The sequence below is a fragment of the Dictyoglomus sp. genome (genome assembly GCA_025060475.1).
In the GTDB taxonomy this organism is placed as follows: domain Bacteria; phylum Dictyoglomota; class Dictyoglomia; order Dictyoglomales; family Dictyoglomaceae; genus NZ13-RE01.
This window is the reverse complement of the sequence record JANXBZ010000009.1, coordinates 57,672-110,275: the sequence shown is the minus strand read 5'-3', so window position 1 is coordinate 110,275 and position 52,604 is coordinate 57,672. Positions and strand designations below refer to the sequence as shown.

52 protein-coding genes and 1 pseudogene (1 of these 53 only partly in view) are annotated in these 52,604 nt (G+C 31.8%); 32 read left to right on the top strand and 21 right to left on the bottom strand.

Annotation, left to right across the window (positions count from 1 at the left end; genetic code table 11):
- Positions 1–256: 256 nt before the first annotated feature.
- The 8 genes from NZ841_06465 to NZ841_06430 all read left to right on the top strand — a co-directional run bounded on the left by NZ841_06465 (position 257) and on the right by NZ841_06430 (position 7,648).
- The gene (locus NZ841_06465) at positions 257–487 is read left to right on the top strand and encodes a hypothetical protein (GenBank protein MCS7202399.1); all 231 of its coding nucleotides are present in this window, start codon (positions 257–259) and stop codon (positions 485–487) included.
- A gap of 346 nt (positions 488–833) precedes the next feature.
- Positions 834–1,742, top strand: a complete 909-nt coding sequence (locus NZ841_06460; GenBank protein MCS7202398.1) for a hypothetical protein — start codon at positions 834–836, stop codon at positions 1,740–1,742.
- 253 nt (positions 1,743–1,995) lie between these two features.
- Positions 1,996–2,214, top strand: a complete 219-nt coding sequence (locus NZ841_06455; GenBank protein MCS7202397.1) for a hypothetical protein — start codon at positions 1,996–1,998, stop codon at positions 2,212–2,214.
- Positions 2,215–2,254: 40 nt separating this feature from the next.
- Complete coding sequence (locus tag NZ841_06450; GenBank protein MCS7202396.1) at positions 2,255–2,770, top strand: hypothetical protein; 516 nt, start codon at positions 2,255–2,257, stop codon at positions 2,768–2,770.
- 254 nt (positions 2,771–3,024) lie between these two features.
- A complete protein-coding gene (gene glpK / locus NZ841_06445) occupies positions 3,025–4,515 on the top strand; it encodes a glycerol kinase GlpK (protein ID MCS7202395.1) in 1,491 nt (496 codons plus the stop codon).
- Between the two features lie 103 nt (positions 4,516–4,618).
- A complete protein-coding gene (locus NZ841_06440) occupies positions 4,619–6,058 on the top strand; it encodes an NAD(P)/FAD-dependent oxidoreductase (GenBank protein ID MCS7202394.1) in 1,440 nt (479 codons plus the stop codon).
- A complete protein-coding gene (locus NZ841_06435) occupies positions 6,055–7,281 on the top strand; it encodes an NAD(P)/FAD-dependent oxidoreductase (GenBank protein ID MCS7202393.1) in 1,227 nt (408 codons plus the stop codon). Before NZ841_06440 ends, NZ841_06435 begins: the two co-directional genes overlap by 4 nt.
- Positions 7,274–7,648 carry a DUF1667 domain-containing protein gene (locus NZ841_06430; GenBank protein ID MCS7202392.1) on the top strand — a complete coding sequence of 125 codons (375 nt, stop codon included), beginning with the start codon at positions 7,274–7,276 and terminating at the stop codon, positions 7,646–7,648. The genes NZ841_06435 and NZ841_06430 overlap by 8 nt, the downstream gene beginning before the upstream one ends.
- 19 nt (positions 7,649–7,667) lie before the next feature.
- On the opposite strand, the gene NZ841_06425 is transcribed toward NZ841_06430, so the two are convergent.
- Together NZ841_06425 and NZ841_06420 are read right to left on the bottom strand one after the other, a co-directional pair.
- Positions 7,668–8,270 carry a glycerol-3-phosphate acyltransferase gene (locus NZ841_06425; protein ID MCS7202391.1) on the bottom strand — a complete coding sequence of 201 codons (603 nt, stop codon included), beginning with the start codon at positions 8,268–8,270 and terminating at the stop codon, positions 7,668–7,670.
- Positions 8,260–9,303: a glycosyltransferase family 2 protein gene (locus NZ841_06420; protein ID MCS7202390.1), complete on the bottom strand. Its 1,044-nt coding sequence runs from the start codon at positions 9,301–9,303 to the stop codon at positions 8,260–8,262. Before NZ841_06420 ends, NZ841_06425 begins: the two co-directional genes overlap by 11 nt.
- A gap of 138 nt (positions 9,304–9,441) precedes the next feature.
- Between NZ841_06420 and NZ841_06415 the strand changes: the two genes are divergently transcribed.
- Positions 9,442–10,437, top strand: coding sequence for an aldo/keto reductase (locus tag NZ841_06415; GenBank protein MCS7202389.1), 996 nt, complete (start codon positions 9,442–9,444; stop codon positions 10,435–10,437).
- A gap of 34 nt (positions 10,438–10,471) precedes the next feature.
- Here NZ841_06415 and NZ841_06410 read toward each other — a convergent pair whose 3' ends face one another.
- Both NZ841_06410 and NZ841_06405 read right to left on the bottom strand, forming a co-directional pair.
- Entirely contained in the window at positions 10,472–11,626 is a 1,155-nt protein-coding gene (locus NZ841_06410) for an aldo/keto reductase (protein MCS7202388.1), read from the bottom strand.
- A 15-nt stretch (positions 11,627–11,641) separates the two neighbouring features.
- Positions 11,642–11,983: a hypothetical protein gene (locus NZ841_06405; GenBank protein MCS7202387.1), complete on the bottom strand. Its 342-nt coding sequence runs from the start codon at positions 11,981–11,983 to the stop codon at positions 11,642–11,644.
- 150 nt (positions 11,984–12,133) lie between these two features.
- Between NZ841_06405 and NZ841_06400 the strand changes: the two genes are divergently transcribed.
- Positions 12,134–13,117, top strand: coding sequence for a Gfo/Idh/MocA family oxidoreductase (locus tag NZ841_06400; GenBank protein MCS7202386.1), 984 nt, complete (start codon positions 12,134–12,136; stop codon positions 13,115–13,117).
- Here NZ841_06400 and NZ841_06395 read toward each other — a convergent pair.
- On the bottom strand, positions 13,104–14,228 hold the full coding sequence (locus NZ841_06395) for a DUF362 domain-containing protein (protein MCS7202385.1): 1,125 nt from the start codon (positions 14,226–14,228) through the stop codon (positions 13,104–13,106). The genes NZ841_06400 and NZ841_06395 overlap by 14 nt on opposite strands.
- A gap of 133 nt (positions 14,229–14,361) precedes the next feature.
- Between NZ841_06395 and NZ841_06390 the strand changes: the two genes are divergently transcribed.
- From NZ841_06390 to NZ841_06360, 7 genes are all read left to right on the top strand, one after another.
- Positions 14,362–16,038 carry a 2-oxoacid:acceptor oxidoreductase subunit alpha gene (locus tag NZ841_06390; protein ID MCS7202384.1) on the top strand — a complete coding sequence of 559 codons (1,677 nt, stop codon included), beginning with the start codon at positions 14,362–14,364 and terminating at the stop codon, positions 16,036–16,038.
- Positions 16,029–16,889 carry a 2-oxoacid:ferredoxin oxidoreductase subunit beta gene (locus tag NZ841_06385; protein MCS7202383.1) on the top strand — a complete coding sequence of 287 codons (861 nt, stop codon included), beginning with the start codon at positions 16,029–16,031 and terminating at the stop codon, positions 16,887–16,889. The genes NZ841_06390 and NZ841_06385 overlap by 10 nt, the downstream gene beginning before the upstream one ends.
- 83 nt (positions 16,890–16,972) lie before the next feature.
- Positions 16,973–17,653, top strand: a complete 681-nt coding sequence (locus NZ841_06380) for a peroxiredoxin (GenBank protein MCS7202382.1) — start codon at positions 16,973–16,975, stop codon at positions 17,651–17,653.
- Positions 17,654–17,696: 43 nt separating this feature from the next.
- Complete coding sequence (locus NZ841_06375) at positions 17,697–18,323, top strand: aminodeoxychorismate/anthranilate synthase component II (protein MCS7202381.1); 627 nt, start codon at positions 17,697–17,699, stop codon at positions 18,321–18,323.
- A gap of 3 nt (positions 18,324–18,326) precedes the next feature.
- Positions 18,327–19,652: an aminodeoxychorismate synthase component I gene (pabB, locus tag NZ841_06370; protein MCS7202380.1), complete on the top strand. Its 1,326-nt coding sequence runs from the start codon at positions 18,327–18,329 to the stop codon at positions 19,650–19,652.
- Positions 19,642–20,397, top strand: a complete 756-nt coding sequence (locus NZ841_06365) for an aminotransferase class IV (GenBank protein ID MCS7202379.1) — start codon at positions 19,642–19,644, stop codon at positions 20,395–20,397. The genes pabB and NZ841_06365 overlap by 11 nt, the downstream gene beginning before the upstream one ends.
- 55 nt (positions 20,398–20,452) lie before the next feature.
- Positions 20,453–22,477 carry a glycosidase gene (locus tag NZ841_06360; protein MCS7202378.1) on the top strand — a complete coding sequence of 675 codons (2,025 nt, stop codon included), beginning with the start codon at positions 20,453–20,455 and terminating at the stop codon, positions 22,475–22,477.
- A 775-nt stretch (positions 22,478–23,252) separates the two neighbouring features.
- Here NZ841_06360 and NZ841_06355 read toward each other — a convergent pair.
- From NZ841_06355 to NZ841_06320, 8 genes are all read right to left on the bottom strand, one after another.
- The gene (locus tag NZ841_06355; protein MCS7202377.1) at positions 23,253–24,140 is read right to left on the bottom strand and encodes a polysaccharide deacetylase family protein; all 888 of its coding nucleotides are present in this window, start codon (positions 24,138–24,140) and stop codon (positions 23,253–23,255) included.
- 440 nt (positions 24,141–24,580) lie between these two features.
- Positions 24,581–25,339 (bottom strand): glucose 1-dehydrogenase, encoded by a 759-nt coding sequence (locus NZ841_06350; GenBank protein ID MCS7202376.1) that lies wholly within the window; start codon positions 25,337–25,339, stop codon positions 24,581–24,583.
- Between the two features lie 14 nt (positions 25,340–25,353).
- Positions 25,354–26,640, bottom strand: a complete 1,287-nt coding sequence (locus NZ841_06345; protein MCS7202375.1) for a TRAP transporter large permease subunit — start codon at positions 26,638–26,640, stop codon at positions 25,354–25,356.
- A gap of 2 nt (positions 26,641–26,642) precedes the next feature.
- Positions 26,643–27,119 carry a TRAP transporter small permease gene (locus NZ841_06340; protein ID MCS7202374.1) on the bottom strand — a complete coding sequence of 159 codons (477 nt, stop codon included), beginning with the start codon at positions 27,117–27,119 and terminating at the stop codon, positions 26,643–26,645.
- Between the two features lie 75 nt (positions 27,120–27,194).
- The gene (locus NZ841_06335; protein MCS7202373.1) at positions 27,195–28,196 is read right to left on the bottom strand and encodes a C4-dicarboxylate TRAP transporter substrate-binding protein; all 1,002 of its coding nucleotides are present in this window, start codon (positions 28,194–28,196) and stop codon (positions 27,195–27,197) included.
- A gap of 53 nt (positions 28,197–28,249) precedes the next feature.
- The gene (gene eda, locus NZ841_06330) at positions 28,250–28,897 is read right to left on the bottom strand and encodes a bifunctional 4-hydroxy-2-oxoglutarate aldolase/2-dehydro-3-deoxy-phosphogluconate aldolase (protein ID MCS7202372.1); all 648 of its coding nucleotides are present in this window, start codon (positions 28,895–28,897) and stop codon (positions 28,250–28,252) included.
- Between the two features lie 10 nt (positions 28,898–28,907).
- Positions 28,908–29,861 carry a phosphoglycerate dehydrogenase gene (locus NZ841_06325; GenBank protein MCS7202371.1) on the bottom strand — a complete coding sequence of 318 codons (954 nt, stop codon included), beginning with the start codon at positions 29,859–29,861 and terminating at the stop codon, positions 28,908–28,910.
- A 16-nt stretch (positions 29,862–29,877) separates the two neighbouring features.
- Positions 29,878–30,726, bottom strand: coding sequence for a MurR/RpiR family transcriptional regulator (locus NZ841_06320; protein ID MCS7202370.1), 849 nt, complete (start codon positions 30,724–30,726; stop codon positions 29,878–29,880).
- A gap of 259 nt (positions 30,727–30,985) precedes the next feature.
- On the opposite strand from NZ841_06320, the gene NZ841_06315 reads away from it, so the two are divergent.
- A complete protein-coding gene (locus NZ841_06315; protein MCS7202369.1) occupies positions 30,986–31,795 on the top strand; it encodes a ZIP family metal transporter in 810 nt (269 codons plus the stop codon).
- Here the strand turns inward: NZ841_06315 and NZ841_06310 are convergent.
- From NZ841_06310 to NZ841_06300, 3 genes are all read right to left on the bottom strand, one after another.
- The gene (locus NZ841_06310) at positions 31,792–31,989 is read right to left on the bottom strand and encodes a hypothetical protein (protein ID MCS7202368.1); all 198 of its coding nucleotides are present in this window, start codon (positions 31,987–31,989) and stop codon (positions 31,792–31,794) included. The genes NZ841_06315 and NZ841_06310 overlap by 4 nt on opposite strands.
- A gap of 177 nt (positions 31,990–32,166) precedes the next feature.
- On the bottom strand, positions 32,167–34,524 hold the full coding sequence (locus NZ841_06305; GenBank protein ID MCS7202367.1) for a hypothetical protein: 2,358 nt from the start codon (positions 34,522–34,524) through the stop codon (positions 32,167–32,169).
- 64 nt (positions 34,525–34,588) lie between these two features.
- On the bottom strand, positions 34,589–35,602 hold the full coding sequence (locus tag NZ841_06300; protein ID MCS7202366.1) for a LacI family transcriptional regulator: 1,014 nt from the start codon (positions 35,600–35,602) through the stop codon (positions 34,589–34,591).
- Positions 35,603–35,741: 139 nt separating this feature from the next.
- On the opposite strand from NZ841_06300, the gene NZ841_06295 reads away from it, so the two are divergent.
- The 7 genes and pseudogenes from NZ841_06295 to NZ841_06265 all read left to right on the top strand — a co-directional run bounded on the left by NZ841_06295 (position 35,742) and on the right by NZ841_06265 (position 43,715).
- A complete protein-coding gene (locus NZ841_06295; protein MCS7202365.1) occupies positions 35,742–36,773 on the top strand; it encodes a hypothetical protein in 1,032 nt (343 codons plus the stop codon).
- Positions 36,774–36,799: 26 nt separating this feature from the next.
- The gene (locus NZ841_06290; protein MCS7202364.1) at positions 36,800–37,144 is read left to right on the top strand and encodes an NAD(P)H-dependent oxidoreductase; all 345 of its coding nucleotides are present in this window, start codon (positions 36,800–36,802) and stop codon (positions 37,142–37,144) included.
- A gap of 90 nt (positions 37,145–37,234) precedes the next feature.
- Positions 37,235–38,350, top strand: coding sequence for a hypothetical protein (locus NZ841_06285; GenBank protein MCS7202363.1), 1,116 nt, complete (start codon positions 37,235–37,237; stop codon positions 38,348–38,350).
- A gap of 135 nt (positions 38,351–38,485) precedes the next feature.
- Positions 38,486–39,048 (top strand): annotated as a pseudogene (locus NZ841_06280) (sugar nucleotide-binding protein).
- Positions 39,049–39,427: 379 nt separating this feature from the next.
- A complete protein-coding gene (locus NZ841_06275) occupies positions 39,428–39,820 on the top strand; it encodes a YbaK/EbsC family protein (protein ID MCS7202362.1) in 393 nt (130 codons plus the stop codon).
- 209 nt (positions 39,821–40,029) lie between these two features.
- Positions 40,030–43,272, top strand: coding sequence for a diguanylate cyclase (locus tag NZ841_06270; protein ID MCS7202361.1), 3,243 nt, complete (start codon positions 40,030–40,032; stop codon positions 43,270–43,272).
- Between the two features lie 2 nt (positions 43,273–43,274).
- Complete coding sequence (locus NZ841_06265) at positions 43,275–43,715, top strand: arsenate reductase ArsC (protein ID MCS7202360.1); 441 nt, start codon at positions 43,275–43,277, stop codon at positions 43,713–43,715.
- Here the strand turns inward: NZ841_06265 and NZ841_06260 are convergent.
- The gene (locus NZ841_06260; GenBank protein ID MCS7202359.1) at positions 43,705–44,187 is read right to left on the bottom strand and encodes a peroxiredoxin; all 483 of its coding nucleotides are present in this window, start codon (positions 44,185–44,187) and stop codon (positions 43,705–43,707) included. The two genes, NZ841_06265 and NZ841_06260, sit on opposite strands and share 11 nt — an antisense overlap.
- Before the next feature lie 115 nt (positions 44,188–44,302).
- Between NZ841_06260 and NZ841_06255 the strand changes: the two genes are divergently transcribed.
- The 6 genes from NZ841_06255 (at position 44,303) to NZ841_06230 (ending at position 49,123) form a co-directional block, all read left to right on the top strand.
- Positions 44,303–45,664: a TldD/PmbA family protein gene (locus NZ841_06255; GenBank protein MCS7202358.1), complete on the top strand. Its 1,362-nt coding sequence runs from the start codon at positions 44,303–44,305 to the stop codon at positions 45,662–45,664.
- On the top strand, positions 45,664–46,971 hold the full coding sequence (locus tag NZ841_06250) for a TldD/PmbA family protein (GenBank protein MCS7202357.1): 1,308 nt from the start codon (positions 45,664–45,666) through the stop codon (positions 46,969–46,971). The genes NZ841_06255 and NZ841_06250 overlap by 1 nt, the downstream gene beginning before the upstream one ends.
- Positions 46,972–47,045: 74 nt before the next feature.
- Positions 47,046–47,201 (top strand): hypothetical protein, encoded by a 156-nt coding sequence (locus tag NZ841_06245; GenBank protein MCS7202356.1) that lies wholly within the window; start codon positions 47,046–47,048, stop codon positions 47,199–47,201.
- Between the two features lie 86 nt (positions 47,202–47,287).
- Positions 47,288–47,896: a hypothetical protein gene (locus tag NZ841_06240; protein MCS7202355.1), complete on the top strand. Its 609-nt coding sequence runs from the start codon at positions 47,288–47,290 to the stop codon at positions 47,894–47,896.
- 11 nt (positions 47,897–47,907) lie between these two features.
- Complete coding sequence (locus tag NZ841_06235) at positions 47,908–48,450, top strand: prepilin-type N-terminal cleavage/methylation domain-containing protein (GenBank protein MCS7202354.1); 543 nt, start codon at positions 47,908–47,910, stop codon at positions 48,448–48,450.
- A gap of 46 nt (positions 48,451–48,496) precedes the next feature.
- Entirely contained in the window at positions 48,497–49,123 is a 627-nt protein-coding gene (locus NZ841_06230) for a cation transporter (protein ID MCS7202353.1), read from the top strand.
- A gap of 9 nt (positions 49,124–49,132) precedes the next feature.
- On the opposite strand, the gene NZ841_06225 is transcribed toward NZ841_06230, so the two are convergent.
- Genes NZ841_06225 through cbiM form a run of 4 tightly spaced genes read right to left on the bottom strand, consistent with a single transcriptional unit; the run spans position 49,133 to position 51,662 of the window.
- Complete coding sequence (locus NZ841_06225; protein ID MCS7202352.1) at positions 49,133–49,876, bottom strand: energy-coupling factor ABC transporter ATP-binding protein; 744 nt, start codon at positions 49,874–49,876, stop codon at positions 49,133–49,135.
- Entirely contained in the window at positions 49,873–50,667 is a 795-nt protein-coding gene (gene cbiQ / locus NZ841_06220; GenBank protein ID MCS7202351.1) for a cobalt ECF transporter T component CbiQ, read from the bottom strand. Before cbiQ ends, NZ841_06225 begins: the two co-directional genes overlap by 4 nt.
- Before the next feature lies 1 nt (position 50,668).
- A complete protein-coding gene (locus NZ841_06215) occupies positions 50,669–50,992 on the bottom strand; it encodes a cobalamin biosynthesis protein (protein MCS7202350.1) in 324 nt (107 codons plus the stop codon).
- On the bottom strand, positions 50,985–51,662 hold the full coding sequence (gene cbiM, locus NZ841_06210; protein MCS7202349.1) for a cobalt transporter CbiM: 678 nt from the start codon (positions 51,660–51,662) through the stop codon (positions 50,985–50,987). Before cbiM ends, NZ841_06215 begins: the two co-directional genes overlap by 8 nt.
- Positions 51,663–51,784: 122 nt before the next feature.
- Here cbiM and NZ841_06205 point away from each other — a divergent pair, with 122 nt between their 5' ends.
- Positions 51,785–52,604, top strand: partial view of a helicase-related protein gene (locus NZ841_06205; protein ID MCS7202348.1) — the 5' portion only. It continues 2,534 nt past the right edge of the window; the window shows 820 of its 3,354 coding nt (coding positions 1–820); the start codon lies at positions 51,785–51,787; the stop codon falls past the right edge of the window.

Here is a 52,604-nt window from a genome sequence, read left to right as displayed (position 1 = left end):
GTTAGATCTGAACTATGTGGGATTTAAAACAAATATACACTTTGATTTCTCTTATTTTTCTGACTATTATACAGATTTTATATATTAAAGTAAGTTAAGGAGGGGTATTTCTATGAGAAATTGTATATATTGTTGAAAACCAGCAGGATTTTTACAAAAAAAACATAAAGAGTGCGAAGAGAAAAGAAATACAACATGGAATATTATGGTCTTGCTTGTGAAAAACACAATTTTAGAAAAATGCTCGGAAGGTTCCATGGAAAAACTTAAAGAAACTCTTTATGAAATGGCACAAAGTAGCTATATTAATTCCTACGAGATTAGGAAAGTGTTGATTGAGGGCTGGGAAAAAGCTGTAGAACATTTCTTAGGAGATGGTAATTTGAATGTTCAAGAAGAAATTAGATTAAGATTTTTTATAAACTATTTTAAATTTAAACAAAACGAGCTTGATAGTAAAGGTTGGAATTCAAAGGGATTCTTCTAATGAAAACCTCAGTATTTTATTACAGAAGATGGATGGTTCACTTATAATCTCCTTGTTAATTTAGCTAAAATATTTTAATTAATAATTTGCAGGCAAAGGTATAGAATATATAAGTAAATTCCTGGGAAAAAGTATCACTGAAAAAGAGAAACCAAAACATGTGATTTTAGATGCGGAAGAATTTCCTACTCAAGCATTGAGATGGTGATCCATTGGTATCAAAAAGAACCTCATAAGTAATATGAATTCTTGAATTTTAATGAAAATTTCTAAAGGGACCAATTTTGACCTTTTTATGTTTTATTATTTAAAGTAGAAAAAATTTTAATAATATGGGGGTATGATAATGAAAATTACTGATATTTTCCGCCAAATTAAATGGAAGGAGTCTCAAGAAATTAATGGATTTTCAATTATTCCTCTATTTCTAAATATTTCTCATATTCATCCTTTTATTTCTCTTGAGGAAGCATTGAATTCTGGAAAATTTATAATTCAGGAGGTAAATACTTGGGGAGAAGTTCCTACATTAAAGGCAGTAAACAGACTAAATATAAATGTGTTTATAATGGACGGAGAGGAATTAAAAGGTGGAAAACAAAATAGAGTTATAAATACATCAATATTGGTAAAGAAAAATTCAGTACTAAATATTCCCGTAAGTTGTACTGAGAAGGGAAGATGGGATTTTACTTCTCCTAATCATAGAGATCCAGAAATAATTATTCCTTTTGAAATGAGAGCTAAGAAGAACATATCTTTATATGATCATCTTAGTCGCTCTAAGGAATTTAAAACTGAGCAAAGTCTTATCTGGGATGAGGTAGATAGATATGATTCTATATTAAAATCAAACTCAAAAACAAGAGCTTTAAGAGACATATTCAAAAATGTAGAAACTAATTTAGAAGAGATAACTAAAAATTCTTTTCCTATTGAGGGACAAAATGGATGTGCTTTTGTGATTAATGGAAAAATTATAGGTCTTGATATTATTTCTCTACCCTCTGTGTATAAAAATTTTCATGGGAAATTACTGAAAAGCTATGCTTTTGATCTTTTAATTAGAAAGAAAACAGAGACCAAGAATGAAGAAGATATAGAAAGCTATATTGAAAAGATTAAGAATGCTTCTTTTAAGAAATATAAATCCGTGGGACTTGGCTGGGATTATAGGATAAAAAGAGATAAACTTATGGGATCTATTTTAATGTATAGGCATTTACCTGTTCATATTCATATTTTCCAAATTTAAATTTATAAGGTATATAAAGATGCTAAAAGAAGGGGAAAAGTTGGTAGTTCTGCCTTTTGGTGGGCTTTTGGAACATTTTTAATCTGGATCATATTTCTACCTCTCTGGCTTATTGAGAGACCTAAACTTCCTCACGAAATAAGTAGTAATGATTTACCTAAATTATGTCCACACTGTGGTAAGTATTATGATGGAAATCCTTTTTATTGTCCCTATTGTGGGAAAAAATTAATATTTTAGGGAGGAAAACAAAATGTATAAAGTTTGTAAAGTCTTAATAATATTGTGGACGGTTTTTTGTGCCTTTGGGTTGCTATATGGTTTATACAATGTCTCAAATATTGAACCTACTAATGAATGGGAAGAGACCGGAACTACTATTGGTATTACCTTTGGTATACTTCTTTGGTTTTTATTGTGGTTTTTCCCTATTATTGTCCTTTCTGTGGGAATAAGATTGGTGATGCCCTAAAGTAAACTAAACTGTTTTATTGAAAAGGGGGAAGAGAAGAATGGATAACTTAGTTAAGTTTCTCCTTAATAACAGTTTTGTTTTTAATTCTGATGTAATAATTGTAGTTTCAGGCTATGATTATAAGGATGATACTCCTCTTCCAAATGGGTTTATTAAAGTTCAGCCTTCTCGATTGATGGAGATAATCGAGAAAGTTATTGAAGATCCTAGGAGTGTGATTTCTGTTTTTAAGAATATTGATATACATAATTGGAGCTTATTTAAGACTACTTTCTGTAATGAGCTTGATAATTTTGGATATAGAGCTATCATAGGAAAGTTTAAACTTAGAAGAGAAGAGATAAAAGAGATAGGACTTTCAAATAAAGAGTACAGGAAAATAGCAAAAGAAATTAATAATATTTTTAAGTCTTGCGAAAACCTTATTATAGCCTATTCTAATGAATTCAATAAAAAAGTACTTGAACAGAAAATTGAAATAGAAGAAGATTTTATGTTAATTAAAAAGATAACGCAAGTTCCTGAAGACTTTGATTTAGAAGAAAGTGATTAAATTCCGAAGAATCTGTTTTCCTTGATATGCCAAGGACTTTAGCATTTTTAGAGGCATTTCCATTATTTTTTCTAAGACTTTTCTTATAGTTTCTCTTACAAATTTAGGATTGAAAAGGTTAGCTTTACATATATAAGTAAATTCAATATAATATATTCAAAGGATATATTAGGCCAGGAGAAGTAAAGAGAAAGGCCTTACTTATTCCTATGAAAGGGATAAGTAGGGCTTTTTAATTATTGGGAGGTGCTGGAATGAAATACATTCTTGCCTTGGATCAAGGAACTACAAGCTCAAGGGCAATTTTGTTTGATCGATATGGTAAAATAGTTTCCGTCTCTCAAAAGGAATTTACTCAGATATATCCAAAACCAGGTTGGGTAGAACATGATCCCATGGAAATTTTAAATTCTCAATTGGATGTGGCAAAAGAAGTTATTGAAAAAGCTAATATAGAACTAAAGAATATTTCTGCTATCGGTATTACAAATCAAAGGGAAACTACTGTAGTATGGGAAAAATCCACAGGAAAACCCGTATATAATGCTATAGTTTGGCAATGTAGAAGAACAGCACCAATATGTGATGAGCTTAAAAATCAAGGGCTCTCTGATACTATTAGAGAAAAGACAGGACTTGTGATAGATGCTTATTTTTCTGCAACAAAACTAAAATGGATTTTAGATAATATAGAAGGAATAAGGGAAAAAGCAGAAAAAGGAGAAGTTTTATTTGGAACAATAGACTCATGGCTTATATGGAATCTTACAAAAGGGAAAGTCCATATTACAGATTATTCCAATGCTTCAAGAACTATGTTGTTTAATATCCATAAATTAGATTGGGATGATGAAATTCTAAATATTCTTAATATTCCGAGAGCAATGCTTCCAGAAGTAAAACCTTCAAGCTTTATATATGGATACACTGATAAAAATCTCTTTGGATTAGAAATTCCCATCTCTGGCAACGCAGGAGATCAACAATCTGCTCTCTTTGGTCAGGCATGTTTTAATCCTGGCATGGTGAAAAATACCTATGGAACAGGATGTTTTATTCTAATGAATACAGGAGATAAAGCTTTCTTTTCAAAATCAGGACTTATAACTACAATAGCTTGGGGAATAAATAACAAAGTGGAATATGCCCTTGAAGGAAGTATTTTTATTACAGGAGCGGCTATTCAGTGGCTTAGAGATGGACTTAAAGTTATTCAATCTGCTCAGGAAACAGAATCCCTTGCTTTAAGTGTTCCAGATTCGGGAGGAGTATATGTGGTGCCTGCCTTTGTAGGACTTGGAGCACCTTATTGGGATATGTATGCAAGAGGCTTAATCATAGGAATTACAAGAGGAATAAAAAGAGAACACATTGTTAGGGCAACTTTAGAATCCATAGCTTATCAAACAAGGGATGTTATAGAAGCCATGGAAAAGGACAGTAATATAAAATTAAAATCTTTAAGGGTAGATGGTGGAGCAGTAGTTAACAATTTCCTTATGCAATTTCAATCGGATATCTTGGGAGTTCCCGTGGAAAGACCTATGGTAAACGAAACCACTGCATTAGGAACTGCATATTTGGCTGGTCTTGCTGTGGGATATTGGAGGGATCAAAAGGAAATTGAAGAATTATGGCAAATGGAAAGAAGGTTTACTCCTCAAATGTCCTTTGAGGAGAGAGAAAGACTATATAAGGGGTGGAAAAAGGCAGTATCAAGAGCCTTAAACTGGGAAGAAGCCTAGATTAAAAGATTAAAAATAAAAAATTTTTTGTGTGGTAGGAGAATGTGGAGAAGAAAGCCACACGCAACCGTGTGGCTTTTTAATTTATAAAGGGGGATAAAGAATGAGAGTAGTAATTATTGGAGGAGGAATAACAGGAGCTTTTATTGCGTGGGAGCTTTCTAAATATGACCTTGATCTTATTCTTATAGAAAAAAATTTAGATATAGGTTGGGGGGCTACAAAGGCAAATTCAGGAATTTTACATGCAGGATATGATGATCCTCCAGAAACTCTAAGAGCAAAACTTTGTGCAAGGGGAAATGAGCTACATTTTAAAATTTCCCAAGAACTTGAATATGATGTTAAGAGAAAGGGATCCTTAGTTGTTGCCTTTAATGATGAGGAGTTGAAAGTTTTAGAAGAACTTTTAAAGAGAGGAGAAAAAAACAATGTACCCAATCTTACAATTCTAAAAGGAGAAGAAATTTTTGAAAAGGAACCTAATTTAAGTAGAGAAATAAAATATGCCTTGTGGGCGGAGACTGCAGGAATCATAGAACCTTGGGAAGCTACCATTGCAGTTACCGAAAATGCAATCCAAAATGGATTAAGCCTTATTCTTGGAGAAAGAGTAACAGATTTTGAAGTAAAAAATAAAAGAATTATTAAGGTAATCACTAATAAAAATTCTTATGAGGTAGATTTAGTCATAAACTCTGCAGGATTATATGGAGACGAAATAGCAAAAAAGGCAGGATCAGAGTTTGTACCCATATATCCCAGAAGAGGAGAGTATATACTATTAGATAAAAAACTAGGAAATATTGTAAATTCAATTATATTTCCTACTCCTACTCCTAAAAGCAAAGGAATATTAGTAGTCCCTACAATAGATGGAGGAATCCTTCTTGGCCCTACTGCGGAAGATCTTCCTGAAGACCAAAAAGAAAATAATGCTACTTCTTATCGTGGATTAAGAAAAGTAATAGATGAAACAAAAAAATTAGTGCCATCTATAGATATATCCTATGCTATAAAGACCTTTGCAGGACTTAGGGCAGAAACTCCTATTAAGGATTTTTTTATAAAAGAAAGTGAAAGGCTAAATAATTTTATTAATGTAATTGGGATAAGATCTCCAGGCCTTACTTCTGCACCAGCCATAGGAGAATATGTAGTGGAGGAAATAATAAAAGAAAAATTAAAAATAAATTTGACGAGAAAAAAAGATTTTAAGGCAAAAAGAAAAAGAATTAGAAGATATTCAGAACTTTCTTTAGAAGAATGGAATGAAGAGATTAAAAAAGATCCATTATGTGGAAACATAATATGCTACTGCAATATGGTAACAGAAAGAGAAATTGTTGAAGCAATAAGAAGGGGAGCAAAAACTTTAGATGGAGTTAAATTTAGAACCCGTGCAACCTTTGGAAGATGTCAGGGAAACTTTTGTGGGTCAAGAATACTAGAAATATTAGCAAGAGAACTTAAAAAAGATATCTCCGAGATAGTACTAAACTCAGAAGATTCTTGGATTCTAAATGGGAGGGTAAGACCATGAAAACTGATGTGGTAGTAATAGGAGGTGGAGCAGGAGGTCTTTCTGCTTCCCTTTCTGCCTATAAAGAGGGGGTAGATGTTATTCTTGTAGAAAGAGAAGAAAGAATTGGGGGAATATTAAACCAATGTATTCATAATGGATTTGGCCTCCATTATTTTAAACAAGAATTAACAGGACCAGAGTATGCAGAAATATTTATAGACATGTTGAAAAAAACTAATATAAAAGTCCTTTCAAACTCTTTTCTATATTCGATTGACGAAAAGGAGAAAAAAATATACATTGTCACTCCTCATGGGATAAAGGATATAGAAACGAAGGCTATAATAATTGCCACAGGAGCAAGAGAAAGACCATTTGGAAGTCTTTTAATTCCTGGAAAAAGACTTTCTGGAATATTTACTGCAGGAGTTGCCCAGAAATATATAAATATTTTAAATATCTTCCCAGGCAAAAGAGCCCTAATATTAGGATCAGGAGATATTGGACTTATAATGGCAAGAAGACTTACCTTGGAAGGAGTAGAGGTTGTAGGAGTTGTAGAAAGGCTTCCTTACCCTGGTGGACTTTTAAGAAATGTAATTCAGTGTCTTGAAGATTATAAAATTCCATTATACTTATCCTCAACGGTAACAGAGGTTAGAGGAAAGGGAAGATTAGAGGAAGTAGTAGTAGCAAGAGTTGATGAAAATTTTAATCCCATACCTGGGAGTGAAAAAATTTTTAAAGTAGATACTCTTATCCTTTCTGTTGGACTTATACCTAATACTGAACTCCTTGAAGACAAGGTAGAAATAGATAAGACCAGTAGAGGATTCTCTGTTAATAATTTAGGGCAAACTTCTTTAGATTTTGTCTTTGCTTCAGGAAATTGTACCATAATTTATGATCTTGTAGATTATGTAACCTATGAGGGAGAAAAAGTAGGAAAATATGCAAGCTTATATGTTAAAGGACAAAGATTCGGAAAGAGGATTCCAATTAAAAAGGGAAAAAACATTGGTATTTTATATCCTAATTATTATACTCCAATAGAGGACTTAACACTATATCTTCGAGTAAGAAAGCCTATGGAAAGGGGAATTTTAAAGATTGGAACTTTTGAAAAAGAATATAAAGATCTAGTTCCCAGCGAGATATTAAGAGTACATATCCCTGAAAAGTATATAAAAAATTTAAAGGAAATAGAAGTCTGCATAAAGGAGGAGAAATTTTATGTTTAAAAAATTAGTATGCGTTCAGTGCCCTATTGGATGCAAGCTTAATATTGAAATTTCGGGTAATGATAATTCCATATTAAAAATAGATGGGAATAAATGTAAAAGGGGAATTGACTATGCCCAAGATGAAATAAAAGATCCTAAGAGAATTTTAACTACGAGTATAAAGGTTGTGGGCGGAGAATTACCTTTAGTTTCTGTAAAAACCGATAAGCCTATCTCTATAAAATATATAAAAATTATTATGAATATCTTAAGATCCTACGAAGTAAAAGCACCCATAAAAAGAGGGGAGATAATTATTCAGAATATTTTAGATACAAAAGCAAACATTGTTGCAACAAGAACTGTTAAAAAGAGTACTTCCTAAAGGATTATTAAATCCTATGTCAGAACATAGTATTAAAGTAATTTCTTAAATCCTTCCAATGTTTATATAAAATTACAATAAGATTTCCTACATATAAAAGAAGGATAGGATGATATCCTAAATAAAATTTATATAGTACATAAGGAAGAAGAACCAAAAAGCCAATAAGAACTCTAAAGGCATCCTCCTCTACTGTTGTTCCTTTAGGTTTAAAAATAGTAAATATAGTAAAGACAGTACCTAAAATAGTTGGTGCTTCCCACTTTGTTAAGACAGACCATGCACCAAAAGAAACCGCAACAGCTTTTCCTCCTTTAAAATTGAGCATTGGAGAAAAAGCGTGTCCTAATATTCCTGCCAGACAAGATAAGGCAATTATGTAATTATTTTTAACAATACCCAAAGCTACAAAAAGAGAAATAGGGAAAGCTCCTTTCAAGTAATCCAGAATAAGAGCTAAAACTCCCCATTTCCAACCTACAGCACGCCAAAGATTTGAAGCTCCTGGATTTCCATCTCTTACCTTAGAAAGATCCACCTTTAGAATATTAGCTAGAATATATGAATACATGATAGAACCAGAAATAAATTGTAAAAATATAACCAGAAAATTAATCCACATGGATTTTTCTCCCCTTCCAAATAACAGTCTTTACAAAGAAGGTTCTAAATAAAGAATATAAAAATGTAAAAAGAAAGAAAAGGAAATGTAAAGGATAAATTATAGCATCATAAAATTTATAATCTCCTAATTTTTTTGTAACAATATAAAACTGGATTACAAAAATTAAATAAAAGGGATTTAATAAATCACTCTTAAAATAAAAAATACTTCCATAAATACCATAAAAATAAAAAAATATAAGTAAAAAATTAATTATATTTATAGAGAAAGCTCCTTTAGCTATGTTCTTCGTAAATCCTAGGAAAAGATCCTTAAAGCTATTATACATTCTAAATTTTATGTATTTTCCACCAAGAAAATTGTTGACAGGAATATTAAAATTTATACATTCTTTAGCAAGAGCAAGATCTTCTAGTATTTTACTTCTTATTTTTTTATGACCTCCAATCCTTTCATAATCCTCACGGGAAATAATAATAGCAGGCCCAAAAGCCCCTTCTTTCTTATCAGAGGCAAACATGGAAAATATAGAAACAAGATTAAAAGTGAAATTAAAATGCTCATAAAACTTCTCAAATCTTTGGTAAGGCCAACAAGAGATAAGTCCCCTAAAAACATCATAATTTGACAGTAACACTTCTATGAAGTCTTCCCGTGGTTCCACATCTGCATCTAAAAAAAGTAAAAGTTCTCCTTTTGATTCTATATACCCATTCCATAAAGCCCAGTTTTTTCCAATCCAACCCTCAGGAGGTTCTTCTTTTAAGGATACTACCTTAACCTCATGCTCTCTTCCTATTTCCTCAGTTCTATCTCTAGAATTATCATTTACTAAAATAATTTCGTAAGGTTTATAGGTTTGATTTTTAAGAGATGACAAAAGTTTAGGAAGATTCTTTTCTTCATCTCTTGCTGGGATAATAACAGAAATTTTATATTCTTCTGAAGAACCTTTTCTCTCTAATAATTTCAATCTTTTATAATATATCCAACCTATTAGCCAAGAAAGAAAAAATAAAATAATTCTCATTGTTAAGATTATAACATAAAATATTTAAATATGGTAATATCTATCTTACCTTTTCTAATATACCCTCATAGAAATTTCTTGACTTAGAGTTTACTCAAAATAATAAACTTTATCAAAAAACTATTTGGAGGTGAAATTATGGAATATATGAAATTGGGAAAGTCAGGATTAGAAGTTTCGAGAATATGCCTTGGATGTATGAGTTTTGGAGATAAAGACATCTGGACTCACAAGTGGGTTTTAGATGAGGAAAATAGTCGTCCCATAATAAAGAGAGCCTTAGAACTCGGAATTAATTTTTTCGATACTGCTAATGTATATTCTTTGGGAAGAAGTGAGGAAATCTTAGGAAAAGCTTTAAAAGATTTTGCAAGAAGAGATGAAGTTGTAATAGCTACAAAAGTTTATTTCCCCATGCGTGAGGGAAAAAATTCTACAGGACTCTCCCGAAAGATTATTATGCACGAAGTTGATCAAAGTTTAAAACGTCTTGGTACTGATTATATAGATCTTTATATTATCCATCGTTGGGATTACAATACTCCCATTGAAGAAACCATGGAAGCTCTTTACGATGTAGTAAAAGCAGGAAAGGTGAGATATATAGGAGCATCAGCTATGTTCGCATGGCAGTTCCAAAAAGCGTTATATACTGCAGAAAAACATGGTTGGACAAAGTTTATTTCTATGCAAAATCATTATAATTTAATTTATAGAGAGGATGAAAGGGAACTTATTCCCCTTTGTAAAGAGGAAGGAGTAGGCTTAACTCCCTATAGTCCTCTTGCTGCAGGGAGACTTGCAAGGGAATGGGGAGAAACAACCTATCGTTATGAAACTGACGAAATAGCAAAGATAAAATACGATTCAACAAAAGAGGTAGACAAGGAGATAATTGATAGGGTAGGAGAAATTGCCAAAAATCGTGGAATATCAAGGGCACAGGTAGCCTTAGCATGGCTTCTTCATAAAAATCCTGTAGTTTCACCAATTGTTGGAGTTACAAGAATAGAACAGCTTGAAGACGCGGTAAAGGCAGTATCTGTTAAATTAACAGATGAAGAAATAAAGTACCTAGAAGAACCATATATACCCCATAAAATCGTGGGACCATTACCCTATCCTGAAAAATAGAATAAAAAGGAGGGATTTTCCCTCCTTTTTTAATTTATATTTCCATTCTTAGCTCTCTCACAACCTTATCTAAAAGTTCTCTTATGGGAAGTCCCTGAGGACATTTCGTTTCACACTCTCCACATTTTCTACAATTTTCTGCCCTTTCCTCAGGTTTCATTTCGTGATTATAAACAAACCATGGTGCCCCCAAATACCACTGAGATCTAAAGCTCTTAAACCTTACACCATCATTATAAAGAGCAAAATTACGAGGTATATCCACTCCATAAGGACAGGGCATACAATATCTACATTGGGTACAATCTATCGCCTTTATACTTGCATAAACTTTTCTTATATGATCTATAAATTTAAGTTCTTCGGGAGTTAGAAGTCCTATTTCAGCTTTACTCGCCATTTCAATATTCTCCTTTACTTGGTCAAGATTACTCATGCCTGAAAGTACTGTAGAGACCTCAGGATGATTCCATATAAATAAAAATGCCCATTCTAAAGGAGATCTTTTTATTTTATAATTTTCTATTTCTGTTTTTACTTCTTCAGGAGGATTCACAAGAATTCCACCTTTTAAAGGTTCCATTACAACTACCCCAATTCCCTTTTTTCCTGCATACTCTAAACCTTCTTTTCCTGCTTGAAAATTAACATCCATATAGTTGTATTGAATCTGACAAAAATCCCAATTATAATAATCAATTATTTTTTTAAACACTTCTAATTCATCATGAAAGGAAAACCCAAAATATTTTATTAGCCCTTTTTCTTTCATCTTCTCTCCCCATTCTAATGCTCCCATGCTAAGACATTTCTTCCAGGAATCCTCATCAATTCCATGTAAAAGATAAAAATCTATATAATCTGTATCTAATCTTTGAAGCTGTTCCTTTAATATCATATCCATATCAGACTTATCTTTTAAAAGCCATACAGGAAGCTTAGTAGCGATATATACTCTATCCCTATATCCATTCTTTACTGCTTTTCCTACTACTACCTCACTTTGCCCATCATGGTACACATATGCAGTATCAATATAATTCACACCATGATCTAAAGCATATTGTATCATCTCTATAGCTTTCTTTTCCTCTATATCAGAATAACTTCCCCTTGTAGGAAGCCTCATAGCTCCAAAACCCAAAATCGAGACTTTTATTCCCAATTTCCCCATTTCTCTATACTTCATATATTTTTACCTCCTTTATAGGTTAAATAGACTGTTAAGCCAATTTACACACATAGGAACCCACAAAGCTACGTTAGGATTTTTTTCTTTTAGATTATGCCACATAAATGTTGGAGGTACATGGAATCCAATATAATTTATAATATCGAACTCTGGTGTGCAGTCTTTTGCTATCTTACCAGCATGGGGGTTATAAAACCTAGGATCTTTCTGAATAGCATTAGTGTTATTCCACTCTAAGGTTATTGCTACGGGTTCTGCTTCTCTGTCCGAGAGAAAAACAAAGGCTCCTCCATGAATATATGTTTTTAAATATACACGCCCATCGGAAATGATATTTATTCTTTCATGAATCATTATATTTCACCTCTCTTCGACATTTACTTTTAATTATTTAAATTATAAATTTTAGAGTTAACTCTAGGACAATGGGAAAAAATATATTGACAGTTTGGATTTGAAATAGAATAATTGAAAAGTCATCAAACTAATATCGAGGTGAAAAAAATGAGAATCTGTATTATAGGTTCTTCAGGACATATAAATTATGTGATTGAAGGAGTAAAGAAAGATAAAGAGTGTAAAATTATTGGAGTTGCTCCTGGATCCAAGGAAGAAAAGATAGATAAAGTTTTAAATATGATTGACAATAAGGAAGAAGTTCAAATTTTTGACAATTACATAGAAATGTTAGATAAGTTACATCCTGACATTGCAGTCTCTGCCTGCCACTTTGGAAATCTTGCGAAGGTTAATATGGAGGCCTTAAAAAGAGGTATAAATGTTTTTTCAGAAAAACCAGTAGCAACAACTTTTGAAGATCTTGAGAAACTTAAAGAAATTTATAAATCTTCTAAAAGACACTTTTGTGCTATGTTTGGAATAAGATATAAACCTTGGTTTTTAACTGCATGGAAAAGGGTTAAAGAGGGAGCAGTAGGAGAAGTTCGTTTAATAAACACTCAAAAATCCTATAAACTAGGTAAACGGGATGAATTTTATAAAAAAAGAGAGTCTTTTGGAGGGACTATCCCGTGGGTAGGAATTCACGCTATAGATTGGATTTATTGGTTTACTGGAAAAAAATTTAAGTCAGTATATGCAGTTCATTCTAAGAAATATAATAAAGATCATGGGGATTTAGAAACAACAGCTCTCTGTCAATTTACTCTAGAGGATGAGGTTTTTGCTTCCCTAAGTATTGATTATCTTCGTCCTGAATCTGCGTTATCCCATGATGATGATCGTCTTAGAATAGTTGGAACTGAGGGAGTAATTGAGGTTATATGGAATAAAGTTTTTCTTATAAATAAAGAATATGGAGGGGAAGAATTACCCCTCCTTCCTGAAGGAAATATATTCTTAGATTTTATAAAAGAAATAAGAGGGGAAGGAAAATGTATGATAAGCGCCGAGGATTCCTTTTACATTACAGAAATTGCATTATGGGCACGTCAATCTGCTGATGAAGGAAAAATTATTTATTTATAAGCTCTTTCACTGCTTGCTTTGCCATATTTGCTCTTGGAGGACATCCTTGGACATATAACCCCTTATCCCTATAAGGGTAAGTACAGTTACCAAATAAAATAACTTTTTCTGTAATTTTGTATTTATCTAAATCTTCTATAGGACCTACTGCTATAGTAATATATTTAAGATCTAAATCTTTATTTTCTTCAAAGATATCAGAAATTCCACAAGCAAGTGCCCTTTTACAGCAAAGACAAGAACTTGAAGGATCAATTATATTTATTCTTTCTCTGTATGGTGTATAATCAACCACTGGCTTTTCAATTTTTTCTCTCCACTCTAAGGATTCTATTGACTCTCCTAAAATTTCTATTTCTTGTAAATCAATGGGACCAAGTCCTATCTTATTGGCTAAAGTCAAATGTCTTATCTCAGTAGGCTCGAGTTTCAAAATCTTAGCACATACTGAATCAACTGCTACCACATTATCGCCCACAATTAAAGTATTACTATCAATTCCATACCCTCCTACAGGAAAATTTCCAACTAATGTGTGAATAGCAGTGGAAAGGATAAGATCGCTTTTTCTAAATTTATTTAAATCTACAATAGCATCCTCTAATCCAGAAATATGAATAATATGAGTAGTTTCCTTAGGCATTATTCCCATCATGTTTTTCATCCCATTAGAAAGAAGAGAAAGAGCATGAAATCTTAATCCAGGAACATTTATAAAAACATCACATTCCTCAATAATTTTAGGAATAGGTACTGCAGTTTTAATAACCCTTGCCTCAGGAATAATTTTTAAATTATAGGGACCATCATCAAAACACAGAACTTTAGCGAAATCAATCTTTTCCTGGGAATACCACTTAAAAACTGTGGGGGTTCTCTCTCCTATATAAACCTCTTTTGCTCCCTGTTCTTTACATAATTTTGCTAAGGAAAGAACAACTCTTGTATCTGAGACAAATCCTTTTTCCTCTCTACTAATGAAGGCATTGGGCTTTATTAAAACTACATCTCCCCTTTTCACAAATCTTTCTATGCCTCCAATAAGATCCAAAGCTTCTCCTACAGATTTATGAATATCTTCTTTTGTTCTTATTATTCCTACCTTATACATCTTTTACCTCCATTTAATATTGTGCAAAAAACATGTATATAAATAGATTATAATTTATTTAAGCTTAGTTTGTAAATAAAAAAGATTAAAGTTATAATAGTAATAATTAAAACTTATAAGGGAGGCGAAAAAATTGGAATGCAAGATCCTAATTGGAGGGGAAGCAGGACAAGGTATTCAAACAATTTCTTATATTCTTTCTAAATATTTCTACCGCATTGGATATTATGTGTATACTGTAGAAAGCTATCAATCAAGGATTAGAGGTGGCCATAATTTTAGCTTAATAAGAATTTCTGATAAACCTATTTTGGGAATAGATAATCCTTCATTGGATATACTTATAGCTTTAAATCATGAAACTATTACTTTGCATAACAAGGAAGTAAAGAGAGAAGGACATATTATATGCGACGAAGAAATGAAAGATATTCCCCAAATAGATAGTATTTTTAAAGTCCCCTTGAGAAAGATTGCCCTTGATGTAGCAAAAAGTAAAATAGTGGAAAACACAGTAGTTTGTGGAGTTTTACTGGGACTTACCAATGGAGATAAGGAAGAAATGATAAAAATCATATCAGAATATTTCAAACCTGAAGATGTAGAGAAAAATACGAAAGCCCTGTTAGCAGGATATGATTTTTCCATCAATTCAGGGAAAAAATGTAAGGATTTTCCTAAAAAAGAAAGATTCTCAAGAATTTTTATGAGTGGTGGAGAAGCAGTAGGTTTTGGAGCTATAGTTGCTGGATGTAAATTTCTTGCTTCTTATCCCATGACTCCAGGAACTGCTGTCATGAATTTCTTAGCAGAACACGAGTTGGATTTTGATATAGTTGTAGAACAAGCAGAAGATGAAATATCCGCCATAAATATGGCAATTGGTGCCTTCTTTGCTGGTGCAAGATCTATGGTTACTACATCAGGGGGCGGTTTTGCTCTTATGGTAGAAGGTTTAAGTCTTTCTGGAATGACAGAAAATCCAGTTGTTATTCATCTGGGACAAAGACCAGGTCCTGCCACAGGACTTCCCACAAGAACAGAACAAGGAGACTTAAATTTTGTTATTCACGCAGGACATGGAGAGTTTCCAAGATATATTACCGCTCCAAGAGACCAAAAAGATGCTTTTTATAAAACTATCAAAGCTTTTGAAATAGCAGAAAAGTACCAAATACCTTCTATTATATTAACAGATCAATATCTCATAGATTCCAAAGCGGTAATAGATGAGTTAATTCCCTCTTTCCAAATTGGATCCTATCGAATTAAGGCAGATTCAAACTATTTGAGGCACAAAATAACTGATAATGGTATTTCCCCCTTTGCTATACCTGGAGAATCGGAAGCTCTTGTTATTACCGATAGCGACGAGCATGACGAGGAAGGCCATATAACAGAGGATTTAGAAATTAGAAAAAGAATGGTAGAAAAAAGGATGAAAAAAATAATTCCTCTTTCTCAAGAGATGGAAGAGCCTGTTTATTTTGGATCTGAAGATCCAGAGGTAGTTTTTATAGGATGGGGATCCACCTATGGTGTTATTAAGGAGGCTGTGGAGAAACTGATTAGTAAAGGATATAAAATTGGGCATTTACATTTTTCCGATATATATCCCCTTCCTACAAAGACTTTAGAAAAATTTAAAGATAAAAAACTTTATACCATAGAACAAAACTATCAAGGACAGTTTGCAAGTCTTATTAGAAAAGAAGCCTTTATCAAGGTAGAAAAATTTATAACAAAGTACGATGGGAAACCTTTTTATGTAGATGAAATCATTAAGGAGGTAGAAAATTTATGGAAATGAGAATAGAAGATTTTGATAATAATCAAGTTCCTGCTTGGTGTCCTGGATGTGGAAACTGGTCTATTTTGAATTGCATAAAGAGAACCTTAGTAGAACTTATGATACCCGCATATAGAGTTTTAATGGTATCAGGAATTGGCCAGGCAGCTAAGGCTCCCCATTATTTTAGGTGTAATCTTTTTAATGGACTCCATGGAAGAGATATTCCTGTAGCAGTAGGAGCAAAAATTGCTAATAAAGATCTTATTGTTATTTGTGAAGCAGGAGATGGCAACACTTATGGCGAAGGAGGAAATCATCTAATTCACAATGCTCGAAGAAACGTTAATATAAAGGTCTTTGTACACAATAATCAAATTTATGGTCTTACAAAGGGACAAGCATCTCCTACCAGTGATATGGGGATGAAGACCAAAGTTCAACCCTTTGGGGTAATATATCCTCCATTGAATCCTATAGCTCTTGCCATAGCAAGTGGAGCTTCTTTTGTAGCTCGATCTTTTTCAGGAGATCCTGATCATCTTGTGGAAATGATGAAACTTGCTATAACCCACAAAGGCTTTGCTCTTCTTGACATACTTCAACCTTGTGTTACTTTCAACAAAATAAATACCTTTTCCTGGTATAGAGAAAGGATATATAAACTTCCTGAAGATTATGATCCCTCTGACATTAACAAGGCCTTTGAAAAAGCCTTAGAATGGGGAGACAAAATTCCTATCGGAGTTATATATAAAAAGGAAAGAAAAACCTATGAAGAATCTCTGCCTCAACTGGAAGGGCTTCCACTATATAAAAAAACAAAAAACCCTTTGGAGATATTTGAAAAAATTTTAAAAGAGTTTATCTAAAAACTACTTGCAAAAATTTTTCAGTTATGATATATTTTAAATTGAATTGAGAATAATTATTATTATCAATAGGAGGTGAAATTATGGAAAATTTAGAAAGAAAAGGAATGCCACTTCTTGGAGATCCCTTTCCTGAGGTTGAAGTTTTAACTACCCATGGAGTTAAAAAACTTCCTCAAGATTATAAGGGTAAATGGTTTGTACTATTTAGTCATCCCGCAGATTTTACTCCTGTATGTACCACAGAATTTGTAGCTTTTCAGAAAAGATACGAAAAGTTTAAAGCATTAAATACCGAATTAATTGGACTAAGTATTGATCAAGTATTTAGCCATATAAAATGGATAGAATGGATAAAAGAAAAAATCGGAGTAGAAATTGATTTTCCAATTATTGCAGATGATATGGGTAAAGTCGCAGAAAAACTTGGATTAGTTCATCCTGGAAAAGGAACTAATACGGTAAGAGCAGTATTTGTTGTGGATGATAAAGGAATAATTAGATTAATACTCTATTATCCTCAAGAGATAGGTAGAAACATAGATGAAATTTTAAGAGCTTTAGAGGCATTACAAGTATCTGATAAGCATGGAGTTGCAATACCTGCTCAATGGCCAGAAAGTGAAGTGGTAGGAAAAGATCATGTTATTATTCCACCAGCAAAGGACGTTAATACTGCTAAAGCAAGACTTGAGGCCGCTAAAAAAGGAGAAATTGAGTGTTTTGATTGGTGGCTCTGTCATAAAAAGTTAGAGAAAAAGTAAGTAGCAAGTTAATTTTATATCCTTAATAGGAAGGGGATACCACGTGAAAAGGTATCCCCTTTTCTTTTATATACTTTTTAGACTAAAATATTTAGTTAAGATTATGCTTCTTATTATAGATAGTTACGATTCCTTTACATACAATCTGTATAATTATTTTCTGAGATTAGGAGCTAAAACTATTGTAAAAAATAGGGATGAAATCTCTATTTCATATGTCAAAAGTGTAAATCCTAAATATATTGTTCTTTCTCCAGGACCTGGAAGACCTTTTGATGACGAAATTTTATTGGAAGTTATAGATAAATTTAAGGAAGAAAAAAGGATACTTGGAGTTTGCCTTGGGCATCAAGCTATTGGAGTATATTTTGGATTAAAGCTTACAAAAGCTTTAAAGCCTATGCACGGAATAATTGATGAGATAGTTCATGATGAAAAGGGGCTTTTTAAGAATATGAAAAATCCTCTTAAGGTAGTAAGATATCACTCTTTAATCTTAGAAAGATCAGAAAATGAGGATAAAAATATTGAGATTTCTGCTTATACTAAAAAGGGAGAAATTATGGGAATTAGGCATAAGCTCTACAAAATAGAAGGAGTTCAGTTTCATCCTGAGTCTATTGGTACTGAATATGGTATTGATATGTTAAGAAATTTTTTGGAGCTCTGAAATATGTTTGAGGAAAATATTGTTATAAATCCTTTTGACCTTTATTATCTTTTTAGAGAAGACTATTCAATTCTTCTTGAAAGTAATCTTTTTCATAGAGAATATGGTAGGTATTCTTTTATTTTTTTAAGACCAAAAGAAATTTTTATATGTAGAGAAGAAGACGACGCAAGATCTTACCTAAGGGTTTTTTCAAAAGAAATAGAAAAGAGAAGAAAAGAAGATAATTTAATTTTTAACGGAGGTTTTGCAGGATATCTTTCCTATGATTTTGGAGTTGATCTCTTTAATATTCCAAGGAAGAAAAATCAATCTTTTCCTAAAGCTTTCTTTGGATATTATGAAGACTTTATTATTTTTGATCATCTTATTAATAAAATGTATATTTCCCCAAATATTTATAAAGATATAAAAGAAATTTTATTGTCACGAAGGGAAAGGATATATTCTTTCAAAGGTAATAAACTATATAGATATTATGTAAATTTTGAAAGAGGAGAGTACTTAGAGGCCATTAGAAAAATTAAAAAGTACATTTATGAAGGAGATGTTTATCAAGTAAATTTATCTCAGAAATTTATCTTTGAAGGAGAATTTGATCCCTATCATATATACTATCAATTAAGGAAAAAGAATTACGGTTCTTTTCATGCTTTTATAAAAATCCAAGATAAATATGTAATATCAACTTCTCCTGAATTATTTTTATATAAGATAAAAGAGAAAATTGTAACAAGACCAATTAAAGGAACTATTAAGAGAGGAAAAAATGCTTACGAAGATGAATTTTATAGAGAAACTCTTATTAATGACGAAAAATGTAGATCAGAACTTCTAATGATTGTAGACTTAGAAAGAAATGATTTTGCAAAGATATGTATTCCTAGTTCCATTAATGTCAAAAAGCTTTTCGAGGTTGAAGAGTACTCTACGGTATATCACTTGGTATCTACAGTAGAGGGAAATTTAAAGAAAAATGTTACTTTTGAAGATATAATAAAAGCAACTTTTCCAGGTGGCTCAATTACAGGAGCACCAAAATTGAATGCTATAAAAATAATTGAAGAATTAGAAAAGGATCCAAGAGGAATATACACAGGTTCTATAGGTTTTGTGGCTAATAATTTTAATATGGCTTTTAATATAGCTATAAGAACTCTTTTAGTAGAAAGAGAGAAAGCTTATTATAATGTAGGAGGGGGTATAGTTTGGGATTCTATAGAAGAGGATGAATATGAAGAAACTCTACACAAAGGAAAACCTCTTTTAAATGTTTTTCTAGAGAATTCTTTCCATAGAATAAGAGGAGCTGAAAAAATTGGAGGATAGAAAAGAATACTATTTTTTGTTTGGATTAAAGCCTTTTGAGACTTTGTATTTTGAGAATAAAAAGGTACATTTTGTATATGAGCATTATAGAAGAATGAAAAGAGCCTTTCATATTCTTAGTATACCCTTTGAACTTTCTTATGAAGATTTTGAAAAAGCACTTTCTCAGTTTGTTCAAAATATAACCTCTGATTTCGGAGCAATAAGGATCTTCTTAAAAGATCAGTATCTTTATATAGAAGAAAGAGAGGTTAAATATAATAGAGAATTGTTTAAAAGAGGCTTGAGAGTTAGTATTTCAAAATCTATAAAATTCTCTCGTAATATACTAAATTTTATTAAGACCTTTAATATGGGACTTAATGTAATAGAAGAGGAGAGAGCAAAAAAGAAAGGATTTGATACTGCTCTGTTTTTAAACGAAAGGGGTTTAGTAACGGAAACTTCTTTCGGAAACATATTTTTCAGAAAAGGAAGAATTATCTATACTCCTCATATTCTAAGTGGTGTTCTTCCTGGAATCATGAGAAAAGAAGTTATAAAAATAAGCGGGAAGTTAGGATATGAGATAAAAAAGATATTTTTAAGTTTAGAGGATATAAAAAAAATGGAAGAATGTTTTCTAACTAATAGTATCGCAGGAGTTTTTCCAGTAAGAAATTTAGGAGATATCTGCTTTAGTTCGAGAGATTTTTGTGAAGAAGTAAGCTCCATAGAATTTTTAAGAAGACCTTGGAATAAATAATAAGCTATATATAATATATTCTCTGATAAAAAATCATTAAAAGGGGAGTAGAAAAATGGTTAATAAAATTGATGGAATTTTGGTCTTAGGAGAAGAGGAATATTTGATTCCTATTTTAGAATGGTGGAGATCTCAAGGATATAAAGTGAAGATCTCCTCCGATTATAAAGGAGAAGAAGGATACAATATTTTCTTAGTTTTAGGAAGAAAGAATCTCCCATGGGAGGATATAATAAGTAATCTAAACAGATTTAATGCTAAGAAGATTCTTCTAAATCCATGGGGAGAAAAGTACGATATTGTACATTCTCCTATATGGTCTGCTATTATCTCTTTTGTTCCTATGGAAGATAAAAGAACCTATAAAGTCGAGGTTCCTTATTATTCCGTATTGGATTTTTCTAAGGATATGCTCTTTGAAGAATTAAAATTGCCTAAGGACAAAAATATAATCATCCTCTTAGGAGATTTCATTCCTTTCTTAAAAAATGTCATTATCAATTTAAACGAGGATTCCTCCATTTATCTTTTGGGACTTATTTTTTCTGTGGAAGAAAAGAAAAAGATTGGAGAGGAAGTTAAAGACTTGATAGATTTAAGAATAGTAGAATCCTGGAAGGATATAGTAAAATATACTTTCTGTTCAAAACTTGTAGTTCTTTACCAAAAGGAGGATGAATTTCCCCTTTTATTTTATCAAGTAATTACGGGGTATTCTCCTGTCTTAGTAAGAGATGTTGGAATTCTTAAATATTCTTACTGGGAAGGTTTAAGATATACGGAAGATAATTTGTTAGATAAAATAAGATATCTTCTTAAAAATGGAGAGGAAAGAGAAGATATTGTAAAATATTATCAGGCTTTATCCTATGGACACTCCCCAGAAAGGGTAGGAAGTCAGTTTTTGTATATTTTTAACGAAGTTCTCAATCCTATATCGTATCCCTCTTCATCAAAATTAAGAAGATATGTAAAAAATCCACTATTTAAAGCGCGTCCTAATGTGTATATAGAAGTTAATAATAAGAAAATACAATGGGAAAAATTAGTATATAATGCAGGAGCTATAAGATTAGAAGGGAAAATATATATTTTTTATAGGGCTTTAGGAGAAGATGGATTCTCAAGAATAGGTCTTTGGTGGAGTAAGGATGGATATAAAGAAGAAGGAAGACTTGATTATCCTATTTTTGGCCCTGAGGAAGAATATGAAATTCCCAAAAGATTGGAAAAAAGAAAGGAATGGCAATTAAAAAACTTGGGAATGATAAGAGAATTGGGAGGAACCGAGGATCCAAGAATATCTTTAATCGAAGATAATCTCTATATGACTTATACTTCCTATGGTGATTTAGTTCAGTTATCTTTAGCAAGGATAAAAGTAAAGGATTTCTTAAGAGGGGTAAAAGAATTTAAATCCTATGAAGAATGGAAATCCTTATGGGAAAGAAATGGACCTATTTTTAAAGGGCTTGATGATAAAGATGCAGTATTATTTCCTGTATACGAAAGAGTCGAAGAAAAAATAGAAGGAACCCCTTTTTATAAAGGAAATTTTATAAATCTCTTTCCAGAGCTTTTAAATAATAAAATAGCATTAATCCATAGGGTTCCTCCTGATATGCAAATTCTATTTACCAATGAAATTCCTTATAAAGGTCCAACTGTTGGAAAAACCTTTCTTATGCCAAGACCAGGATACTGGGATAGTGAAAAAATTGGTGCAGGAGCTCCTCCCTTAAAGACGAAGTTTGGATGGTTACATATTTATCACGGTGTAGGGAGATGGAAAGGAAAAAGAACTTATGCTTTGGGTGTAGTTCTCACTCCCTTTGACGATCCTACAAAGATTATATATCGTTCTCCTGAACCCATATTAGAACCAGAAGAGTATTATGAGATAGAAGGATGGGTGCCTGATGTGGTATTTACCTGTGGAGTAGTACCTAAATTTAAGGATTCTACTGAGATATTGGAAGAGACTGATGAAATTCTTGTTTATTATGGCGGTGCGGATGAAGTAATGGCTTTAGCAGAGGGAAAAATTGGAGATCTAATTCCAAAAGAGATAAGAAGGTAATTTAAATATATCTATAAGATGGACCTTTTCCACTAATGCTCTCTACTTACAAGTAAAGAGTGCTTATCCTAACTTCAATAGTTATGTCTGCAAATATAATAAGTGCAGGGGTATATAAAAGACAAAAATGAGAGCTTAATATAGGAAAAAACTCCGAACTAATATATAGCGACAAAACAAAGGCTATTTTAAGGTTTATGGTATGCCTGAAGTTTTAAATGGCTCATATTGGATAGCCAAGATAGATAATTTCTCCAATATACCACTTATTTCAGCTTTTGTGACTAAACTCGATGAACCAATAAAAACTTTTGCAGGACTAGTAAGTCAATATCCAGGAGAAGTTGCATCTTCATCATTAATGGTATATCCTATCAAACTCCATAAGATTTTCTTGTGTCTTATTCAACAGGGGTACAAGATATAAAATTTCCTAGAGACGTCCTAAGAGATAAGGCAGAAACATGTATTGATCTTGCAATATTCTTTCTGCCATATGCGAAGCCGTAGACTTAAAAAATTCCTGGTCATGCCTTTCCTTTTATAATTTTACCTTCAGGAAATATATTACCTAATTGAATCTACAGGTCTTGGAGAAGCAGTTGTAGGTAAATCTCTTCCCTTTGAGGAAGCAGTAAAAATTGGGCTATAAAAACCCAAATGAATTAAAACTAGGTACTATCAAATACAAATAAGACAAAGTGGTAATAATTTATCAGGAAAGATAGTAATCGATAATATAAAGGTAACACAATCCAAGGAGGAAGTTTCAATCTTATAATTTTAAATCTTTCCAAGAAATTATTTTTATACCTTCCTCCTTTATTACTCTCCTTACTTCCTCATCTCTAAAGACTAAATATTCCCACACTCTTTTTTCCCAGGTGGGATTTATAGATTTTATTTCATCACTCTCCACAGAGGGATGAATAATTATCTCCGATATTCCAGGTCTTAGCTTTTTTAATAAACCAATGATCATCCTCTTAAAGGAATAATAATCAGAGCATTCAGGTAGATCATAGGGATATGGTATAAGATAATCTATAAGGGGAATTCCCATTTCCCTTGCCATATCTAATATCTTCATATGTAGGTCAATTAAATCTTGAGATAGTTGAGGAAGCATTTCTGGGGGAATTTTTTTTGGCAATCTAAAAGGTAGATTATAAGCTTTACAAAATTGAAATACTATAGGAATAAAAGTTCTTCCTGAAAATCCAAATAAACTTCCCATATGACTATCAAGATGGCTAGGTTTTACCCCTAATTTAAAGGCAAGATTAATCTGATTTCTTATCTCTTCTTCTATTTCTTCTTCTTTCGCATGTCTCTCAAATTCCTCAGAAGTCTCAAAAAAATATCCTTCTCTATTTACTAAGGATTCTACAGATTTATTCCTTGTTACAGGTCCCCATTTATAGTTTCTCCATTCACTGGTAAAGGTTAAATGAACTCCTACATCAAATTCTGGATGAGCCTTACAAAATTCTCCTGCCTCTTTTGCCCAAGGGCATGGAGTCATAATAGTAGTAGAAGAAATAATCTTTTCCTCTAAGAGTTTGAAAATAGCAATATTAACAGAATGACACATTCCAAAATCATCTGCAGAGATGATTAAAAACTTTTCTTTTATCTCTTGAGGATTATTTATTGCTATCATTTTTTCCCCCAAAAATTTATTTTTTATTATTTTAACTTTATTTTATTTAAATTTCAAAGTTTTTTTATATTTTAACCATCATAGAGGATGAAATTTTAGTTCTTTAAGAAGAGTATCCATAGAAAGCTTTTCAGTTTTTTGATATACTTCAAGCATTCTTAAGGATTCTCCGTTAATTTCAATGAAGTTATCGCTTCATCGAGGCAAATACTTTTTTACTGAGATTTTATATATCCTTAAAAAAGCACTCAATATGACTCTGTTCTTGGAAAACCTAAAGAGAGAGCAGATACTTTCCGAAATTTATTCTTAAGCTTATTAATTTAAAAATTATTTCAAAAAGAAAAAGAAGAGGGAACATTATTTATGATTTTTTCATATAATTCTCCTAATGTTCCCTCTTCATTCTTTATTAGGAATAAAAAAAGATAACTATCTCTTCACAATAAAGCTCCTCCGTCAATATTGATTATACTTCCTGTCATATACGCTGCCTCATCACAGGCTGCAAAAAGAATTGCAAAGGCAATTTCTTCTTCTTTTCCTAGCCTTCCAAGAGGTCTTCTCTCCGCCATTTGTTTTAAAACTTCATCAGGATTTGGTAGTTTCTTTAATCTTTCCGCAAGACCTTGTGTAAATGTGGTTCCAGGACAGACACAATTTGCTCTTATATTCTCTTTTGCATAGTCTATAGCTATGGATTTTGTTAAAGAAATAAGAGCCCCCTTTGATACACTATAGGCAAATCTATCAGGAATTCCCTTTAAACCTGCTTCAGAAGATACGTTTACTATAACTCCTCCACCTTGTCTTTTCATCTGTTGAACAGCATATTTAGACAATAAAAAGGGTCCCTTTACATTTATTGCCATCGTCTTATCAAAATCTTCTTCCGATGTATTCTCAACCTTGCCTGCCAAAACAATGCCTGCATTATTTACAAGAATATCTAACCTTCCAAAAGCATCAACAGTTTCTTTTACAACTCTCTCTGCCTCAGAAGAAATGGATATATCTCCTATAATAAAAATTGCTTCTCCACCGTTATTTTTTATTATCTCTACCGTTTCTCTTCCCCTTTCCTCGGATACATCGTTTACTGCGACCTTGGCTCCCCTTTCTGCAAACATAATTGCAGTCTTTCTTCCAATTCCAGAACCTGCCCCTGTTATTAATACCACTTTGTCTTTAAAATTCATACTTTTGATCCTCCCTATTTTCCAAAGATTAAATTAGGAATGAATAATATTAAATCTGGGAAAAAGATTATAGTGATAACTGCTAAAACTACAGCAATTAGGAAGGGCCAGGATTCTCTTATAAATTCTCCTAAGGATACATCTAAAATGGAACATACTGCATACATAGCAGCACCCACGGGAGGAGTAAAGTTTCCAATTGCACAGGTTATAACAAAAACTAATCCAAAATGTACAGGATCTATTCCTAATTTTAATGCAATGGGGAAGAAAATTGATGTTAACATAAGAATAAGAACTGTAGCATCAATGAAACAACCAGCAATAAGTAAAAGACCAATTAGTATAAGCAGGAAAACATAAGGATTATTTGTAATACCAAGAATAAAATTAGAAATAACTTCTGGTATTCTCTCCCAAACTATTCCATAGGAGAATATAGAGGAAAAAGCTATAAGGGACATTGTAGATCCAATATCTATAGTGGATCCCTTTAATGCTTCTAAAAAGTTTTTAAAATTTAAATCACCATAGATTAAAGTTCCAATGAGAACTGCATAAACTACACAAAGGGCACCCACTTCCGAAGGAGTAAAATATCCTCCCCTTAATCCTATTAAGAGTATAACAGGAAAAAGAATTGCCCAGATACCTCCTGAGATCGCAGAGATAATCTCTCTAAGAGAAGCTCTCTTTTCCCTCTGGGGAGGAAAATTTCTTATCCTTGCAGTAATAGCAACAGTAATCATGAGATAGGTCATTATCAAAAGACCTGGAACTATTCCTCCTGCAAAGAGTCTTCCAATGGATACCTGAGCTATGGTTCCAAAGAGGACTAATCCAATACTGGGAGGAATAGTTGGAACCTCTAAGGAAGAGAATACAAGAGAACCTGCAGCATATCCTTTGGGAAGTCCTCTTTTTATCATCTCAGGACCTAGCATACGAGCTTCCATTGCTGCATCCGCTATAGCGGATCCCGATACTCCTCCCATAAGAGCAGAAAGAACACAGGTAACCTGAGCTAATCCTCCTCTTAAGTGTCCCACAAGCACTGTAGAAAGATCTATCAATCTCTTTGTTATTCCCGAATTATTCATCATGTTTCCTGCAAGAATGAATAAAGGTATTGCTAAGAGGGCAAAGTTTAATGCTTGAGTTAAGGGCAATTGAATGGGAGTGGTCATTGGAATTTCCGCTGGATGCTGTAGGAAAAAGAGAAAACCTGATATGGCAATAGAAAATACCACAGGCATTCCCAAAAGCATAAATATAAAGAACATTATTACAACGATTAACATAACTATTTCCTCCCTTTTAAGAAGTTTATCTCATCTTTTATCTTGTAAATAGTAGTGAAGAGAAGAAGAAGAGCACCAAAAGGCACACTAATAGTAACCCAGAAATAGCTAAATCCATACATCCCTTCGTGGGTTCTAAATCTCATATCATAGGCAGCCTGTATTCCAAATATGATAAGATAAACTAAGAATCCCAATATAATTACGTAGTTTATTAATCTTATTATTGATTGTACTCTTTCTGGAAACCTTTTAACTAAAAAGTCTACAGACATCAATTTATTTTGTCTAAAAGCTGCATCTGTTGCTAAGAGAACAGTCCACGCAAAAAGAAAGCTTGCCAAAGGATTTGCCCAATAAATAGGATTTCTTAAACTTCTAGAAACTCCTGCTATAAAAACTAAAATTGCAATAGCTACTAAAAATATTTGAGATAAAAAAAGTTCTATTTTACCAAGATAATCGTATATTTTCCTCATCTCCTATCACCTCTCCTCTAAAAAATAAAGGGATCGGACCTCCCCGATGAGGCCCGATCCCAAGATATGAATTTTTTACTGCTTCCTAAGCTCCTTCCATACTTTATCTTTAGCTTCCTTGATCTTTAGAACTTCATATGCTTTTTCTCCTGCTTTCTTGAATGCTGCTATATCAATGTCTTTCTTTGGTACTATAATCATTCCCCTTTCTTGAATCATCTTCTTAACTTCTTCTTCTCTTGCAAATACTACTTTCGTAGTCTCTATTCCTGCCTTATCACATTCTTCTTCAAGAATCTTTTGATATGTAATAGGTAAGCTGTAGAACCATTTTGCACTTACCACTTCAAAGTTAATCAATAATATGTGCCCTGTTTCGTTTACATACTTTAATACCTCATATAATCTCATTCCTGGTATATTATTGTAGACAAGTTCTACTCCATCTATTGCTTTTTGCTGTAATGCTGGGTAAATGTCTCCAAAAGCAAGAGCAACAGGAGTTGCTCCTAAAGCACGAATAGATTCTTGCCAAACAGGAACTCCAGGGGTTCTTATTCGAAGTCCTTTTAGATCTTCAGGAGATTTTATGGGTTTATTAGTCATAAAGTGTCTAAATCCCTGTATCCAAACAAATGAAAGAACCTTAAATCCATAATTCTCCTCTAAAGTCTTTAGCCACTTATGAACTGTTGGCATCTTCTTTAGTTTCTGTACTTCTTCAGGAGAATCTACAAAATATGGACAGTTCATTATTCCAATATCAGGTACATACATTGCCATACGAGCAGAGTCTGTATTTTGTCCAAGGTTGGCACCTTTTCTTATTTGTTCTAATATATCTTCCTCTCTTCCCAGTTGTGCACTATGATAAACCTCAATCTTTAATCCTCCCCTTGTTCTTTCCTCTACTGCCTTTGCCCATTTTAGAAATCCTTCATGATATGGATCTAAAGGAGACAATACATGGTTGAACTTTAGCACATATTTGGGAGTCTGCGCAGACAATGGAACTGCCAATAACAACAAGATTAAAGCAGAAACAACTATTAATGAAATCCTTTTTAAATTCTTCATATTCTTCCCTCCATATTATTATCTTTTTAAATCTTTGATTAATTTACCAGTTTTTATTGTTTTCTTGCTTTTCTCACCTCCTCTATAAATTTTTGGGCTCTCTCGGTTAATAAATCCCATTTCTTTTCAGAAACTAGTTTTTTATCCACTAAATTTCCTCCAACCCCTACAAAACAAGCTCCTGCCTTGATAAATTCTCCTACATTTTCAAGACTTACCCCACCTGTAGGGGAAAGCCTAATATAGGGCATGGGACCATGAATATCTTTTATAAATTGAGGCCCTAAAGAAGATGCTGGAAAAACCTTTATAACATCTCCTCCTTCTTCCCAAGCGGTTAGAATTTCTGTAGGAGTATAAGCTCCAGGAATTGCCACCTTATCATATCTATGACAGATTTTTATAATTTCAGGTTTTAAAACAGGAGAAACTACAAATTCCGCCCCTGCCAAAATAGCAAGCCTTGCAGTTTCTGGATCAAGAACAGTACCTACTCCCAAGACTATTTCCTTTCCCATAATTTTTGAGATTTCAGGAAGAATATTTAAAGCACCAGGGGTTGTCATTGTTAATTCAATTCCAATAACTCCTCCTTCTTTTAAGGCTTTAGAAATATTCAACAATTCTTCGGAATTATCAACCCTAATTACTGCCACAACCCCGCAATCAATAATTCTTTCCAAAGTTTTTTCTCTTCCCATATTTACCTCCTCAAGATACGATAAATTTAGGTTTTTCACCCTTTAATGCTAAAATAAGATTTTCTACAGAGATTTCTGCCATCTTTTCTATAGCCTCCGAAGTATGGGCTCCAGTATGAGAGGTGATAACAACATTCTCTAAATTGAATAAAGGAGAATTTTTAGGAGGTTCTTCTTCAAAAACATCTAATCCTGCTCCAAAGATTCTTTTTTCTTTTAATGCCTTATATAATGCTTCCTCGTCAATAATTCCACCCCTTGATGTATTAATAATAACTGCAGATTTTTTCATCATATTAATCTCTCTTTCTGAAATCAAATGATGAGTATCCTTTGTCAAAGGAATATGGAGAGTTATAATATCAGAGTCTCTCAAGAGATCCTCAAAGGAAACATAAGAAACTCCTTCCTTTTCTGCCCAAGAATAATCAGGGAAAATATCATAACAAATTATCTTTAAATCAAATCCCTTCAGAAGTTTTATTACTCTTTTTCCAATATTTCCTGTCCCTATCACTCCAAGAGTTTTTCCATATAATTCATAACCTATAAATCTTTCCCATAATCCCTCCCTAGACTTTCTATCGGATAAAGGAATTCCACGAAGAACAGAAAAAATCAAGCCTACAGTTAACTCTGCTACTGCGTTACTATTTGCAAAAGGAGTATTAGTAATTACTATTCCTAATCTCTTTGCAGTATCTATATCTATATTGTCTATTCCTACGCCATACTTTGAAATAACTTTTAATTTTTTTGCACTCATTAAAACCTTCTCTGTTAATGGATCAATTCCCACAATAATTCCATCTACATCCTTAATTAACTTTATCAATTCTTCCTCTTTTAATACCCTTCCATAGGGATTAAGGATAACCTCGTATCCTTCCTTTTCCAATCTTTTTACATAAATCTCTCCTCTTGTCTCAAAAGTTCTTGGAGTTATTAGTACTCTAATAGACATGTACTAATCTCCTTTCTTAAAATCTTTTAGGAACAATAGCTTCTCTTGTTAATTTAAGATTCTCAAAGGTCTTGTCCAATCTTCTTAATGCAACTCCTATGTATAAAGCATCAATAATAGACAATTGGGCTATACGGGCAGAAGTGCTTTCCGTTCTATAAAATGTTTCCTCAGAGGATACGGATAGTTTTATATCTAGCACCTTATCCATAGGAGTTTTAGCATAATGGGTTATACCAATAGTGGTTGCTCCTCTTTTCTTTGCTAAGGTAAGGGCATCTATTATATCCTTACTACTTCCCGATGCGGATATTCCTATTATTACATCATTGGGCTCCAATATACTCGCGGACATGGCTTGCATATGACTGTCAATGTAGGCAACAGTAGGAATTCCTGTTTTCATGAATTTATGTTGAGCATCTAAAGCGACAGGACCTGATCCTCCCACCCCATATATCTGAAGTTGTCTTGCGGATAAAATAGCATTTATTGCTCTATCCAATTCCTTTATGGAAAGCACATTAATTGTAGCTTCCATTGCTCTAATATTCGCAGAGAATACCTTTTTTAAAATAGTCTCAAGATCATCCCCCTCTTGAACAGCCTGATGTACTGTTTTTATTGGTTGAATCTTTTCCATAGCGAGGGTTATTTTTAATTCTTGGAATCCCCTAAATCCCATTTTTTTACACATTCTTACTATGGTTGCTTCGCTTACTCCAACCCTTTCTGCAAATTCGGTGATGGGAAGATGAAGAACTTCTTGCCAATGGGTTAAGATATAGTTTGCAACCTTCTCCTCGGAGGCTCGAAGGTGAATCTTTTTTTCTTTTATACTTTCTAAAACATTAGATTCTTTCATATTTTTTAACCCATGTATAAAATTTACAACATAATCCCAATCAAATGTTAAATCTTTTTTATTCTAGTCTTATGAAAAAAATTTACAAAATCTAAAATTTAATTTTTATCACACTTTTAAATAATAAAACCTCCTAATTTTTTTGTCAAGATTTAATGAAGAAAATTTTTTACAAAATTGAAATTTTCCTAACTTTTCCAGATTTTAGTATAATAAAAATCAAAATAATATTTAAAAATTCTCTAAAAGGAGGGTTTTTATGGACTTTAAAAGCCTATCTCCTGTGATTCAAGCACTCCTTGCTACCCTTTTTACTTGGGGATTAACTGCATTAGGATCTGCAGGAGTTTTTTTAACAAGAGAAGTAAACAGAAAAATATTAGATGGAATGCTCGGTTTTGCCAGCGGAGTTATGATATCTGCAAGTTATTTTTCTTTGATTTCGCCTGCCATTGAATTAGCCCAAAAAGAATCCTCTCTCCCCTTTTGGTTCCCAGTAGTTGTAGGATTTTTGTTGGGAGGATTGTGCCTTTATTTTATTGACAAACTTATACCCCATCTACATCTGAATTTTCCTGACGAAAGTAAGGAAGGAGTAAGTACCACATGGCGAAGAACTACCTTATTAATTCTTGCCATAACCCTTCACAATATACCTGAGGGCTTAGCAGTTGGAGTAGCTTTTGGAGCTATTAAATTAGGAGGAGATGTTGCCTCCCTTACTTCTGCTATTGCTCTTGCTATTGGTATAGGATTACAAAATTTTCCTGAGGGACTTGCCGTTTCTATGCCTCTAAGAAGAGAAAAACTCTCCGCTTTTAAAAGTTTCTTTTATGGACAATTGTCAGGTATTGTGGAGCCTATTGCAGGAGTTATAGGTGCTTCTGCAGTTCTCATTGCAAGACCAATTCTTCCCTATGCTTTGGCTTTTGCTGCAGGAGCTATGATATATGTAGTTATTGAAGAACTTATTCCCGAAGCTCAAAAAGCAGGAGAGACAGATTTACCCACCCTTGGAGCTCTTATTGGTTTTTCCATTATGATGTTTCTTGACTTAGCCTTGGGTTAAAATCTCAATCCTGTCATGGCAATACCTCGTATTACATATCTTTGAGCAATAAGAAAAATAATTAATATGGGAAAAACTACAATTGTGGATCCTGCAAGAATAGTTCCAATATTTTCTCCGTATTGCCCTGCTATTATGGAAACAGCTAAGATAATAATTCCTCTATGGGTATTCAGCATATTTATATTTTCCATTAACTTTAATATCTTTCCTCCTTGGAGAAAGCTTAAAATCAACTATGTTCCAACCGTCAGTTATTTTTGTTTCTGAGAATACTCCATCTACTTATTATCATCACTTAATCCTGCAATTTCCTCTATAGGATTCACTGTATCTTAGAAGAATAAGATTTTTAATTTTCTCACCTCCCTCTAAATATATACCTCTACTTTTACATCCCTTTTTTCTCCTTGATAATTAACAATATTTCCATCTAACCTTTTCCCATCAACAAAAATTTCAAACTTGTCCCCTCTTTTTATGGTTATATGGTAAAATTTTCCCCTGAATAATCTTTTAACTTTTACCTCTTTCCACTCATCTGGAATACTTGGAGATATTTTTAAACCCTCCCAGGTGGGAATAATTCCTAAGATTCCTTCTAAAGCACATATAAAATACCAGGCAGCAGATCCTGTATACCAGCTCCAGCCTCCCCTTCCAAAATATTTCGAATCAGGTCCATCTACATTTCCACAAGTGACATAAGGTTCTACCTTGTAAAAATCAGGATCCATTCCCCTATATATAGGCATAAAACTTTTATAAATCTTATAAGCATCAGGATCTTTCATCTTACAACTGGCTAATACTGCCCAGCATCCTGCATGAGTATACAATCCACCATTTTCTCTGACCCCTGGAGCATATCTTGTAAGATAGCCTATTTCAGGATCAGGAGAAGTATATGCAGGGTAAAGAAGAAGAGGACCATATTCTCTAAAAAGATATTTTTTAGTAGACTCATAAGCTTTTATTTTTCTATCTTCAGGAGCAGTATTATTTAATATCGCCCATATTTGAGCATTTAAAAATATCTTTCCCTCTTTACAATTCTTACTTCCAATAGCCTCTCCATTATCTTTAAAGGCTCTTATATACCATTCCCCATCCCAAGCATATTTATTTATTGCTTCTTTAAGCTCTTCTGCCCTCTTTAAATAATAGTCTTCCCTTTTATTGTCTTTTTCCCTTTTACAAATCTCCGCAAAATCTACTAGAATTCCATATAGAAAATGGCCAAGCCATATACTTTCTCCTTTTCCATCAGTTCCCACAGCATTCATTCCATCATTCCAGTCTCCATCTCCTATGAGAGGAAGACCCCTCTCACTGAATTTTGACAAGCTTAGATCAATAGCTTTACAGCAATGTTCATATATACTTCCTTCTCCTCCATCTAGATAGGGTATCTTCTCATAAAGAGCTTCCCAGTTATAAGTATCTTTTAAATATCTAATAACTAAGAAGGGAAGCCATAATCTATTATCTGAAATCTCATTTCTTAATCCCGTTTCACTTATGGGATGCCACCAATGATATACATATCCATTAGAGAATTGATGTTTTGCATGAAGTTTAATTTGTTCCAGAGTTTTTTCGGGATCAAGATATAAAAATATCTGGCTATCCTGGAGTTGATCCCTAAATCCATAGGCTCCTCCTAGTTGATAGTATGCGGATCTTGCCCATAGTCTTCCAGAAATTGCTTGATATTTTAACCAATAATTGTTCATTATATTAAAGGCAGAATCTGGAGTTTCTACCAAAGTTTTTGAAAAAAGATCTTCCCACATACTCTTTACATCCAAAAGGGCTTTTTCTACCTTATCTTCGGAATTATAATTTTCTATAATTTTCTCTATGGACTCTGAGTTATTCTTAACAGCACCTAAAAGAAATATTAGAGTTTTTTCCTCTGAAGGATTAAGTATTAGATCTATTTTCAGTGATGCAATATCATCTTCCCATTTTCCAAAAGTATTTGTTAATCTGCCTTCTAAGAGAGCTTTTGGAGATTTAAGATCCTGATATAATCCAATAAATTCTTCTTTTGAGCCTTCCGCCTCCTTTACAGGAATATTTGCCCAATGAAAGGCAGTATATTCCCAATCTCGATTCCAATGCTGTCCCTTTTCATTGGGAATTTCCCAAAGTCTCTTTTTGGAAAATATATAATTCCCCTCTTTATTAAAATAAGTTTCTATGAAAGTTTTATGAAATTCTCTATGCCAGTCAGGAGCTCCAAGATTCCATTCAAGATAAGTAAAAATAGATAGATTTCTAACTTCGGATGTCTCATTCTTTATTCTCAGATACCAGATTTCCGTAGGATCCTTTAGAGGAACAAAGAGAGTTAATTCAGATCTTATTCCAAAATATTTTGTATTAAAAAGAGCATATCCAAATCCATAAACAAGCTCAAACTCCTCATAATCTTTACATACTGGTTTCCAAGGAATAGACCAAAAATTTTTATTCTCATTATCCCTTACATAGATATATTTACCCCAGTCATCTCTAATTAAATCTTGACTCCATCTTGTTATTCTGTTTAGGGAAGCATGAGTTCTAAAACTATAAGAAGAACCTGTGTTAGATATTACTACCCCATAATCTCCATTGGATATAACATTTATCCATGGCCTTGGAGTTTTTGGAGTTTTAATAATATACTCCTTTCCCTCATTTCTAAAATAACCATATTTTGTTTCAAATAACCTTTTCATTAGTCCTCTCCTTTCTTAACCGGTTAAGAATTTAAAAAAAATTAAATCTTAAAAGGAAAAAAATTTAAATTTTACTACAAGACTTTCTCTCAATAAGTTGAGTTTTTAACAAAAATCTTTTTTGATCTAAATTTTCTCCAGAAAGAAGCCTCAAAAGAATCTTAGCGGACATCTCCCCTAATTGATAAATAGGTTGCATTATTGTAGTAAGAGGGGGATTACTTAAGGCACTGGCCTCTATATTATCAAAACCTATAATGGAGATATCCTCTGGAATTCTTAATCCTTTTTCTTTTAAAGCTTTCATAGCTCCCAAAGCCATATGATCATTGGCAGAAAAAACTGCAGTAAATTTTTCTCCAGAATCTAAAATTTCTTTTATTGCTTTGTATCCACCTTCCCTTGTAAAATCCCCTCTTACAACTAAACTCTCATTAAAGGGAATATTATATTTTTCTAAAGCCTTTAAATAACCCTTAAATCTAAGATCACTATCCCATGAATCCTTTGATCCATGGATAAAGACAATTTTTTTATGACCTAAATTTATAAGATATTCTGTCGCCTTAAATCCCCCCTCTTCATTATCTACAATTACAGAATAGACATCATGATCATAGGGATAGTCTATAAAAACCACAGGAATATTAGAGCTTGATATCCATTTAACAAAACTTTTCTCAATATGATAAGCCATAACTATTATTCCATCCACAAAGCCTGTATTTAAAAACTCAAAAACCTGATGCTCCTTTTCAGGATTTGCATGGGTACCATATAGATTTAAATAATATCCATTTTTACTTAAAGTTTTCTCAACTCCCTTTATAATTTTTGCATAAAAAACATCACTAATATCAGGTATTATGAGAGCTATAAAATTTGTTTTCTTTCCTGCCAGAGCTTGAGCCAATTTATTGGGTTTATATCCATATTCCTCTATAATGCGAAGAATCTTTTCTCTAACCTCTGCACTAACTCCAGGCTTGTTGTTTAATACGTAGGAAACTGCACCCTTAGAAACCCCTGCAATTTTGGCAATATCGTTAATTGTAAGCTTATTTTTAACCTTTTTCATATTAACTTAACCGTTTAAGTTTCTTTGGTTTTAATTTTATACAAAAAAATTATTTAAAGTCAAGATTTATTAAAAACTTGATTTACAAATTATAATTATTATAAAATCTAATTAAAGTTCATTATAGGAGGAGAGAAAAATGAAAAATTTATTTTTAATACTAGTTATTACTCTGTTAATATTTTCTTCCTCTTTTCCTCAGAGTACTGATACCTTTCCAAGAAAGGAAATCCTTATGCCCATTCCCTCTTGGATAAGAGAGGGAACTTGTGTAGTATATAACACAGAGGTTGGTACAAGAGTAGGAATAGGAGCAGAAAGTTCTGCAGGTATTATGGCAGGATACAGCATATATATAGTTACAACTATTCAAAAGGATAGAGTATATGGAATAAAATATGAAATATTCAGAGACTCTCGCACAAGAGAATGGATAATAAATTCAAATATTTTACTACTCAACACTCCTGGCGTAGGATTATATGTACATCCTAAAATTGTAGAACAAACCTTAAAAGAAAGAGATTTTTACGCTCAAAATGGAATTATAGTAGAAGGAGGACCCATAGGAAAAGATCTTTATTACTTTGCAGTAACAACCCAGTCCCAAGACGAGATAACAACCACTTCAGAACAATTTACCAGTGAAGGAATAATTCAGCTCTCCACAATAACTCGTAAAAATCCTAGAGGAGGAGAAGCAGGAAGAAAAACTTTAGTAGGAATTTATAATTTAAATTTACCAAATTTAAGTCTTCCTGATATAGCAAAAAGAAATGTATCTTATGCCTTGTATAGTGTAATTATGGGGATAACTCAACCCTTAAGTAATGTTAATTATAGACTATTAAATGTGGAAGGAAATATTGCAATTTATCAAATTAATTATTGGGGGAATATAACTCGAACAACTACAGGCATAGGAGATAGATTTTTTGGACCTTTTTATATAAATCCTGCCCTTTTAAAGAGAAAAACTATAATTTCCATACCTCAAATTGGATTTTCCCTAGATACTGCAGGATATGGACAAAGGGGAGAAGTATTAGTAGTATTATATTTATCAGGACAACCATTAGGCCAGAGTTTATATGAGCCTAATACAGGCTTGCTCTTAGAATTTGTCTATCCTACTGCTGGATTTACTATGTATGGACATTTGCAGAATTAAATTTTAATAAATGAGGAATAATGCTTATGTATCGAGTACTTATTATTTACGACAGTTTTACAGGAAATACAAAAAAGATGGCAGAAGAGGTAGCAGAAGGCATAAAGGAAGTAGAAGGAGTAGATGTGGTTGTAAAACATGTAGATGACGCAGTCCCCGAAGATCTTTTAAACTGTGATGGAATTATTGTAGGTTCTCCTGCGTACTGTGGTACTCTTACTTGGAAATTGAAAAAATTTTTTGATGAAAGTGTAAAAGTTGCATGGGGAAAAGTGAAGGGAAAGATTGGAACAGCCTTTTCTTCCTCTGGAGGATTGGGAGGGGGAAATGAGGCAACATTATTTTCTATTCTTGCTATTCTTATGAATTAGGATTTCCTAAAGAATTGGAACAAAAAGCATGCAGAATGTTGGGAAGACAAATGGCAGAATATTTAAAATTATTAAGAAAGGAATAGGAAAATGAAAGTAAAATTTCTATTAAGTCCCATCGCATATAGTATTGAAGAAAAATTAAAAGAAGCAAAAGAGTACTTAGGTAAATATATAAAATTAGAAGAAAGTGATAATCCTGATGCTATCATACTTCTTACGGGAGGAACTGAAGAAGAATCTCTTAAGTACTTAAAGGATGGAATTTATATCATTCCTTTTGGTACTGCTAATGGTCTTGCTGCAAGCTTAGAAGTACAAGCTTATGCAATAGAAAAAGGAATAAAGACCATATTAATTCCAGATCCTAATGAAAAAATAATGGAAATTCTTAGAGCATTCGATGAATTAAAAGGAAAAAAAGTTGGAATTATAGGAAAGCCAAGTGACTGGTTAATCAAAAGCAGAAATTATGAGATTTTAACAAACTTAGGCTTAGAACCCATCGATATATCCTTAAAAGAAGTAGAAGAAAACTTAAAAGAAGATCCCAGCATAGCAGAAAAGATATGGAATATGGCAAAAGAGAGAAAAATTCCTAAAGAAAATCTATTAAAAGCTACAAAGATTTACACATCTCTAAAAAAAGTTATAGAAAAATACAATCTTTCTGCTCTAACTATAAGATGTTTTGATTTAGCATTAAATTTAAAAATTACAGGTTGTCTTGCTCTTTCTTTGCTAAATTCTGAAGGAACAATTGCAAGCTGTGAAGGAGATACAGAAGCTCTTGCTACTATGATTTTTGCCCATAAACTTACTGGAAAAACTCCTTTCATGGCAAACTTAGCCAAAATTGAAAATAATAATTATACTTTTGCCCATTGTACCATTGCAATAAATATACCTGAATACTTTAATTTAAATACCCATTTCGAAACCTTAAGTAGTGTAGGAATAGAAGGATATATAAACTCAGATAAGATAACCATATTAAGACTTGGAAAGGACAAAAAATTCAAAGTGATAAAGGGCGAAGTTTTGGAGAAACCATTTATAGAAAATATGTGCAGGACACAGATTACAGTCAAAATTGAAGATGAATCCTTTTTAAATAACCCTATTGGAAATCACTTTGTAATTATCTTAGGAGATGAAGAGGGAAAAATTAAAAATCTTGAAAAATTAGGCTGGAATAGAGTATAAATCTATGAAAATTCTTATCACTGGAGCACAAGGATTTTTAGGTTCTTATTTAAGAGAGATCTTTAAAGATCAAGAGATCATTCCTTTGAAAAGATTATCAATTTAAAACCTGATTTAGTTATTCACCCTGCTGCCATAAGATCTCCTGATATATGCGAGGAAAATCCTGATTTAGCATGGAAAGTCAATGCCTTAGGTACTAAACATATAGCTATTTCTTGTTCTGTTTTGGATATTCCTTTAATATATATTAGTACTGATTACGTATTCTCAGGAGATAAAGATTCTCCATATATGTATTTGGAGAATATGGAAATAATGCTTTAACTCAGATTTATCAAAATTTAAAAGAAAAAAAAGAACTAAGATTTACAAACTATCATTTTGCATCCTGTACCTATGCCTATGACCTTGTTAGGAAAATAAGAGAGCTTTCAGAGAAAAAACTTTATGGTACCTATCATATTGTGAACAAGGGAACTATAACAAGATATAGTTTTGCTTGCAAAGTAGCAGAATTTTTAGGTCTCTCAAAGGAAAAAATTATTCCCATAACTCCTGAAGATTATAAAGCACCTGCAAAGAGACCATTATATTCGGTATTAAGAAATTATATTTTAGAATTATATAATATGGACGATCTTCCAAATTATGAAGATTCTTTGAGAAAAGCTGTGGAAAGTCTAGATAAATTGTAAAAATGCAATAGCAAAATGTGGGTTTCCTCAAGGTGGCTGGGTTATAAATCCCTATGTGGGATGTGCTCGTTCATGTCTTTACTGCTATGCAAGATTTATGCAGAAATAGAAAGGATTTGTAGATATCAGAAAATATCTATATTGGAACTGTAACTGATCCTTATCAACCTTTAGAAGAAAGGTATCAGCTAAAAAAAATTAGAAATATTATCAGAGTATCCTTACTAAATCTGACTTAGTTTTAAGAGATATAGACTGAAATATATACAGAAAGTTTTAATACTATCGGAGGAAATTTTACAGAGGCAGAAAAAGCTATGAGAAAGTATTATCCTCATTTACTACCAAAATGGAGTTTTATAATCTCGTCAAAGAGAATTTGGAATACTTATCAAAAAATAATTATGAATTTAAAAAATTTTCAAAATCTACCAGGACCTCAAAAGAGGCGGCAGACGCTATAGGTTGTGATGTGACTCAAATAGGAAAATCAATTATTTTTAAAGGAGAAAATTCAGAGAAACCTTATCTTGTAATTGCCAGTGGAAAAAATAGAATAAATGAAGCAGAAATATCTAAAATAGTAGGCGAACCCATAAAAAAGGGTGATGCTGAATTTGTAAAGGAAAAAACGGGATATATAATTGGGGGAGTCCCTCCTTTTGGTCATGATGAAGATTTATTTGATTATAATGAAATATGGTGCGCTGGTGGAACTCCTTTTTCTGTATTTAAAATATCTCCCGAAGAAAAAATAATTAATGTGAAATAATTTACATACTATTTTTATTGTTTAACTCGTATTTTCTCTTAAAAGGGAAACTAATAAAATATCAGATATTTAAAAACAAGATCTTATAAGTATCCTATGAAGGACTTCTCTTGAAAATCATATGGATTGTTTTAAATTAAAACTAAAGATTTGGGGGGAAGGGGACTTATGATATAATAGACTCTGAAACTTAAGTTATAACATTAAGCATGGAAGAAAGAAAAAGAATAGGAGTAATTGTAGATAATTTATATGATTATCAATGGAATATTCTTTCAGGGATATTTTCTGCAGGAGAGTATTATAATGTTGATATTTACTGCTTTACAGGAAAAACTCTAAATTCTCCTCGAGACTACGAAAAACAGGGAAATTTAATATATAACTTAGTTTCCCCAAAAAATGTAGATGGAGTAATAATATTTTCTTCTGCTTTAAGTTCCGACACTACATTGGAAGAGATAACAAAATTCTGCCAAAAATATTCCTCTCAAATTCCCACGGTAAGTATTGGGCTTCCTATAGAAGGTATTACCAGCATAATTATAGACAATGAATCAGGATTTAGAAATCTTTTATCACATTTAATTGAAGATCATGGTTATAAAAGATTTGCATTTATCACTGGTCCCCTTAACAATATGGAAGCCCAAATAAGATATAAAATATTTCTAGATACCCTAAGAAGTTATAATATTGAGATTCCTTCTCAAAATATTTTTTATGGAGATTTTATTTATAATTCTGGAAGACAAGCAGTTAAATCCTTTTTAGATGAAAGAAAGATAAATTTCGATGTTATTGTATCATCAAATGATGAGATGGCATTGGGAGCTATAGAAGAACTTAAAGAAAGGGGATATATCTTACCTGAAGATATCAAGGTAACTGGATTTGATAATATAGAAGAAGCAAGTTTCATAACCCCTCCTCTTACCACTGTTGAACAGCCTTTAAAGGATATGGGATGGAAGGCAATAGAAATTATACTTAATATGCTTTCGAAAAAAAGTTTTTCTGAAGTTGTATTTCTTCCTACTAATTTAATTATTAGAAATTCTTGCGGATGTAGCTTTCCTGCTATTGAGAGAGCAAAAATAGAGAATAAAAAAGAAATATTATTACATTCCTCTGATTTTTTAAGTTTAGAAAGAGAGTTTATCAAATATGTTGAAAATAACATAGGAAAAGTTGATGAGGGTTTTCTAGTTGAGATATATAGAAGTTTTATTTATGCTTTGGATAAAAAAGATCCTACATATTTCCTCAACACTTTAGAGAAAATTTTAAAACTAAAAGAAAAGTCTATTCCTTTTATAAATATTTTTCAGGAATATATATCTCTTCTAAGAAGATTTTTGTTTACTTATTTAGATAAAGATCAATTCTTCTTAGAGAATTTATATCATCAGGCAAGGGTTATATTAAGCGATTATGGAGAAAGAATTCAAGGTTATAGAAGAAAAAAATTGGAGGAGCAATCAGTCCTTTTAGCCAACACGGGAATAAATTTAATTTCAAGTTTTAAAATAGATAACATATTAAGACAAATAAGGGAAAATATCCCAAACTTAGGGATAAAAAGTTTTTATATAATTTTATATGACAATAGAAAACCCCATACAGCAGAATTAGTTTGTAAATACAACGGCGAAGAAAAAAGTATAACATACGATCCTTCAGAAGATATTATTCCTAGGGAAATACTTCCCAAAAAAAGAGTTACTTTTATGATAGAACCTCTTTATTATCAGGAAAATTATTTTGGCTACGCCCTTTTTGAATTGGGTCCCCAACTAGGGATAGTATATGAAATTTTGAGAACTCAAATAAGTGCAGGAATTCAAGGAGCATTACTTTTTGAAGAAAGGGAAAAATATGAGAAAGAACTTGAAGAGTATATCAATGAACTTTCTATATTAAATGAGATAGGCAGTACAATTACTTCTTCTATAGAATTGGAAGTAATTTTTAATCTTATTTCTAAAGAGATTCCTAAGCTTTTTGATTTTTCCGCTTTTTACTTAATTTTGTGTAATGGTTCCTGTGGCGAAAAACTTGAGATTGTTTCTAAAAATATTCGAGATGAAAAGGAAAAATTAACAAAGAAAGATAAATCGATAATTTTGGATGCCTTAAAAAATAGAACCTACATTTTTAAGAAAAATCTAAGAGGAAAAACAAAATCTTTTTTGTGCATCCCAATAATCTCAGGAAAAAAATCTATTGGAGCTTTAGTTCTAAAACATAATACTCAAAGAGAAATATATTCAGATAAAAGTATAAGTCTATTGACCACTATATCCCATTTCCTTTCTATTGCTATTGAGAACGCTCGTCTCTTTCAAGAAACTAAAAAACTTGCTACTATTGATCCACTAACGGGAATCTTCAATAGAAGAGCTTTAGAAGAAAATTTTGAAAAAGAGATTTTAAGAATTCAAAGATATCCTCATCCTCTTTCTGTTATTATTATTGATGTTGATGATTTTAAATTGTTTAATGACACCTATGGACATACTTTTGGCGATGAAGTACTAAAAGAGCTTGCCAGTTTAATTAAAAAATCCTGTAGAAGAATTGATATTGTTGGAAGATATGGGGGAGATGAGTTTGCTATTATACTCCCCGAAACTCCTTTGGAAGGAGCAGTAAAAGTTGCTGAAAGAATTTTAAAAAAATTAAAAGAAAAATCTGTAATAACTCCTAATAACGAGAAGATACCTATAAAAATAAGTTTAGGTATTGCCTCTTACCCTACTGATACCGATGATCCTCGTAAATTATTAACCTTAGCGGATACTGCTATGTATAAAGCAAAAACTTTAGGTGGAGAGCAATATATCACTATATCTTCTCAAGCAAAAATTCCAGAAAAAGCAGTTCAAGTTCCCAATTTTGATGTATTTTTAGGATTAATTACAGCTATCGACAACAAGGATAATTATACCTTTGTACACTCTCAAGATGTGGCAAAGTATGCAGTAAAGATTGGCAAGAAATTGGGACTTTCCAAAGAAGATTTAGAAGTTTTAGATCTTGCAGGAAAACTTCATGATATAGGAAAGATAGGAATTCCTTCCAATATACTTAGAAAACCAGGCTCCTTAGATGAGGAGGAATGGCAAATTATAAAGGAACATCCCAAATTAGGCTATCTAATTTTAAATCAGTTACCAAAAATGGAAAAATTATTACAGGCAATCTTGTATCATCATGAAAGATATGATGGAAAAGGATATCCTCAAAGTTTAAAGGGAGAAGAAATACCAATTTTAGCAAGAATTCTTGCTATAGCGGATGCATACTCCGCAATGAAATCAGATAGACCATATAGAAAAGCTTTATCTAAAAAGGAGATAATAAGAGAAATTAAAAACAATATGGGAAAACAGTTTGATCCTGAAATATCTCAAAAGTTTCTTGAAATCTTAAAAGAAGGAGTTGAATAGATATGAAAAAGGTTCTTTTTATATGCACCCATAATTCTGCAAGATCTCAAATGGCAGAAGGCCTAATGAATGCTTTGTATAAAGATAAATTTTTAGCTTTTTCTGCAGGAACAGATCCAAAAGGGGTGAATCCCTTAGCAATTGAGGTAATGAAGGAAATAGGAATAGATATCTCCCATCATAGAAGTAAAAGCATAGAAGAATTCAGGGGAGAAAGCTTTGATTATGTAGTTACTGTTTGTGATAGTGCAAAGGAAAAATGTCCATTCTTTCCAGGAGGGAAAAAATATATACATAAAGGATTTATGGATCCTTCAAGCTTTGAAGGGTCCTATGAGGAAAAATTGGAAATATTTAGAAAAGTTAGAGATGAGATAAAAAAATGGCTTGAAGAATACTTTATTGAGAATAAAGAGGAAGGAATAGAATTTTTTACACGTTAGACTTCCTTTCCTCTAAGAATTTTATTATCTCTTCTATATCAGGAAGTTCTCTTATAGGATAAACCTTAAAGAATATTATCTTTCCTTCCTCATCTATAATTATATTAGCTCTTTCAGAAAATCCTTCCTTTTCCCTAAAAATATCATACTTTTTAGCTACTTCTCCATGGGGCCAGAAATCTGAAAGAATCTTTAAATTTTTAAGTCCTAAACTTTCTGCCCATGCTTTTTTAGAGGGTACAGGATCTACACTTAATCCCACAGGTATCGTATTCAAATCCAAGAATCTTTGATAGTTCTCTTCCAAAGAGAGCATCTGTTTTCCACAGATAGAGGTCCAAGCTAAAGGATGAAAGGATAAAAGAACCTTTTTCCCTTTATATTTTGAAAGATCAAAATCCTCTCCCAATTGATCCTTAAGCACAAAAAGAGGAGAAGTTTTTCCTAAAATTTCCTCTTTTATTCCCTGCATGGCATCCTCCTCATAATATCATTTAAAATATTTTAGCATAGATTTTTATATTGAAATAATAAAAATTTTTATGTAAAGTTAAAACATAAGGAAATATAAATACGGAGGTTTAAATATGTTTGATATTCTTAAAAATATAATTTCCAAAATAGATGCAGATTATGTAGACTTAAGATATGAAATCATGAGAGAAACAAAGATTATATTAAACGGAAGAGAGATTTACCAGATCGGTACAAACACAGGAGATGGCTTTGTATTAAGAGTTTTAAAAAATGGTGGTTTTTCCTCTATTTCCTTTACAAAAAAGGAAGATGCAGAAAAAGCTATTAAAACAGTATTAGAAAATGTTAATCTCATGGCAAAAAGCACTAAAAAACCAGTAAGATTTGCAAAAGCAGAAGTTATAAAAGATACTTTTATTCCACCTTTGAGAGAAGACCCAAGGAATATTTCTATAGAAGAGAAACTAGAAATTGTTAAGAATTATAACAATATTCCTCTAAAACATGAAAATGTAACTACTAATATCCAATATACAGAAGTTATTAGGGAAAAATACTTTATTAACTCTGAAGGAACAGAGATAAGAGAAGATTTAATTACTACAAATATATATGGAAGCATCATAAGTTATGAAGGGAATGTGGTTCAAAATGTAAGAGTTGGAATTGGGGGAAGTGATGGCTTTTATAAATTAAGAAATAGGGAAGAAGAATTTGAAAAAAAGACAAAACTTGTATTGGATCTTTTAAAGGCAGAACCAGTAAAAGGCGGAGTTTATAATGTGATACTTAACCCTAATCTTACTGGGGTCTTTACCCATGAAGCCTTTGGACATTTCTCTGAGGCAGATTTGATTGAGGATGTTCCCTCTATGAGGGAAAGGATGAAGATAGGAGCCCAGCTTGGTAATGAAATTTTGACAATAATAGATGACCCCACAATGCCTAATCAATTAGGATTTTATAAATATGATGATGAAGGGGTAAGAGCAAGAAGAACCTATCTTCTTAAAAATGGTGTTCTCGTAGGAAGACTCCATTCAAGAAGAACGGCAGAGGAGTTTGGAGAATCCCTTACAGGTCATTGTGTAGCAGAAGATTACAGATATCCTCCCATTATTAGAATGGGGAATATATTTATAGAACCTGGAAACTCAACCTTTGAAGAACTTTTAGAAAAATTAGGAGATGGTCTTTACATTTTGGATTCAAAAGGTGGACAAACAGCAGGAGAGAATTTTACCTTTGGAGCCCAGTATGCCTATGAGGTTAAAAATGGGAAAATTGGAAAACTTCTAAGGGATATAAATATCTCTGGAAATCTTTATCAAACTTTAAAAGATATCTATGGCATTGGAAATGATTTTGTTTTAGGAGAGGTAGGAGGATGTGGAAAGGGACAGCTTAATATTCGTTCCTCCTATGGTGGTCCCCATATTCTTATTAAGAATGTGGTTGTAGGAGGTGTGTAATGATAGAAAAATTAATGGAAATCGCAAGAAAATACTGTGATGAAGTGGAAATTTATGAAGTAGATTATACTGCGGACGGAGTTTCCTTCGAGAATGGAATATTGAAGGAAATTGATAGTACAATCCAATCAGGAATTAGTTTAAGAATAATAAAAGAAGGAAAGTTAGGTTTTGCATATACAAAAAATCTTATAGATCCTGAAGATCTAGTTAAAAATGCCTTAGATTCATTAAAGGGAGAAGTAGAGGCAAAATTCAGTTTTCCATATTCCAAAGATATTATAAATCTTAATACTTATGATCCTGAAATAGAAAATTTAAATAATTCCAAGTTAGTTGAAGAGTGCAAAAGAATTTCTGAGATTTTATCAGAAGCTACAAAAACCCAAGTAAATGTTAGTGCAGTTAAGAATATCGTTAATATAAGATTGATGAATAGTACTGGGACAAATCTTTCCACAAAAATCTCTAAATATCAATGTTTTGCAAGTGCAATGTATCCTGGATCTTATTCAGCAGTTTATAAAGTCATAGTAGATAAGAAGTTTAGAGAATTTTCTAAGGAAGATTTTAATTATATTATAAATCTATTTAATAGCTCTAAAAAGGAAGTAAAAACAAAAGGTGGAAAGATTAAAACCCTTTTCCTTTCAAATTCTCTTTATGTTTTAATCTGGAGATTTATATATGCGACCAATGGAAAATATATATATCAAAAAACATCCCCTCTAATAAATAAAATAGGAGAAAAGATTTTCGATTCCTCAATTACTATATATGATGATCCTTTAAATGACAATTTCCCCGATGCAAGAAGCTTTGATGATGAAGGTGTTCCTTGTAGATATTTTCCCCTTGTAGAAAATGGAGTTTTAAAAAACTTTTACTATGATCTTTATTATGCAGGAAAAATGAATGTAAATTCTACAGGTCATGGATATAAAACCTGGGAAAGAGATATAGTAAGAGCAACACCCTCTCCTTCTTTAGAACATCTTTTTGTAAAGCCTGGCGATAAATCCTTGGAAGATTTGATAAAACTTATGGATAGAGGAATAATTGTTGCAGATGTCTTGGGAGCCCATAGCGGGAATATTCCCAATGGAGATTTTTCTGTGGGGCTTTCTCCTGGTTTATATGTAGAAAATGGAGAAATTGTAGGTCATGTAAAGGATGCTATGGTAGCTGGAAATATCTATGAGGTAATGAAAAATGTTATAGGAATAGAAAATCAAGTTTATCCAGCCTATATGGGAACCTTTCCCTCGATTCTTTTTGAGAATGTTAGTTTTGCAGTAAAAGAATAATACGAATTTTTAAAAAGTGTGATGTAAATCACATTTTTAAACCTCCTTATAATTAACTATAAGGAGGTTCTTCCATGAGAAAACTTACCCCAAATAAGGCAGTTTCACAATCAATATTAACAGTACAAGAAGCCTATAACAGTATAAAAAACTTTAAAAGCTTCGTAGCTCAAATAAGATCAGCGTCTTCTTCAAAACTTGATAGTTTGAAACAATATCTTTTTGCATAATGAAAGCTGTGATAATAACTTTAAAATATTTTTGTTAATTTTCAAGATATGTTATAATTTTTTAAAAAATTAAATGAGGTGAAATAATGAAAGATTATAAGAAAATATTCTTTTTTGTAATCTTTTTCTTTTTTTTAAATACAATAAGCCTTAGTACTTATCGAGAACCTGATGCAAGTATTGTGATAAGTCAAGAAACTTTAAATAAATTTTTATTAGCAATAGGAGAAATTAAAAACAGTGGATCTTTTAATATATCAGGAATAAAAGGAGACTACAATTGGATAGTTAAGAATCCTAAAATTATCATTAGTAAAGATAGGGCAAGATTTCAAGCTGATATCTTAATCTCATTAAAACTTCCTCCTATTAGTTATTCAACTCCTGCTTATGGAGATGTTTCAATAAAATACAGTCCTGAGGACAATAAAATATATGTAAAGGTAGAAAAGGTAGCTTTTGAAATAAGCTTTAATATATTAGGAAATAAAATTACAGTAGGAGAAGTTGATATTTCCAAATTTTATCAAATCTCCTTCACTTTTCCAGGTCCAAAACCCTTTGAATCTATATCTGAAGTAAGCATGCCCGATGGAAGCAAGAAAAAAATCAAAATTGAAAGTATACCCATAATAACCCTTGATGATAGTAAAATTATTGTAGGATCAACTATTAACTTTAATCCCATTAAGTAGTATTTAAAAAAATGAAAAATAAAAAAGGTTTTACATTAACAGAATTATTAATTTTTATATTAATAACAGGAATAATTATAACAATTACTATTCCAATTTACTGGAGATCCCTAGAAGAAGCCAAAAAAAATTCTCAACATAGTAATATAGATATCTTTACAAAGAGAATAGAATATTTTGCGCTTAAAAATGGAAGATATCCAACCCCTCAAGAATTCACAAATATTTTAAATGATTCTAACTATTTTTCTGAAATTCCTAAATGTTCCTATAATGGAAAAAGTTATACCCTTGCCATAAGTTTAAGTAATTTTAGAAATGCTATGCAAAACAATAATTTTAATAACGCAAATATCTTATACTACGAAGCAAGCCAAAAAACTTATACTCTATGGTATTACCCTCCTAGATTCTATATAGGAAATAAAATAACCAAAATTTTTCATTATCCATGGTGCTGGACCCTTCCTTCTCCTGTGAATCAAATATTATTACCTTCTCGGGAAGAAGCGATAGAAAAGAGCTTTACTTCTTGTAGTAATTGCAAACCCTAATTAGAAATTATTAGAAAATAGTATTGATTAAATGAGGGAATAAAATATGAAAGATAAAGAATTATGGAAATTTGCTTTAGTTCTATCTTTATTTACTATTTTTTATAATATCCTAGAAGGTCTTTTCTCAGTATATTTTGGAGCCAAAGATGAGACGCTAGCTCTTTTTGGCTTCGGAATTGATTCTTTCATTGAAGTCTTGTCTGGCCTTGGAATTTTTTACATGATAATTAGAACTTTAAGAAATAAAGAGAGAAATTTTAATTTTGAGAAAGTTGCTTTAAAAACTACAGGAACATCTTTTTATATCCTCTCTATAGGATTAACTTTATCAGTTTTTGTAAATTTAGTGATTGGAAATAAACCTGAAACTACTTTTTGGGGGATTATTATATCGATAATTTCTATAATAGTCATGTATATACTTATAAAATTAAAGTTATATGTGGGCAAGAAACTTAACTCTGACGCTATAATTGCTGATGCCTATTGCACAAAAACCTGTTTATATTTGTCTTTTATACTCCTTCTTTCCAGTTTACTTTATGAATCTTTAAAAATAAGTTATATAGATTCTATAGGAGCATTAGGAATTTCTTATTTTTCTTTTAAGGAAGGTAAAGAATCTTTTGAAAAAGCATCTAAAGAATATTGTGAGTGTGAATTGGATTAGTTGTACTTTTTATATCAAATTAACTTCCTCTAAAAATTTCTTGTCCCACAATATTTCCTCTACTTTTCCATATCTTTTTATTCTTTTATCTTCTCCAAGAATATAAACTTTTTCTGCCAATTCAGATATTATATTTAAATCGTGAGTAGCTATTATTGTTGTTTTGTTCTCAGACTGCAATTCTTTTACGTATTTAATAAGTTCTCTCTTACTTCTTGGATCAAGTTCATTAGTAGGTTCATCAAGAAGAATTACTGAAGGTTCTATCACAAGCAAAGACGCAAGAGCTACTTTTTTCTTTTCTCCCTCGCTAAGTTGAAAGGGAGCTCTATCTAAAAGATGAGTTATTCTAAAGAATTCAGATATTTTTCTTATCTTTTCTTCTATTTCCTCTTTTTTATATCCGAGTTGAATTAAGCTAAGAGCTATTTCATCTTCTACTCTGGGAGAAAAAAGTTGAGCATCTACATTCTGGAACAGAAGTACTACATTTTTTCTGAAAAATTTATTGAAATCATGATTATTAAAAGTTTTTTCAGTTATTCTTTGAGAAAAAGCAAAAAAATTTCCTTCTTTAGGGTATAGAAGTCCATCAAGAATTTTTAATAGAGTAGACTTTCCAGAACCATTGGGACCAAGTATACATATTTTTTCACCCTTATAAATTTCTAGACTTATAGAAGAAAGGGCAACTTTATGATCAAGATAATAATAACTAACATTTTCCAATTTAAAAATTAATTCTTCTTTCATATTTTTATTCCTTCGAAAATCAAAAAAAGAATCAATATAATAAATATTACAGAAATTAAAATAACAATATCTCTCATGGAAATTTTACTTTCAAAGGAAAAGGAAAAATCCTTTGTTATACCCCGAGAAAGCATACCTTGATAAACTTCCTTAGAAAGTTCATGACTTTTTATTGCCATAATGCCAATGCTATTTGCCGTAAAACTATGCTCCCTTTTTAGATTTATTTTTATTGTTCTACTTTTTTTAGCAAAATATAAATCCTCTCCTATTTTTAAGAGAAGAAATATATATCTGTAGGTTATAGCAATTATTGTTATGATAAGAGATGGAATACCAATCCCTCTTAATCCTGATAAGATTTTTATCCATGAAGTAGAAAGAATTAAAAGTCTTATATAAGAAATAGATGTGGCAACTCTTAGTACAAACCTTAAAGCATTTAATAGCCCTTCCCTTGTAAAACCAAAGGAAAAATTCAGAGGATTAATAAAAGCTGTGGGAAGGGCAATAATAAGTGTAAAGATAGGAATAAATATCCATGTGGTTCTTAATAAGTTTCTTACCCCAATTTTTCCTAAATATCCTATAATTATACTTAATAAATAAAAAGCTATGATTAATTCAATCCTTTGCAAAAGACTAATAATTATAAGAATAAAAAGAAGAATGACAATTTTTATCCTTTCATTTATACTACATAAAAAGGATTCTTTTTTTTCTTCAAAAAGAAGAAAAGACTTTAATACTTTATTAAACTCATCTAAGGTCTTGTCTATAAAGTTACCCATTTTATTTATTCTTTACTGCAATCTTTCCCAATAAGTACGTTACTAATACTACTATACCTACACCTATTAGTCCAGTAATTATATATCCTAGGGATTGTTCCAATAAACCCGCCTCTTCCCAAATTTTTAAATTATAATCTGGAAACAATGGTTTTCCTAATTTTTCTAATTTTTCAAGACCTTCAGGTACATAGCCAATAAATTCTTTAATCTCCTCCGAACTCCATTCTCCCCATGCAGCACCAGCATTAAATAGATATGGAAGAATTATTCCCAAAGGAGATAATATCACTAATATTATTATGCCTTTCCATAATTTATACATTTTCCCACTCCTTTATCATATTTGTTTTTATAAGATAACTTAAAACAAGAACAGTAATGATAGCTTCTATAAAACCAAAAAGAAAAAGATGTTCTATCATCATAGCAGGTATTGTAACATGTAAGGGATAGGGGCAATAAAGAGGCTTTCCATCACTTGCCTTTGAAATATATGGCTGAATTCCAAGCATAAAAGCTGTTGCTAAAGCTGCCATATTCAATCCTACATACGCTCCTATTCCCGCAGAAATTAATCCTTTTTTAGAGTTTAATGGTTCTTTACCCTTTAAAATATTATAAACAAAATATCCTGCAAAAGGCATAATTATCCCTAAGTTGAAGCAATTTGCAGCAATAGCTGTTATTCCACCATCGCCAAATATTAGTGCCTGAATTATTAAAACAATGGATATTATAATAGAAGTCGTCCATGGACCTAAAAGAATAGAGAGTAATACGCCCCCTACTGCATGCCCTGTGGTTCCTCCAGGTATAGGTATATTAAACATCATAATTACAAAAGAAAAGGCGGCACCAAGAGCTATAAGTGGAATTTGTTTTATTCTAAGATTTTTCTTGATATAATTGTAAGCTTTTATCCAAAAAGGAGTCATTACTACAAACAAGCTTCCGTAGGTCTGAGGTCCCAAATATCCATCAGGTATATGCATTTTAAATACCTCCTTTACATGGTAACACTTTTTCCAAAAATTATAACACAAAAATGTATGTTAAAACACTACTCTTTATAGTTGAAGATTGTTCCAAGAAATTGTAAAATTTTTATAAAATTATGAGTGTATTTATAACTAATTCCGAAGAAAAATCTTTAAAGAAGAGACTAAAAGAGCTCATATATAAGAGTGAAGAATTAAAATTTCTTGTTGGCTTTTTTTATTTTTCAGGGGTAAAGGAAATATATGAGACTTTAAGAAAATTAGATGAAGAAGGAAGATTGAGAAAAGGACATATTAAGATTCTTGTAGGATTAGATATAGATGAGGGAATTTGGGGAATTTATGAAAATGCTATTAAGGAATATATATTTAATATCAATAAAGTTAAGGAAAAATTATTTACATCTTTAAGAAAAGCTTTCAATTCTAAAGATTTAGATAATATTGAGGTTTACGAGCAAGCTAATTTTTATATAAAACTCTTAAAGGAAGAGAAACTAATACTTAAAAAAACCTTAGAACCTAATCATGCTAAACTTTACCTTTTCAAAATGGATGATTCAGTAAAAACTATAATTCCTAATCTTTTTATCACAGGAAGTAGTAATCTTACTAAAGCAGGCATTGAATCTCAGGATGAATTTAATGTAGAAGTAAAGGATTATGGATTTGAGGAGGCAGAAAGATACTTCGATGAACTTTGGAATAAAGCTATAGATTTAACAGAAGAAGATATAAACAGAGTAATACATGTTATAAAAAAGGAAGGACTGCTTAGAGAAATTTCTCCCTTTGCCGCTTATGTATATTTATTAAAAACTTACCTTGAGCTTCATAAAGGAAAAATAATAAAGAGAGAACTAGAAGATTTAATGATAGAAAAGGGCTACAAACCTTATAACTATCAATTGGAAGCTGTAGCTCAAGCTCTTGCAA

Bases quoted from the DNA above. Each gene is read 5' to 3' on its own strand.
- NZ841_06465 (MCS7202399.1), top strand. From the start codon at position 257: ATGGAAAAACTTAAAGAAACTCTTTATGAAATGGCACAAAGTAGCTAT.
- NZ841_06460 (MCS7202398.1), top strand. From the start codon at position 834: ATGAAAATTACTGATATTTTCCGCCAAATTAAATGGAAGGAGTCTCAA.
- NZ841_06455 (MCS7202397.1), top strand. From the start codon at position 1,996: ATGTATAAAGTTTGTAAAGTCTTAATAATATTGTGGACGGTTTTTTGT.
- NZ841_06450 (MCS7202396.1), top strand. From the start codon at position 2,255: ATGGATAACTTAGTTAAGTTTCTCCTTAATAACAGTTTTGTTTTTAAT.
- glpK (MCS7202395.1), top strand. From the start codon at position 3,025: ATGAAATACATTCTTGCCTTGGATCAAGGAACTACAAGCTCAAGGGCA.
- NZ841_06440 (MCS7202394.1), top strand. From the start codon at position 4,619: ATGAGAGTAGTAATTATTGGAGGAGGAATAACAGGAGCTTTTATTGCG.
- NZ841_06435 (MCS7202393.1), top strand. From the start codon at position 6,055: ATGAAAACTGATGTGGTAGTAATAGGAGGTGGAGCAGGAGGTCTTTCT.
- NZ841_06430 (MCS7202392.1), top strand. From the start codon at position 7,274: ATGTTTAAAAAATTAGTATGCGTTCAGTGCCCTATTGGATGCAAGCTT.
- NZ841_06425 (MCS7202391.1), bottom strand. From the start codon at position 8,270: ATGTGGATTAATTTTCTGGTTATATTTTTACAATTTATTTCTGGTTCT.
- NZ841_06420 (MCS7202390.1), bottom strand. From the start codon at position 9,303: ATGAGAATTATTTTATTTTTTCTTTCTTGGCTAATAGGTTGGATATAT.
- NZ841_06415 (MCS7202389.1), top strand. From the start codon at position 9,442: ATGGAATATATGAAATTGGGAAAGTCAGGATTAGAAGTTTCGAGAATA.
- NZ841_06410 (MCS7202388.1), bottom strand. From the start codon at position 11,626: ATGAAGTATAGAGAAATGGGGAAATTGGGAATAAAAGTCTCGATTTTG.
- NZ841_06405 (MCS7202387.1), bottom strand. From the start codon at position 11,983: ATGATTCATGAAAGAATAAATATCATTTCCGATGGGCGTGTATATTTA.
- NZ841_06400 (MCS7202386.1), top strand. From the start codon at position 12,134: ATGAGAATCTGTATTATAGGTTCTTCAGGACATATAAATTATGTGATT.
- NZ841_06395 (MCS7202385.1), bottom strand. From the start codon at position 14,228: ATGTATAAGGTAGGAATAATAAGAACAAAAGAAGATATTCATAAATCT.
- NZ841_06385 (MCS7202383.1), top strand. From the start codon at position 16,029: ATGGAAATGAGAATAGAAGATTTTGATAATAATCAAGTTCCTGCTTGG.
- NZ841_06380 (MCS7202382.1), top strand. From the start codon at position 16,973: ATGGAAAATTTAGAAAGAAAAGGAATGCCACTTCTTGGAGATCCCTTT.
- pabB (MCS7202380.1), top strand. From the start codon at position 18,327: ATGTTTGAGGAAAATATTGTTATAAATCCTTTTGACCTTTATTATCTT.
- NZ841_06360 (MCS7202378.1), top strand. From the start codon at position 20,453: ATGGTTAATAAAATTGATGGAATTTTGGTCTTAGGAGAAGAGGAATAT.
- NZ841_06355 (MCS7202377.1), bottom strand. From the start codon at position 24,140: ATGATAGCAATAAATAATCCTCAAGAGATAAAAGAAAAGTTTTTAATC.
- NZ841_06350 (MCS7202376.1), bottom strand. From the start codon at position 25,339: ATGAATTTTAAAGACAAAGTGGTATTAATAACAGGGGCAGGTTCTGGA.
- NZ841_06345 (MCS7202375.1), bottom strand. From the start codon at position 26,640: ATGTTAATCGTTGTAATAATGTTCTTTATATTTATGCTTTTGGGAATG.
- NZ841_06340 (MCS7202374.1), bottom strand. From the start codon at position 27,119: ATGAGGAAAATATACGATTATCTTGGTAAAATAGAACTTTTTTTATCT.
- NZ841_06335 (MCS7202373.1), bottom strand. From the start codon at position 28,196: ATGAAGAATTTAAAAAGGATTTCATTAATAGTTGTTTCTGCTTTAATC.
- eda (MCS7202372.1), bottom strand. From the start codon at position 28,897: ATGGGAAGAGAAAAAACTTTGGAAAGAATTATTGATTGCGGGGTTGTG.
- NZ841_06325 (MCS7202371.1), bottom strand. From the start codon at position 29,861: ATGTCTATTAGAGTACTAATAACTCCAAGAACTTTTGAGACAAGAGGA.
- NZ841_06320 (MCS7202370.1), bottom strand. From the start codon at position 30,726: ATGAAAGAATCTAATGTTTTAGAAAGTATAAAAGAAAAAAAGATTCAC.
- NZ841_06315 (MCS7202369.1), top strand. From the start codon at position 30,986: ATGGACTTTAAAAGCCTATCTCCTGTGATTCAAGCACTCCTTGCTACC.
- NZ841_06310 (MCS7202368.1), bottom strand. From the start codon at position 31,989: ATGGAAAATATAAATATGCTGAATACCCATAGAGGAATTATTATCTTA.
- NZ841_06305 (MCS7202367.1), bottom strand. From the start codon at position 34,524: ATGAAAAGGTTATTTGAAACAAAATATGGTTATTTTAGAAATGAGGGA.
- NZ841_06300 (MCS7202366.1), bottom strand. From the start codon at position 35,602: ATGAAAAAGGTTAAAAATAAGCTTACAATTAACGATATTGCCAAAATT.
- NZ841_06295 (MCS7202365.1), top strand. From the start codon at position 35,742: ATGAAAAATTTATTTTTAATACTAGTTATTACTCTGTTAATATTTTCT.
- NZ841_06290 (MCS7202364.1), top strand. From the start codon at position 36,800: ATGTATCGAGTACTTATTATTTACGACAGTTTTACAGGAAATACAAAA.
- NZ841_06285 (MCS7202363.1), top strand. From the start codon at position 37,235: ATGAAAGTAAAATTTCTATTAAGTCCCATCGCATATAGTATTGAAGAA.
- NZ841_06270 (MCS7202361.1), top strand. From the start codon at position 40,030: ATGGAAGAAAGAAAAAGAATAGGAGTAATTGTAGATAATTTATATGAT.
- NZ841_06265 (MCS7202360.1), top strand. From the start codon at position 43,275: ATGAAAAAGGTTCTTTTTATATGCACCCATAATTCTGCAAGATCTCAA.
- NZ841_06260 (MCS7202359.1), bottom strand. From the start codon at position 44,187: ATGCAGGGAATAAAAGAGGAAATTTTAGGAAAAACTTCTCCTCTTTTT.
- NZ841_06255 (MCS7202358.1), top strand. From the start codon at position 44,303: ATGTTTGATATTCTTAAAAATATAATTTCCAAAATAGATGCAGATTAT.
- NZ841_06250 (MCS7202357.1), top strand. From the start codon at position 45,664: ATGATAGAAAAATTAATGGAAATCGCAAGAAAATACTGTGATGAAGTG.
- NZ841_06245 (MCS7202356.1), top strand. From the start codon at position 47,046: ATGAGAAAACTTACCCCAAATAAGGCAGTTTCACAATCAATATTAACA.
- NZ841_06240 (MCS7202355.1), top strand. From the start codon at position 47,288: ATGAAAGATTATAAGAAAATATTCTTTTTTGTAATCTTTTTCTTTTTT.
- NZ841_06235 (MCS7202354.1), top strand. From the start codon at position 47,908: ATGAAAAATAAAAAAGGTTTTACATTAACAGAATTATTAATTTTTATA.
- NZ841_06230 (MCS7202353.1), top strand. From the start codon at position 48,497: ATGAAAGATAAAGAATTATGGAAATTTGCTTTAGTTCTATCTTTATTT.
- NZ841_06225 (MCS7202352.1), bottom strand. From the start codon at position 49,876: ATGAAAGAAGAATTAATTTTTAAATTGGAAAATGTTAGTTATTATTAT.
- cbiQ (MCS7202351.1), bottom strand. From the start codon at position 50,667: ATGGGTAACTTTATAGACAAGACCTTAGATGAGTTTAATAAAGTATTA.
- NZ841_06215 (MCS7202350.1), bottom strand. From the start codon at position 50,992: ATGTATAAATTATGGAAAGGCATAATAATATTAGTGATATTATCTCCT.
- cbiM (MCS7202349.1), bottom strand. From the start codon at position 51,662: ATGCATATACCTGATGGATATTTGGGACCTCAGACCTACGGAAGCTTG.